This is a genomic window from Pseudomonas azadiae, from assembly GCF_019145355.1.
Lineage (GTDB): Bacteria > Pseudomonadota > Gammaproteobacteria > Pseudomonadales > Pseudomonadaceae > Aquipseudomonas > Aquipseudomonas azadiae.
Genome location: NZ_JAHSTY010000002.1, coordinates 849,335 through 906,468 on the forward strand (window position 1 = coordinate 849,335; position 57,134 = coordinate 906,468).

48 protein-coding genes and 1 pseudogene (2 of these 49 running past the window's edge) are annotated in these 57,134 nt (G+C 62.0%); 25 read left to right on the top strand and 24 right to left on the bottom strand.

Annotation, left to right across the window (positions count from 1 at the left end; all coding sequences use genetic code 11):
* The 6 genes and pseudogenes from lon to KVG91_RS20290 all read left to right on the top strand — a co-directional run.
* Positions 1 to 116, top strand: partial view of an endopeptidase La gene (lon, locus tag KVG91_RS20270; protein WP_076950892.1) — the end only. It extends 2,281 nt beyond the left edge of the window; 116 of the gene's 2,397 nt are visible here — the last part of the coding sequence; the start codon falls outside the window, past its left edge; its stop codon occupies positions 114 to 116.
* 148 nt (positions 117 to 264) lie between these two features.
* The gene (locus KVG91_RS20275; protein ID WP_003174819.1) at positions 265 to 537 is read left to right on the top strand and encodes an HU family DNA-binding protein; all 273 of its coding nucleotides are present in this window, start codon (positions 265 to 267) and stop codon (positions 535 to 537) included.
* A 230-nt stretch (positions 538 to 767) separates the two neighbouring features.
* Positions 768 to 2,642, top strand: coding sequence for a SurA N-terminal domain-containing protein (locus KVG91_RS20280; protein WP_169375810.1), 1,875 nt, complete (start codon positions 768 to 770; stop codon positions 2,640 to 2,642).
* Between the two features lie 113 nt (positions 2,643 to 2,755).
* A complete protein-coding gene (locus KVG91_RS20285) occupies positions 2,756 to 3,265 on the top strand; it encodes a GNAT family N-acetyltransferase (RefSeq protein ID WP_169375847.1) in 510 nt (169 codons plus the stop codon).
* Between the two features lie 119 nt (positions 3,266 to 3,384).
* Positions 3,385 to 3,507 (top strand): annotated as a pseudogene (locus tag KVG91_RS27630) (LysR family transcriptional regulator); the annotation flags it as partial.
* Positions 3,508 to 3,596: 89 nt separating this feature from the next.
* Entirely contained in the window at positions 3,597 to 4,385 is a 789-nt protein-coding gene (locus KVG91_RS20290; RefSeq protein WP_169375811.1) for a DUF2242 domain-containing protein, read from the top strand.
* 1 nt (position 4,386) lies between these two features.
* On the opposite strand, the gene aceE is transcribed toward KVG91_RS20290, so the two are convergent.
* A complete protein-coding gene (gene aceE, locus KVG91_RS20295; protein WP_169375812.1) occupies positions 4,387 to 7,047 on the bottom strand; it encodes a pyruvate dehydrogenase (acetyl-transferring), homodimeric type in 2,661 nt (886 codons plus the stop codon).
* Between the two features lie 143 nt (positions 7,048 to 7,190).
* Here aceE and KVG91_RS20300 point away from each other — a divergent pair, with 143 nt between their 5' ends.
* On the top strand, positions 7,191 to 7,661 hold the full coding sequence (locus tag KVG91_RS20300; protein ID WP_169375813.1) for a MarR family winged helix-turn-helix transcriptional regulator: 471 nt from the start codon (positions 7,191 to 7,193) through the stop codon (positions 7,659 to 7,661).
* A gap of 124 nt (positions 7,662 to 7,785) precedes the next feature.
* Here the strand turns inward: KVG91_RS20300 and KVG91_RS20305 are convergent, their stop codons facing one another.
* From KVG91_RS20305 to KVG91_RS20315, 3 genes are all read right to left on the bottom strand, one after another.
* A complete protein-coding gene (locus tag KVG91_RS20305) occupies positions 7,786 to 8,790 on the bottom strand; it encodes a transketolase-like TK C-terminal-containing protein (RefSeq protein ID WP_169375814.1) in 1,005 nt (334 codons plus the stop codon).
* 333 nt (positions 8,791 to 9,123) lie between these two features.
* A complete protein-coding gene (locus KVG91_RS20310) occupies positions 9,124 to 10,158 on the bottom strand; it encodes an AraC family transcriptional regulator (protein WP_169375815.1) in 1,035 nt (344 codons plus the stop codon).
* Positions 10,155 to 11,285: a carbon-nitrogen hydrolase family protein gene (locus tag KVG91_RS20315; RefSeq protein WP_169375816.1), complete on the bottom strand. Its 1,131-nt coding sequence runs from the start codon at positions 11,283 to 11,285 to the stop codon at positions 10,155 to 10,157. Before KVG91_RS20315 ends, KVG91_RS20310 begins: the two co-directional genes overlap by 4 nt.
* A gap of 211 nt (positions 11,286 to 11,496) precedes the next feature.
* Here KVG91_RS20315 and KVG91_RS20320 point away from each other — a divergent pair, with 211 nt between their 5' ends.
* A complete protein-coding gene (locus tag KVG91_RS20320) occupies positions 11,497 to 13,536 on the top strand; it encodes an NADPH-dependent 2,4-dienoyl-CoA reductase (protein WP_169375817.1) in 2,040 nt (679 codons plus the stop codon).
* 324 nt (positions 13,537 to 13,860) lie between these two features.
* On the top strand, positions 13,861 to 14,745 hold the full coding sequence (locus KVG91_RS20325) for a 1-aminocyclopropane-1-carboxylate deaminase/D-cysteine desulfhydrase (RefSeq protein ID WP_169375818.1): 885 nt from the start codon (positions 13,861 to 13,863) through the stop codon (positions 14,743 to 14,745).
* Here KVG91_RS20325 and KVG91_RS20330 read toward each other — a convergent pair.
* The 3 genes from KVG91_RS20330 to KVG91_RS20340 form a co-directional block, all read right to left on the bottom strand.
* On the bottom strand, positions 14,735 to 15,292 hold the full coding sequence (locus tag KVG91_RS20330) for a cytochrome b (protein ID WP_169375819.1): 558 nt from the start codon (positions 15,290 to 15,292) through the stop codon (positions 14,735 to 14,737). The genes KVG91_RS20325 and KVG91_RS20330 overlap by 11 nt on opposite strands.
* A gap of 112 nt (positions 15,293 to 15,404) precedes the next feature.
* Positions 15,405 to 16,232 (bottom strand): phosphonoacetaldehyde hydrolase, encoded by an 828-nt coding sequence (gene phnX, locus KVG91_RS20335; protein ID WP_169375820.1) that lies wholly within the window; start codon positions 16,230 to 16,232, stop codon positions 15,405 to 15,407.
* Complete coding sequence (locus tag KVG91_RS20340; RefSeq protein WP_169375821.1) at positions 16,229 to 17,350, bottom strand: 2-aminoethylphosphonate--pyruvate transaminase; 1,122 nt, start codon at positions 17,348 to 17,350, stop codon at positions 16,229 to 16,231. Before KVG91_RS20340 ends, phnX begins: the two co-directional genes overlap by 4 nt.
* Positions 17,351 to 17,458: 108 nt before the next feature.
* Between KVG91_RS20340 and KVG91_RS20345 the strand changes: the two genes are divergently transcribed.
* Together KVG91_RS20345 and KVG91_RS20350 are read left to right on the top strand one after the other, a co-directional pair.
* Positions 17,459 to 18,316, top strand: a complete 858-nt coding sequence (locus KVG91_RS20345; RefSeq protein ID WP_169375822.1) for a LysR substrate-binding domain-containing protein — start codon at positions 17,459 to 17,461, stop codon at positions 18,314 to 18,316.
* A gap of 100 nt (positions 18,317 to 18,416) precedes the next feature.
* Positions 18,417 to 19,124, top strand: coding sequence for a YebC/PmpR family DNA-binding transcriptional regulator (locus tag KVG91_RS20350; RefSeq protein ID WP_058423896.1), 708 nt, complete (start codon positions 18,417 to 18,419; stop codon positions 19,122 to 19,124).
* A 189-nt stretch (positions 19,125 to 19,313) separates the two neighbouring features.
* Here KVG91_RS20350 and KVG91_RS20355 read toward each other — a convergent pair whose 3' ends face one another.
* Complete coding sequence (locus tag KVG91_RS20355) at positions 19,314 to 20,630, bottom strand: protein kinase (RefSeq protein WP_169375823.1); 1,317 nt, start codon at positions 20,628 to 20,630, stop codon at positions 19,314 to 19,316.
* A 280-nt stretch (positions 20,631 to 20,910) separates the two neighbouring features.
* Here KVG91_RS20355 and KVG91_RS20360 point away from each other — a divergent pair, with 280 nt between their 5' ends.
* A complete protein-coding gene (locus tag KVG91_RS20360; protein WP_169375824.1) occupies positions 20,911 to 22,356 on the top strand; it encodes a catalase in 1,446 nt (481 codons plus the stop codon).
* 185 nt (positions 22,357 to 22,541) lie between these two features.
* Here the strand turns inward: KVG91_RS20360 and KVG91_RS20365 are convergent, their stop codons facing one another.
* Together KVG91_RS20365 and KVG91_RS20370 are read right to left on the bottom strand one after the other, a co-directional pair.
* Positions 22,542 to 23,279 carry an anti-sigma factor family protein gene (locus KVG91_RS20365; protein WP_169375825.1) on the bottom strand — a complete coding sequence of 246 codons (738 nt, stop codon included), beginning with the start codon at positions 23,277 to 23,279 and terminating at the stop codon, positions 22,542 to 22,544.
* A complete protein-coding gene (locus KVG91_RS20370; protein ID WP_169375826.1) occupies positions 23,276 to 23,782 on the bottom strand; it encodes a sigma-70 family RNA polymerase sigma factor in 507 nt (168 codons plus the stop codon). The genes KVG91_RS20365 and KVG91_RS20370 overlap by 4 nt, the downstream gene beginning before the upstream one ends.
* Before the next feature lie 167 nt (positions 23,783 to 23,949).
* Between KVG91_RS20370 and KVG91_RS20375 the strand changes: the two genes are divergently transcribed.
* Entirely contained in the window at positions 23,950 to 25,032 is a 1,083-nt protein-coding gene (locus KVG91_RS20375) for a catalase family peroxidase (protein ID WP_169375827.1), read from the top strand.
* Positions 25,029 to 25,568, top strand: a complete 540-nt coding sequence (locus tag KVG91_RS20380) for a cytochrome b (protein WP_169375828.1) — start codon at positions 25,029 to 25,031, stop codon at positions 25,566 to 25,568. Before KVG91_RS20375 ends, KVG91_RS20380 begins: the two co-directional genes overlap by 4 nt.
* Here KVG91_RS20380 and KVG91_RS20385 read toward each other — a convergent pair.
* Positions 25,506 to 26,741, bottom strand: a complete 1,236-nt coding sequence (locus KVG91_RS20385; RefSeq protein ID WP_169375829.1) for an MFS transporter — start codon at positions 26,739 to 26,741, stop codon at positions 25,506 to 25,508. The two genes, KVG91_RS20380 and KVG91_RS20385, sit on opposite strands and share 63 nt — an antisense overlap.
* Before the next feature lie 101 nt (positions 26,742 to 26,842).
* Between KVG91_RS20385 and KVG91_RS20390 the strand changes: the two genes are divergently transcribed.
* Entirely contained in the window at positions 26,843 to 27,301 is a 459-nt protein-coding gene (locus KVG91_RS20390) for a winged helix-turn-helix transcriptional regulator (protein ID WP_169375830.1), read from the top strand.
* A gap of 62 nt (positions 27,302 to 27,363) precedes the next feature.
* Here KVG91_RS20390 and KVG91_RS20395 read toward each other — a convergent pair whose 3' ends face one another.
* Together KVG91_RS20395 and KVG91_RS20400 are read right to left on the bottom strand one after the other, a co-directional pair.
* A complete protein-coding gene (locus KVG91_RS20395) occupies positions 27,364 to 28,515 on the bottom strand; it encodes a M14 family metallopeptidase (RefSeq protein WP_169375831.1) in 1,152 nt (383 codons plus the stop codon).
* Positions 28,516 to 28,979: 464 nt separating this feature from the next.
* Positions 28,980 to 29,330, bottom strand: coding sequence for a DUF6124 family protein (locus tag KVG91_RS20400; RefSeq protein WP_169375832.1), 351 nt, complete (start codon positions 29,328 to 29,330; stop codon positions 28,980 to 28,982).
* A gap of 129 nt (positions 29,331 to 29,459) precedes the next feature.
* On the opposite strand from KVG91_RS20400, the gene KVG91_RS20405 reads away from it, so the two are divergent.
* Complete coding sequence (locus KVG91_RS20405) at positions 29,460 to 30,092, top strand: LexA family protein (RefSeq protein ID WP_169375833.1); 633 nt, start codon at positions 29,460 to 29,462, stop codon at positions 30,090 to 30,092.
* Here KVG91_RS20405 and KVG91_RS20410 read toward each other — a convergent pair.
* Genes KVG91_RS20410 through KVG91_RS20425 form a run of 4 tightly spaced genes read right to left on the bottom strand, consistent with a single transcriptional unit; the run spans position 30,089 to position 35,614 of the window.
* A complete protein-coding gene (locus KVG91_RS20410; protein WP_169375834.1) occupies positions 30,089 to 32,014 on the bottom strand; it encodes an acetyl/propionyl/methylcrotonyl-CoA carboxylase subunit alpha in 1,926 nt (641 codons plus the stop codon). The two genes, KVG91_RS20405 and KVG91_RS20410, sit on opposite strands and share 4 nt — an antisense overlap.
* Entirely contained in the window at positions 32,011 to 32,817 is an 807-nt protein-coding gene (locus tag KVG91_RS20415; protein ID WP_169375835.1) for a gamma-carboxygeranoyl-CoA hydratase, read from the bottom strand. Before KVG91_RS20415 ends, KVG91_RS20410 begins: the two co-directional genes overlap by 4 nt.
* 14 nt (positions 32,818 to 32,831) lie before the next feature.
* Entirely contained in the window at positions 32,832 to 34,439 is a 1,608-nt protein-coding gene (locus KVG91_RS20420; RefSeq protein ID WP_169375836.1) for a carboxyl transferase domain-containing protein, read from the bottom strand.
* A gap of 11 nt (positions 34,440 to 34,450) precedes the next feature.
* Positions 34,451 to 35,614 carry an isovaleryl-CoA dehydrogenase gene (locus KVG91_RS20425; RefSeq protein ID WP_169375837.1) on the bottom strand — a complete coding sequence of 388 codons (1,164 nt, stop codon included), beginning with the start codon at positions 35,612 to 35,614 and terminating at the stop codon, positions 34,451 to 34,453.
* A 150-nt stretch (positions 35,615 to 35,764) separates the two neighbouring features.
* Here KVG91_RS20425 and KVG91_RS20430 point away from each other — a divergent pair, with 150 nt between their 5' ends.
* Positions 35,765 to 37,396 carry an AMP-binding protein gene (locus tag KVG91_RS20430; protein ID WP_169375838.1) on the top strand — a complete coding sequence of 544 codons (1,632 nt, stop codon included), beginning with the start codon at positions 35,765 to 35,767 and terminating at the stop codon, positions 37,394 to 37,396.
* Between the two features lie 674 nt (positions 37,397 to 38,070).
* Here the strand turns inward: KVG91_RS20430 and KVG91_RS20435 are convergent.
* The 3 genes from KVG91_RS20435 to KVG91_RS20445 form a co-directional block, all read right to left on the bottom strand.
* The gene (locus KVG91_RS20435; RefSeq protein ID WP_169375839.1) at positions 38,071 to 38,970 is read right to left on the bottom strand and encodes a hydroxymethylglutaryl-CoA lyase; all 900 of its coding nucleotides are present in this window, start codon (positions 38,968 to 38,970) and stop codon (positions 38,071 to 38,073) included.
* Positions 38,971 to 38,986: 16 nt separating this feature from the next.
* Positions 38,987 to 39,379 (bottom strand): MerR family transcriptional regulator, encoded by a 393-nt coding sequence (locus KVG91_RS20440; RefSeq protein ID WP_076950860.1) that lies wholly within the window; start codon positions 39,377 to 39,379, stop codon positions 38,987 to 38,989.
* A gap of 224 nt (positions 39,380 to 39,603) precedes the next feature.
* On the bottom strand, positions 39,604 to 40,539 hold the full coding sequence (locus KVG91_RS20445) for a LysR family transcriptional regulator (RefSeq protein ID WP_169375840.1): 936 nt from the start codon (positions 40,537 to 40,539) through the stop codon (positions 39,604 to 39,606).
* Positions 40,540 to 40,690: 151 nt separating this feature from the next.
* Between KVG91_RS20445 and KVG91_RS20450 the strand changes: the two genes are divergently transcribed.
* Complete coding sequence (locus KVG91_RS20450; RefSeq protein ID WP_169375841.1) at positions 40,691 to 41,920, top strand: acyl-CoA dehydrogenase; 1,230 nt, start codon at positions 40,691 to 40,693, stop codon at positions 41,918 to 41,920.
* Positions 41,921 to 42,033: 113 nt separating this feature from the next.
* Here the strand turns inward: KVG91_RS20450 and KVG91_RS20455 are convergent, their stop codons facing one another.
* The gene (locus tag KVG91_RS20455; RefSeq protein ID WP_169375842.1) at positions 42,034 to 43,365 is read right to left on the bottom strand and encodes a substrate-binding domain-containing protein; all 1,332 of its coding nucleotides are present in this window, start codon (positions 43,363 to 43,365) and stop codon (positions 42,034 to 42,036) included.
* A gap of 195 nt (positions 43,366 to 43,560) precedes the next feature.
* Positions 43,561 to 44,373, bottom strand: coding sequence for an exodeoxyribonuclease III (gene xthA, locus KVG91_RS20460; RefSeq protein WP_169375843.1), 813 nt, complete (start codon positions 44,371 to 44,373; stop codon positions 43,561 to 43,563).
* Between the two features lie 169 nt (positions 44,374 to 44,542).
* Between xthA and KVG91_RS20465 the strand changes: the two genes are divergently transcribed.
* The 7 genes from KVG91_RS20465 to KVG91_RS20495 all read left to right on the top strand — a co-directional run bounded on the left by KVG91_RS20465 (position 44,543) and on the right by KVG91_RS20495 (position 55,727).
* The gene (locus tag KVG91_RS20465; protein WP_169375844.1) at positions 44,543 to 45,193 is read left to right on the top strand and encodes a GNAT family N-acetyltransferase; all 651 of its coding nucleotides are present in this window, start codon (positions 44,543 to 44,545) and stop codon (positions 45,191 to 45,193) included.
* Between the two features lie 64 nt (positions 45,194 to 45,257).
* Positions 45,258 to 46,985, top strand: a complete 1,728-nt coding sequence (locus KVG91_RS20470; RefSeq protein ID WP_169375845.1) for an autotransporter assembly complex protein TamA — start codon at positions 45,258 to 45,260, stop codon at positions 46,983 to 46,985.
* Positions 46,985 to 50,656, top strand: coding sequence for a translocation/assembly module TamB domain-containing protein (locus KVG91_RS20475; RefSeq protein ID WP_169375846.1), 3,672 nt, complete (start codon positions 46,985 to 46,987; stop codon positions 50,654 to 50,656). The genes KVG91_RS20470 and KVG91_RS20475 overlap by 1 nt, the downstream gene beginning before the upstream one ends.
* A gap of 402 nt (positions 50,657 to 51,058) precedes the next feature.
* A complete protein-coding gene (locus tag KVG91_RS20480) occupies positions 51,059 to 51,532 on the top strand; it encodes a MarR family winged helix-turn-helix transcriptional regulator (protein WP_169374755.1) in 474 nt (157 codons plus the stop codon).
* Positions 51,529 to 52,980: an efflux transporter outer membrane subunit gene (locus KVG91_RS20485; protein ID WP_169374756.1), complete on the top strand. Its 1,452-nt coding sequence runs from the start codon at positions 51,529 to 51,531 to the stop codon at positions 52,978 to 52,980. Before KVG91_RS20480 ends, KVG91_RS20485 begins: the two co-directional genes overlap by 4 nt.
* Positions 52,981 to 52,995: 15 nt before the next feature.
* On the top strand, positions 52,996 to 54,198 hold the full coding sequence (locus KVG91_RS20490; protein WP_169374757.1) for an HlyD family secretion protein: 1,203 nt from the start codon (positions 52,996 to 52,998) through the stop codon (positions 54,196 to 54,198).
* Positions 54,198 to 55,727, top strand: a complete 1,530-nt coding sequence (locus KVG91_RS20495) for a DHA2 family efflux MFS transporter permease subunit (protein WP_169374758.1) — start codon at positions 54,198 to 54,200, stop codon at positions 55,725 to 55,727. Before KVG91_RS20490 ends, KVG91_RS20495 begins: the two co-directional genes overlap by 1 nt.
* Before the next feature lie 285 nt (positions 55,728 to 56,012).
* Here KVG91_RS20495 and lpxH read toward each other — a convergent pair whose 3' ends face one another.
* Both lpxH and KVG91_RS20505 read right to left on the bottom strand, forming a co-directional pair.
* The gene (gene lpxH, locus KVG91_RS20500; protein ID WP_169374759.1) at positions 56,013 to 56,762 is read right to left on the bottom strand and encodes a UDP-2,3-diacylglucosamine diphosphatase; all 750 of its coding nucleotides are present in this window, start codon (positions 56,760 to 56,762) and stop codon (positions 56,013 to 56,015) included.
* On the bottom strand, positions 56,759 to 57,134 hold the 3' portion of the coding sequence (locus KVG91_RS20505) for a peptidylprolyl isomerase (RefSeq protein WP_169374760.1). 128 nt of this gene lie beyond the right edge of the window; only the last 376 of its 504 coding nucleotides appear in the window; its start codon lies beyond the right edge, outside the window; it ends in the stop codon at positions 56,759 to 56,761. The genes lpxH and KVG91_RS20505 overlap by 4 nt, the downstream gene beginning before the upstream one ends.

Consider the following 57,134-nt stretch of genomic DNA (forward strand, 5'->3'; position numbering starts at 1 on the left):
TCCTGCAAATTGCGCTGCAATACGCGCCGGAGCCCTTGCCGGATGTGGCTCCGGAGATTGTCGCGAAAGATGAAAAACGCGAGTCTGATTCCAAGGAAAGAATTAGCACGCATTAATGCGAATAAGCCTGGGGGCTTCCTTGACAGCTTTTTAGAGCCCTTGTTATAAAGCGGCTCTTAAGTGTCTGTAGGCCATTCAGCACTGGTTTTTGCTTTTACCAAAAAACTTAGAATTATACTCAATAGATATATAAGGGGACTTAGAGTGAACAAGTCGGAACTGATTGATGCTATCGCTGCATCCGCTGATATCCCGAAAGCTGCTGCCGGCCGTGCGCTGGATGCAGTAATCGAATCCGTCACTGGCGCTCTGAAGGCCGGCGACTCCGTGGTCCTGGTAGGCTTCGGTACGTTCTCTGTGACTGATCGCCCAGCTCGCACTGGCCGTAACCCACAGACTGGCAAAGCACTGCAAATCGCTGCTGCCAAGAAACCAGGTTTCAAAGCCGGTAAAGCCCTGAAAGAAGCCGTTAACTAAGCTCCGATCAAGCCTTGACCTACCCGGGTCGGACGCAGGTCCGGCCTGGCAGCGGAGCGGCAGCCGACCCACGTATCCATCGGGTCGCATGCCGGGGGTGTGGGTTCAAACCCCCGTCCGCTCCGCCAGTTACGAGAAGGCGCATCCTCGGATGCGCCTTTCTTCTATCCGGACTCTACCCACGCTCCACGGTTGCCTATTTTTGAAGTTCAACCGTTTCTGGGGGACGCATGCTGCAAAATATCAGGGACAATTCACAAGGCTGGATTGCCAAAACCATTATCGGGATCATCGTCGCATTGATGGCGTTCACCGGTATCGAAGCCATTTTCCAGGCTTCGGGTAACAGTAAGCAGGACGTGGCCAAGGTCAACGGTGAGGCAATCACCCAGACCGAACTGAGCCAGGCTGTCGACATGCAACGTCGCCAGCTGATGCAACAGCTGGGCAAGGATTTCGATGCTTCCCTGCTGGACGAAAAATTGCTGCGCGAGGCGGCCCTCAAAAGCCTGATCGATCGCAAGCTGCTGCTGCAAGGTGCCACGGATTCCAAGTTCGGCTTCTCTGAAGCTGCCCTGGACCAGGTGATCCTGCAGACACCGGAATTCCAGGTGGACGGCAAATTCAATGCCGAACGCTTTGACCAGGTGATCCGTCAGTTGGGCTACGGCCGTCTGCAATTCCGTCAGATGCTGACCCAGGAAATGCTGATCGGCCAGGTTCGCGCAGGCATCGCCGGCAGCGGTTTCGTCACCGACGCTGAAGTACTGGCATTCGCCCGTCTGGAAAAACAGACCCGCGATTTTGCCACCGTCAACATCAAGGCCAACCCTGCGGCGGTGAAACTCACCGATGACGAGGTCAAGGCTTACTACGACCAGCACGCCAAAGAGTTCATGACCCCTGATCAAGTGGTCATCGACTACCTGGAACTGAAGAAGTCGTCCTTCTTCGACCAGGTCAGCGTCAAGGACGATGAGCTGCAGGCGGCTTATCAGAAAGAAACCGCCAACCTCGCTGAACAGCGTCGCGCGGCGCACATCCTGATCGAAGTCAACGACAAGGTCAGCGACGCGCAAGCCAAAGCCAAGATCGAAGAAATCCAAGCGCGCCTGGCCAAGGGCGAGCAGTTCGAAGCCCTGGCCAAGGAGTTCTCCCAGGATCCAGGTTCGGCCAACACCGGCGGCGACCTGGGCTTTGCCGGCCCTGGCGTGTACGACCCGGACTTCGAAACCGCCTTGTACGCGTTGAACAAGGACCAGGTCTCGGCACCGGTGCGCAGCGCCTTCGGTTGGCACCTGATCAAGCTGCTGGGCGTTGAAGCACCGCAAGTGCCGACGTTCGCCAGCCTGAAGGACAAGCTGACCAAAGAGCTCAAGACCCAGCAGGTCGAGCAGCGTTTTGTCGAAGCGACCAAGCAATTGGAAGATGCGGCATTCGAAGCGTCCGACCTGGCCCAGCCGGCTTCCGACCTCAAGCTGACCGTGCACACCTCCGCGCCGTTTGGCCGTGAAGGTGGCGAAGGTGTTGCGGCCAACCGTGCCGTGGTCACTGCTGCGTTCAGCCCGGAAGTGCTGAATGAAGGTGCCAACAGCAGCGCCATCGAGCTGGACCCGGAAACCATCATCGTGCTGCGTGCCAAAGAGCACCGTAAACCTGCGCAACTGCCGCTGGAAAGTGTTTCCGCGGCGATTCGTACGCAGATGGCCAAGGAACGCGCCAGCGCGGCTGCCAAGACCCATGCCGACGAGTTGATCGCCAGCCTGCGTAATGGCAAGACCCCGCTGAACCAGCCGGTAGACGGTCAGGCATGGAAAGTCACTGAAGCGGCTACCCGTAGCCAGGAAGCGATCGACCCTGCCGTGTTGCAAGCCCTGTTCCGCATGCCCAAGCCTGCGGCCAAGGACAAGCCGACCTTCACCACCGTGACCCTGGCTGACGGCAGCCTGGTGATCGTGCGCTTGAACGGTGTCAATGAAGCCGCTGCCCCAACGGACGAAGAAAAGGCGCAATACCGCCGCTTCCTCGCATCCCGTATCGGCCAGCAGGATTTCGCGGCCTACCGCAAGCAGTTGGAAACCAAGGCTGACATCAAGAAGTACTGATGTCGGTGTGAACAAAAAGCCCCCGGTCTGAAAAGCCCGGGGGCTTTTTTGTTGCGCTAGACTGGGCATTCACTGTCACCGATGAAGGAGTCTGACGCGTGTTCGATCCAGGCATGGAGGGTTGGGTGATCCGTCGCGCCACCGTGGCGGATGCCCCTGCGGTGTTGCAGGTGTTTGACGGGGTAATCGCCTGGTTCGTTGACAGGGGCAATAACGCTCAATGGGGCACGCAGCCCTGGTCGGCTTTGCCTCGGCGGGTAGCGCAGGTGACGGACGCCTGCGCGATGCCGGATGCGTGGGTAGTCGAGGCGGCGCAGGGGCAAATACTGGCGGCGCTCGTGCTGGGCGAGCCTATGCCTTACGTGCCGGCGGCGACCGGACCGGAAGTCTATGTGCGATTGTTGATCGCGGCGCGCGACACGCGTGCGCGTGGCCTGGGTCGGCGGCTGCTGGCTTTCGCCGATGAGCGCGCCCGCGCTGCCGGGGTGACGCACCTGCGCGTGGACTGCTACGCCGGCGGCACAGGGGATCTGGTGCGTTTTTACGAGTCCTGCGGGTATGAGCGCCTTTCAATCCTCGATTTGGAGAGATGGCCGGGCCAGTTGCTGGGGCGCAATCTGTAACGCGCCGGCCAGCGCCAGTAGCATCAGCAGCGCGACCGCCCAGGCAAACGCGCTGACGCCCCAGCTCTGGGGCAACACACCGCCCGCCAGTCCACCGCCCGATTTGGCCGGCGCCGTTCTACATGAAGCACCGGGGCAGTTTCTGGATGTTGTGGCCATCAAGTCGCCATGCTTCGGCCAAACTGCGCGTGTTTATTGATCACATGTGCGCAGGGCTTTTTCCTGCAGGCGCTGTAGGCTGAGGCTGTGACGTTTTACCGACAGGAATGCGCGCGCCAAGGCCTCGTTCTGTTGCACAATACCGCCCGGACCGTTTTCCTCAGGATTTTCAATGTCGACATCATTTCACTTGCGTAGCCTCGGGCTGGCGCTGGTGTTGGCGGGCGCCGCGGGCTGCTCGTCACCCAAGACCGCTATTTATGAACATGAGAATTTCGACGACTCCGGTACGTTTTCGCGCGATTACCCGGTGACTGACGTCGCGGCGTGCGAAGCCGCGCGGCGTGCCTTGCTGAGCCAGGGCTATATCATCACCAGCAGCGATCCAAAGCTGGTCGTCGGTAACAAGAGCTTCCAGCAGACCGGCGAGTCCCACCTGCAAATCAGCTTCAACGTCGTGTGTGCCGATGATGGCAAAGGCACCAACCATTCGACGATGTTTGCCAACGCCTTGCAGGACCGTTATGCGCTGAAGAAGGTCAACAACTCCGCGAGCCTGGGGGTCGGGGTGCTGGGCTCGGTATCCATGCCGATCGGTTCCACCGATGACTCGATGGTGAAGGTGGCCAGCGAGACCGTTTCGGCGCCGAAATTCTACGATCGTTACTTCGCGTTGGTGGATGTGTTCCTGCCGCAAGAGGTGAAGAAGGCCGAGAATATCCCTGAAAAGCCCAAGGCTGACCTGGGCGTTCCGGAACCCAAGGCCGCCCCGGCCGCCGAGAAGATGGAGCCGCCGAAGGCAGAGCCTGCGGTTGCAGAACCTGGCGCCTCACAACCGGTTACGCCACCTGCCGAGGCTGCGCCGATTGCTCCGCAAGCTGAGCCTGCTCCGCCGGCCGCCAACCCGGATCTGGCGCCGCCGACAGAAGCGATTCCGCCCCTGCCGACGCCTGCGCAGTAACTCAGACCGCTACGGGGTTCGCCTTGTCGACGTTGATCCCGTAGCGGCTGATCGCCTCGCTGACCTTGTCGCGTCCGATCACACCGTCATCGGCCAGTGCCTTCAAGGCCGCCAGCGCGATGAAGTGCCGGTCCACTTCAAAAAACGCCCGCAAAGTTTCCCGGGTATCCGATTGCCCGAAGCCGTCGGTGCCCAGCGCCACGAAGCGACGGCCTGTCACAAATGGGCGGATCTGGTCGGCAAAGAGCTTCATATAGTCCGTCGCCACCACCAGCGGCCCCGGTTGGCCCGCCAGGCGTTGCTCCACATAACTGGTCCGTGGCTCGTCCTGCGGGTGCAGCAGGTTCCATCGCTCGGCCTCATGACCGTCACGGCGCAACTCAGTGAGGCTGGTGGCGCTCCATATGTCGCTGTGCAGGCCGAAATCCTTCTCCAGCAGTTCAGCGGCCGCCATTACTTCCCGCAGAATCGAGCCACTGCCCATCAGTTGGACTTGCGCATGTTTGCTTGTGCTCAGGCGATACATGCCCTTGAGAATCCCCTCGTCCACGCCTTCGGGCATCGCCGGGTGCGGGTAGTTTTCGTTGAGCAGGGTGATGTAGTAATAAATGTCCTCTTGTTCGACATACATGCGCCGCATGCCCTCGCGAATGATCACCGCCAGTTCGTAGGCAAACGTCGGGTCGTAGGACACACAGCACGGAATCACCGACGACAGGATATGGCTGTGGCCGTCGTCATGCTGCAAGCCTTCGCCCATCAATGTGGTGCGACCGGCCGTGGCGCCCAGCAGGAATCCGCGCGCGCGTGCATCGCCTGCCGCCCAGGCGAGGTCGCCGACCCGCTGGAAGCCGAACATCGAATAAAAGATATAGAACGGCACGGTCATCAGGCCGTGATTGCTGTAGGACGTGCTTGCCGCGATCCATGAGGAAATGGCGCCGGATTCATTCAGGCCTTCCTGCATGATCTGCCCGTCCTTGCTTTCCTTGTAGTAGCTCAGTTGCCCTGCGTCCTGTGGGGTATAGAGCTGGCCGACGGCGGAATGGATGCCGATCTGGCGGAACAGGCTTTCCATGCCGAAGGTGCGCGATTCGTCCGGTACGATGGGCACGATCAGCTTGCCCAGGTGTGGGTCCTTGAGCAAGGTGCCGAGGATGCGCACGAACGCCATGGTGGTCGAGATCGCGCGCTCGCCGGTGTCCTTGAGCTGAGTCGCGAACGCCGAGAGTTCCGGGATTTGCAGCGGCTGCACCGCGCTGTGGCGCGCCGGCACGTAGCCGCCGAGGGCCTGGCGGCGGGCGGCGAAGTAGTGCGCTTCTGCGCTGTCGGCGGCAGGCTTGAGGTAGGGGATGTCGGCGAGCTGGTCGTCGGCCACTTCCAGGCCGAAGCGGTCACGGAACGCTCTCACCGCATCGGCGCCCATCTTCTTCAACTGGTGATTGATGTTCTGGCCTTCGCCGGCTTCCCCCATGCCAAAACCCTTCACGGTTTTCGCCAGGATCACCGTGGGTTGGCCACGGTGGCGCACGGCAGCAGCGTAGGCGTTGTAGACCTTGTCGGGGTCGTGCCCGCCTCGTGAGAGTTTCCAGATATCGTCGTCGGACATGTCTGCAACCAACGCCAGGAGCTCCGGATATTTACCGAAGAAGTGCTCGCGCACGTAAGCGCCGTTCTGTGATTTGTAGTTCTGATAATCGCCGTCCACGCATTCCATCATGCGTTGGCGCAGCAGGCCGGTTGAGTCCTTTTCCAGCAGTGCGTCCCAGCCTCCGCCCCAGATCACTTTGATCACGTTCCAGCCGGCGGCACGGTACAGGCTTTCAAACTCCTGGATCACCTTGGCGTTGCCGCGCACGGGACCGTCCAGGCGTTGCAGGTTGCAGTTGACCACGAAGATCAGGTTGTCGAGTTTCTCGCGCCCGGCCAGTGAGATGGCAGCCAGGGATTCCGGTTGGTCCATTTCGCCATCACCCAGAAAGGCCCAGACCTTGCGGCCCTGATGCGGCTTGAGCGCGCGCAGTTCCAGGTAGCGCATGAAGCGAGCCTGGTAAGCGGCGGTGATGGGCCCGAGCCCCATGGATACGGTAGGGAATTGCCAGAAGTCCGGCATCAGGCGTGGGTGCGGGTAGGACGAAATACCTTCGCCACCGGCCTCGCGGCGGAAGTTGTCGAGCTGGGCGTCGCTGATACGGCCTTCCAGGTAGGCGCGGCCGTAGATGCCGGGGGATGAGTGGCCTTGTATGTACACCAGATCGCCGTCAAAGGCTTCGGTACGGCCACGGAAAAAATGGTCGAAGCCTACGTCATACAGCACCGCGGCTGACGCATAAGTGGCGATGTGGCCACCCACCCCGGAGTGCTTGCCTGCACGCAACACCATCGCCATGGCGTTCCAGCGGATGTACGCGTTGGTTCGGCGTTCGATCGCCAGGTTGCCGGGGTAGGGCAACTGGCGATCCACCGGGATGCTGTTGACGTAAGGCGTGGTGACGCGCCCGTAGAAGTCGCCATGGCGCGCCACATCGAAATCCAGCAATTGATCGATCAGGTAGTGGGCGCGCGGGCGGCCTTCGGTGGACAGCACCGATTCGATGGACTCCAGCCACTCGCGGGTTTCCTGCGGGTCGTCGTCGCGTCCGACTGCGTTGTTCGGGGTCATGTGGGGCTCCTGGGTAGGCGGATTCAAGTGACGACACTTTGTGGGAATGCCGTCAAACTAATTGCAATTGCAACTACATAACCGAATCTAGCGCGGGATGAGCTACTATTGCAACCTTCTTGAAATCGCCCGGATGGTGTTGCATGTCGTCGAAAGAGCCTGATGTATGGTTCCGGTTTGTCAGGGCCCACAGGACGGTCATCCGTGAAATCGAACGCCGCCTGGCCGAGGCGGGCTTGCCGCCGTATGCCTGGTACGACGCGCTCTGGGGCCTGGAAAGCGGCCCCGACGGCACCCGTCGCATGCATGAGCTGGCGGATGTGCTGGCCATCGAGCGCTACAACCTCACGCGCCTGGTCGACCGCCTCGAAAAGGACGGCCTCGTGGTACGTTCTCGCTCCGACGGCGACGGCCGCGCGGCGTTTGCCTCAATCACCGATGCCGGGCGATTGCTGCGTAAACAGATGTGGACGATCTACGAAAGCACCGTGGATGAGTTGTTCCTGTCGCAGATCGAGCCGGAGCAACGCCAGGGTTTTGCCGATGCCCTGGAGCGCACAGCGGGGCTGGCGATGGAGGCCGGGGTACAGACCCGAAGCCGGCGCAAAACCTGAGCCTCAGTAGAGATCCAATGTGGGAGCTGGCTTGCCTGCGATAGCGGACCGTCAGTCACCACATCCTTGGCTGATGTACCGCTATCGCAGGCAAGCCAGCTCCCACAGTTGACGGCATTCCAGTTCATTTGAGTGGGTACCGGGCCATCGCTGTTTCCACCTGCTGAAGATCAGTCCGCCCCTCATCCGCCAACGCCCGTAGCGCCATCACCACAATCCAATACCGACTCGGCGCCCCGGCCTGTACCGACCCCGCTCCCAGCGCCACAAACCGTGCATCCACATATCCCGCCAACTGATCGACAATCGCCTGCGGATACCCGGTGACGGCAATCACCGGCGCCGCATTGGCGGCCAGGCATTCACGCAGATGGCAACTGCGCTTGGGCGCTGTGGGGTGCAGCCGATTCCAGCGTTCAGCGGCCGCCGCCTCCCGCGCCAGTCGCGTGTAGCTGGGGCAACTCCATACCTGCGCCGTGATGTTCCAATCCTGCTCCAGCAACCGCGCGGCGTGCTGGACTTCTTCGAGTGCGCGGCCTGCACCCAGCAAGCGCACGTCGCCCGCGTGATTGCGCCTGATCGGGTACATGCCCTTGAGCACGCCCTCGCAGTCCTGCGCACTCAACGCCGCCGCGCTTTCCTGATCATGCAGCGCCAGGTAATAAAAACCGGGCTTGCCGTCGACATACAGCGCACGCAACGCGGCCAGCACGATCGCCCGGGCTTCCTCGCCGCAAGCCGGGTCGTATGGCGTGCAACGTGGATGGGCAGCGAGCCACAGCGGCAGGGATGGTTGTGCACCTCTGGGCCAGGGCGACGGCTGGTTTTCGATGTCGTTGCACAGGATGCCGCGCTGCTGGGTCACGTCCGCCAGCGCACTCAACTGTGCCGATGATTGCGCGCTGTGCAGGTACAGCAAGGGTTTTTCGACGGTATTGCGCGCGAACCAGCTGGGCCAGTTACCCACGCGCCGGGAGCGTGACTGGCCGCGAATCACCCACGCCTGTCGGGTGGATTCGAGGGTGTTGGCCATGGTCATCACGGTGTACAGCGGTGAGTGGGCAGAGCCGTCGGCGGCGCTCAAAACGTCGATGCAGCGTTGCGCACAGGCAAGGGTGGAGGCGGGCATGGGCGAGTCACCTAATAACGGATGCGGCTACCCTAATGGAATTCACCACATGATTGCAATTGCAATGATTGCAATTGCGCCTAAAGCTTCGACTGCTAAATTCACATAACGCTGCTACGTTTAATCCTTGAGTGCAGGAACGTCATGACGCCTACATTTTTTCGTCACAACGGCACTTTAGGCTGGTCATGCAGGTCATTTATCTGCAGCCGCTTTTAATTCAATAAGGAGTTTGACGATGGACGACTACCAGGAAGAACTGCTCGAGTACTGCGCGATTGAGTGGGACCCTTTGGAACCTGCAGATGATGCAACCGAGCTGTAAGACCGACCTCAGGCGCAATGCCGCTGACTGCGGCGGAATTCCCCTGGGGTCTGGTTGTTCCACCGCCTGAATGCCCTTTGAAACGCTTGGGCCGAGGCAAAACCGAGCAAGTAGGCGATCTCGCCGAACGCCAGTTCCGTATCGCGAATGTAGGTCATGGCCAGGTCACGGCGGGTATCGTTGAGAATCGCCCGGAACTGTGTGCCTTCTTCGGCCAGTTTGCGGCGCAGCGTCCAGGTTGGCAGCTTCAAGCGCGCCGCCACTTCTTCCAGGTCGGGTTCCCGGCCGCCATTGAGCATCGGCCCGAGCAAACGGGTAATGCGCTCGCGCAGGCTGCGGGTGCGGGTCAATTGCTCCAACTCTCTCTCGCACAGTTGTAACAGCAGGTTCCAGGTGCTGGGGCAGTGCTGGGGGTTGCGCAACGCCAGGGTGTGCTGGTTGAGGCGCAGTTGGTTGGCTTCGGCGCCGAAGTGGATCGGGCCGTCAGCGAGCACGTTGTACTGTTCACTGTAGGACGGCGCCTCGAACTCGATGTCGACCCGCTGCGCCAGCACCGGTTGCTGGGCCAGGCTGGACAATTGGTGCAGCCAGCCGGCGATGATCGAGTCCACCACAAAACGGTTGTAGGCGTTGTAGGGGCTGATGGAATAGAAGCGCAGCCAGGCGCCATTGGCATCTTCGACAAAGCTCGACTGCCCACGATAATTGGAACCGTACAGCGCTTCGAAGCGGGTCAGTGCCCGCGCCGCCTCGCGCACGTTGGGCGCCTGGGCGGCGGTGACGCCCGCCAGCCCCGCCTGGCTCAGGCGGCCGAGCTGGCCCATGCGCAGGCCCAGGCCCGGGTCGCCGGTGAGTTGGATAGCCGCATGGCCCAGGCGCATGTAACGCGGGATCGACAAGCGTGCACCGGCCTCGGCCAGGCGGGCCGGGTCCAGGCCGTATTGCAGCAGCAGCGGCTGCGGGTCCAGGCCGTGGCTGTGGATGGCATCGGCCAGGGCGTGCACGAAGCCCACCGACAGATCCCCCAGCCGAACCGGCTTCACAGCCAGAGATTCAACAAACGCGCGCCACGGGCCTCGCCATCGGCGCTGACTTGCCCTTGGCGGCTGGCGAAGCTATGGCCCGCAGTGGCCAGGTCCCAGAACTGCCCGCGCAGGAACACGCTCATGCCGGCGCTTGCCTGGCTGATCGGTGGCTGGCTGATCAGCGTGAGGCGACGCCAGGCTTCGCCTTCACTGAGTTCTTCGGGCTTGAGGCTGATTTCGGTCGGGGTGGAAACACTCTTGAATCCACGCCAAGGGCGGTCCCAGGTATCACGGCCCAGTACAAAGGCCGGCACCGCGATCAGTTGCGCGCCTTGTTCGTTGAGCTTGCGGTAGTTGTCCGGGTACCAGCTGTCGCTGCCGACCAGTACGCCCAATCGGCCGGCCGGGGTGTCGACCACGCTGACGACGTTTTCATCACCCGGTTCGATAAAACCCCGCTCATCGTAGATCGGGTACAACTGCCGCTGTGGCTGGCCCACGGGCAATCCGTCCGCGTTGAACACAACGCTGGCGTTGTACAGCGCGCCGTGGCCGACCTGCAGTTGCCCCTGGCTGACGCTTGGGTTGGGCAGGGTGATGGAACCGGCCACCAGCGTGACCCCGAATTCCTTGGCCAGGCCGCCAAACAACACTTGGTAGTCGCGCGCCATGCCAGGCGCTTTCATGCGCAGGTAGGCGTCGTCGGTACGGCTGTCGCCGGTGGCGCTGATCCAGGCGCGGGCAAACTGCAATGGGTTGCTCACCGACAGCCAATTCATCGCGTCTTTGACGTGAAGCGCCTGGTACACCTCGTTCTTTTCACCGGTGAGCATCAGCCAGGTGCCAATATGCTCGGGCAAAACCACGACCGTCTTGTGGTTGATCAGCCCCAGATCCCGGGCTTTTTGCAGGTAGGCCGAGAGCTTCAGGTGCAGGCGTTCCAGGCTCTGGTAGTCCGCCGGGAACAGCTCCGGCTGGATGCCCACCAGGTTGCCACGGTCGGCCGGCAGGCCTTCATTGACGGCGAGGGTAATACGCAGGTCGGACAGGTAATGCGCCACGGGGCGCTCCTGGGTCCAGGCCAGATACGCGGCGACGGCGGCAACCAGGGCCATGGTGACGGTGAACGCTAGAAGTTTACGCATGGGGCAACTGACAACAGACCGTGTGCAGGGTTCGCCGACTAGGGTAGGGCCCAGGGCAAGGCTTGCCAAGGGGCGCTGTGCATTTGGATCAATAACTTGTCAGTTTCGGTGATTGAGCGGTAGTGCGCCGACTCTTAGTCTGTGGGGCATAAACCGATGGCGGGCCGTATGAGCCCGTCACGCCCGTGATGATCCGTTGTGGAGCTTGACCATGACCGCTGTTGCCTATCCGCACTTGCTGGCCCCGTTGGACCTGGGTTTTACCACCTTGCGCAACCGCACCCTGATGGGCTCGATGCACACGGGCCTTGAAGAGAAACCCGGCGGCTTCGAGCGCATGGCGGCCTACTTTGCCGAACGCGCCCGGGGTGGCGTGGGCCTGATGGTCACTGGCGGCATTGGCCCGAATGACGAAGGCGGGGTGTATGCCGGCGCGGCCAAGCTGACCACCGAGGAAGAAGCGCAAAAGCACAGGATCGTGACAACGGCCGTGCACGCGGCGGGCGGTAAGATCTGCATGCAGATCCTCCACGCCGGCCGTTATGCCTACAGCCCCAGGCAGGTTGCGCCGAGCGCGATCCAGGCGCCGATCAACCCGTTCAAGCCCAAGGAACTGGACGAAGACGGCATCGAGAAGCAGATCCAGGATTTTGTCACCTGTTCGTTGCTGGCCCAGGTCGCCGAGTACGACGGCGTAGAAATCATGGGCTCTGAAGGCTATTTTATTAACCAGTTCCTGGCTGCTCACACCAACCACCGTACCGACCGTTGGGGTGGCAGCTATGAAAACCGCATGCGCCTGGCGGTGGACATCGTGCGCCGCGTGCGCGAAGCCGTGGGCCCGAAGTTCATCATCATATTCCGCCTGTCGATGCTCGACCTGGTGGAAGGCGGCAGCAGTTGGGAAGAGATCGTGCAGTTGGCCAAGGCCATCGAGCAGGCGGGTGCGACGATCATCAACACCGGGATCGGCTGGCACGAAGCGCGTATCCCGACCATCGCCACCAAGGTGCCCCGTGGCGCGTTCAGCAAAGTCACCGCCAAGCTGCGCGGTTCAATCACGATTCCGCTGATCACCACCAACCGCATCAACACCCCGGAAATCGCCGAGCAGATCCTCGCCGAAGGCGACGCCGACATGGTGTCCATGGCGCGTCCGTTCCTCGCCGATCCGGAGTTCGTCAACAAGGCCGCCGCTGGCCGCGCCGATGAAATCAACACCTGCATCGGCTGCAACCAGGCCTGCCTGGACCACACCTTCGGCGGCAAGCTGACCACTTGCCTGGTCAACCCGCGTGCGTGCTACGAAACCGAGCTCAACTACTTGCCGGTCAAGCAGGTCAAGAAGATCGCCGTGGTCGGCGCCGGCCCTGCCGGCCTGGCGGCGGCCACGGTTGCGGCCGAACGCGGTCATCAGGTGACCCTGTTCGATTCGGCCAGCGAGATCGGCGGGCAGTTCAATATCGCCAAGCGCGTGCCGGGCAAAGAGGAGTTTTTTGAAACCCTGCGCTACTTCACGCGCAAATTGCAGACCACCCACGTGGAGGTGTGCCTCAACACCCGAGTGGACGTTGCGCAGTTGGCTGCGGGCGGCTATGACGAGATCATCCTGGCCACCGGCATCGCGCCGCGTACCCCGGCCATTCCAGGCGTCGATCACGCCAAGGTGCTGAGCTATCTGGATGTGATCCTGGAGCGTAAGCCGGTCGGCAAGCGCGTGGCGGTGATAGGTGCCGGCGGCATCGGGTTCGACGTGTCGGAATTCCTTGTGCACCAAGGCGTGTCCACCAGCCTGGATCGCGCAGCGTTCTGGAAAGAATGGGGCATCGACACCCAGCTTGAAGCCCGTGGCGGTGTGGCCGGGATCAAGCCCGAGCGTCATGCACCGGCGCGTGAAGTGTTCTTGCTGCAACGCAAAACCTCCAAGGTCGGTGACGGTCTGGGCAAGACCACCGGCTGGATCCACCGTACCGGTTTGAAGAACAAGCAGGTACAGATGCTCAACAGCGTCGAGTACCTGAAGATCGACGATGAAGGCCTGCATATCCGCATCGGTGCCGAGGGTGCACCCCAGGTGCTGGCGGTGGACAATATCGTCATCTGCGCCGGCCAGGACCCGCTGCGCGAATTGCACGACGGCCTGGTCGCGGCCGGTCAGCATGTGCACCTGATCGGCGGCGCCGATGTGGCGGCCGAGCTGGACGCCAAGCGCGCCATCAACCAGGGTTCGCGCCTGGCTGCCGAGTTGTAAGCAGGGGGTATCTACCCACGTTCGGTGCTGCACTGGCCTGGGGCGAGGAAGCTTGATCGGGTGGCGGCCTCATAGCTGCTTGAGTCCTATCACGTGTAAATCGATCAAATGTGGGAGCTGTCGAGCTTTAGCGAGGCTGCGAAAGCGGTGGGTCAGGCAATGAAGATGCCAGCCATGCCGCCGCCTTCGCAGCCTCGCCGGGGCTCTACAGCCCACATGGAGATTTGTCGGCCTTTGAAAGTCGTGTAGATACCTATGGAGTTGTAAGACGGCAATCGGGGCGGTGTTAGACTGCCGCCCCGTTTTTCATGCAGACAGTTCCCGATGGGCCCTTTCGATTGGCTGCCCCACGCACCCCTTGAACCTTTACAGCTCGATTGGCTGGACGGCGTCGAGCTGGCCGTGCTGCGCCTGGACCTTATCGACCCGCTGATCAGCGGCAACAAGTGGTTCAAGCTCACCGGGCACTTGGCTCAGGCGCAGGACGCCTGCGGCATCATCAGCCTGGGCGGCGCCTATTCCAACCATCTGCACGCGTTGGCGGCGGCGGGAAAACGCTTTGGCTTCCCCACCGTCGGCCTGCTGCGCGGCCATCCCCAAGACACGCCCACGGTCCTCGACCTGAAAGCCTTTGGCATGCAGCTGCATTGGCTGGGCTATGGCGGCTATCGCGCGCGCCACGCGCCCGACTTCTGGTTGCCGTGGCGTGAGCAATATCCCCAGTTGCACCCGGTGCCCGAAGGCGGGGGTGGCCGGGCGGGTGCGTTGGGTTGCGCAGTGTTGGTGGAGCAGGTGCGCAGGCAGTTGCCCGCGCTCGGCTGGGCCGACTATGACGCCTGGTGGCTGGCGGCAGGCACCGGCACCACGCTGGCCGGCCTGGTGCTGGCAGAGGCGGGCGCGCATCGGGTATATGGCGCCATGGCGGTGCCGGATGACCACGGTGTGGCGCGCAACGTCGAGGCCATCGTGCAAGGCGGTTATGAATTGCTGGACGCGAGCCGAGGTGGCTTTGCCCGCGTCGATCCGTTGCTGCTCGACTTTATCGACGCCACGCACCAAGCCTGCGGCCTGCCATTGGAGCCGCTCTACACCGGCAAGGCGTTATTGGCCTTGAAGGCGCAGGTCGAGGCCGGGCGCTTCATGCCCGGTACTCGCCTGATATTCGTGCACACCGGCGGCCTGCAGGGTTGCCGAGGGTTCACGGGCTGACGCGCTTGCCTGGCATCATCCGCAACACGGTGTTGTCCCGCAGGACGTAATGGTGGGCAATGCCCGCCAACGCATGCAGCCCGATCAGCCAGTAACCGATCTGGCCGAACAGCACATGCCAGCCTTCAATCGCCTTGGCCAATGCCTTGTCTTGCGCGATCAACGGCGGCAACTCCATCCCATAGAACATCACCGAGTGCCCTTCGGCACTGACGATCAGCCATCCGGCGATCGGCATGCCGATCATCAACGCATACAGCGCGGCATGCACCAGCGTCGCCAACAGACTCTGCCATTGCGGTGGCGCCGGTACGATCCTGGGCGCCCTGCCAAGGCTGCGCGCAAACAAACGCAGCCACACCAGCACAAATACGGTGAGGCCGAACATGAAGTGCATCTCGACGATCAACGTTCGCGCGCCGCTGCCTTTTGGAAACTGGCCGCGCAATTCAATGCAGGCGTAGACCACCGCCAGCAGCACCACCATCAACCAGTGCAGCGCGATCGACAGGGTGCTGTAGCGCGTATCGGAGTTTTTCCACGGCATATCTGGGTTCCTCACTCATCAGGTCACCTCCGGTTCTTAGTGACGAAGTGCGTTTAATGTATGCCTGTTCTGTGCGGTTTACCCGCCGTGCCTGCGGTTTTCTTGACCTCGATCAGTGGCTTTGCGGCATCTCACCACGGGCCAGGCGCTCGTTGATGTCATCGATGACCGCCGGCAGGTCGCTGAGGGTATCGATCAAGTAATGCGGACGCGAGCCTTCGAACAGTGCCTCGATGCGCATGCGCTCGCTCGCCAATGTGGCGCTGTCCAGGGCTTGGAACTGCGCGTAGGTCAGGCCCAGCGCATTGCCGGAACAGGTCAAGGCCACGGTCCACATTCCGGCGCGGCGGCCTTCGAGGATGCCCGGCACCGTATCGTCGACTTTCACGCAGGCGGCCACATCATCAATGCCCAGCGCAATGACATTCGCCAAGGCCTGGGCCGGCCATGGGCGGCCGTTGGGCACTTCGTCGGTGGCGACCACGTGGTCGGCGACATAGCCGTTGCTGGCGGCCAGGGCGACGACTTTGTCCATCACCTGCTTGGGGTAGCCTGAGCAGGAACCGATCTTGAGGCCTTGCTCGCGCAGCCGCGCGATGGTGTCGAGGGCGCCGGGGATGAGCGCCGAGTGCTCGGCGATCTTTTCGATCTGCAGCGGCATGAAGCGCTGGTAGAGGGCGGTCACATCGTCATCGGTCGGCGTGCGGCCGAAGACCTTGCGATAGCGTTCGGCGACCTGCGGTTGATCGCACAGGGTGCGAATGTGGTCCCACTTGCCCATGCCCATCGGGCCACGGGCTTCCTGGATGGACACGTGCACGCCGAACTCGGCGAAGGCTTCGACAAAAATCTGCGTGGGCGCGAACGAGCCGAAGTCGACCACGGTGCCGGCCCAGTCGAGGATAACCGCCTGGAGGGTGTTGGGAGTGTGGTAGGTCATGCGGGCGTTCCGATGGAGGTAAGAGGGATGTGCATCGCGTGCAGCGCGTCGGCGATGGCGGTGACGGCGGCGCGCATCTGCGCTTGATCGACATCGCCGATGCAGCCCACGCGGAAGGTGTCCACCTGGGTCAATTTACCGGGATACAAGATGAAACCCCGGGCCTTGACCCGCTCATAGAAATCCTGGAACCGGTAGCGCGAATCTTGCGGAGCGTGAAAGGTGACAATGATCGGCGCCTGGATCGCCGCCGGCAGGAAGCTGCGCAGGCCGAGGTCGGCCATGCTCTGCAGCAGCGCCTGGCAGTTGCGCGCATAGCGTTGATGACGTGCGCGCAGGCCGCCTTCCTCGGCATATTGCAACAGCGCTTCATGCAGGGCCGCGACCACGTGGGTCGGCGGGGTGAAACGCCATTGGCCGGTCCTGGCCCTATAGGCGTGCTGGTCGAACAGGTCCAGCGCCAGGGAATGGCAGTTGCCTTCGGCAGCGGCCAGCGCGTGTTTATCGGCGAAGACGAAGCCCATGCCCGGCACGCCTTCCAGGCATTTGCCGGAAGCGGCGATCAGGGCGTCGAAGGGCACTTCACGCGCATCGATCGGCAGCGCGCCGAAGGAACTCATAGCGTCGACAATCAGGCGCTTACCGTGCTGTTTCACTACCCGAGCGATCTGCGCCAGCGGGTTGAGAATGCCGGTGCTGGTTTCGCAGTGGATCAGCGCGACATGGGTGATGGCCGGGTCGGCGTGCAGCAGACGGTCCACATCGGCGGCGGTGGTGGGTGCGTCTTCGGCGGTTTCAAAGGTGCTGAAGTCGCGACCGAGCACTTCGCAGATCTTCGCCAGGCGCTTGCCGTAGGCGCCGTTGATCAGCACCAACACCTTGCCATCACGCGGAACCAGTGTACCGATGGCGGCTTCGACGGCGAAGGTGCCGCTGCCCTGCAACGGCACGCAGTGGTGGCTGTGCGCGCCGTCGATGATCGCCAGCAATTGCTCGCAGACGCTGGCGGTGAGCTGGTTGAAGCGCTCGTCCCAGGAGCCCCAGTCCAGCAGCATCGCCTGACGGGTGCGGGCGGACGTGGTCAAGGGACCGGGCGTGAGCAGGATGGGCGTCGTCATTACAAAACCTCGGAGCATCGGTTGAATCTACGGCGCCTAAATTGCAGTTTGGCTTGTTATCAATCAAATTGTTTGTTGTTATGCGAGCTATCAGTGAGGCCGATAAACATGAATCTGTTCCAGCTCCGTGCATTCGATGCTGTCGCCCGTGAGGGCAGCTTTACCCGCGCTGCGGCGCGGCTGTTTATCAGCCAGCCGGCGGTCACCGGGCATATCAAGGCCATGGAGGAGCACTACCAGATCCCACTGCTGCGGCGTACCGCGCGCCGGGTGGAGGTGACCGAGGAAGGTGCACGCCTGGCGGCGATCACGCGGGCGATTTTCGGCCTGGTGGATGAGGCGCAGGCGATGCTGGAGGCGAACCGGCAGTTGCTCACCGGCCGCCTGGAAGTGGCGGCGGACGGCCCGCACCTGGTGATGCCCATGATCGCCAGCCTGCGTGCGCGCTACCCCGGGATTACCGTCAACCTGCGCTTGGGCAATGCTCAGGACACCTTGGCGGCGCTGCTGTCCGAACACGCCGATGTGGCGGTGCTCACCGAAGTGGAACCGCGCAACGGCCTGCATCTTGAGCCGTTGAGCGAGTCGCGGATCTGCGCGCTGGTGCCGGCCGGCCACCCGTGGGCGAAGCAATCCGAGGGCATCCGCCTGGAGCAGTTGCATGAGGTGATCATGGTGTTGCGTGAGCCCGGTTCCATCACCCGGCGCACTTTGGATAACGCTTGCCTGGCCGCCGGTGTGCTGCCCAGGGTGCTACTGGAACTGGACAGCCGCGAGGCGGTGACCGAGGCCGTTGCCGCCGAATTGGGGGTTGGCGTGGTGTCGTCGGTGGAGGTCAGCCCCGACCCTAGGGTGCGGGCAATTCCCTTGCGAGGCGACAGGCTTGTCAACCGGCACATGCTCGGCTGCATGGAGCGGCGTCGCTCGTTGCGCCTGATCCAGGCGTTTTTCGAGTTGGCGCCCTGACGGTTTTTTGGTGGAACGATGTGTGCCCGCGCTATAAACTCTGCCCCCAAAGCGCCGGCCAGTAGACGTTTGGGCGCGATGGACGAAAAGAGAGTGAGTCATGGGCGCACAGTGGAAAGTCAAACATAAAGAAGCGGCAGCCAACGCCAAGGGCAAGATCTTCGGCAAGCTGGTGAAAGAAATCACCATCGCCGCCCGCAACGGTGCCGACACCGCGACCAACGCCCACCTGCGTCTGGTGGTGGAGCAGGCCAAAAAGGCCTCGATGCCCAAGGAAACCCTGGACCGCGCGATCAAGAAGGGCGCCGGTCTGCTCGGTGAAACCGTGCAATACCACCGCGTGACCTACGAAGGCTTCGCCCCGCACCAGGTGCCGCTGATCGTCGAATGCGTGACCGACAACATCAACCGCACCGTGGCGGAAATCCGCGTGGCGTTCCGCAAGGGGCAACTGGGCGCTTCCGGTTCCGTGGCCTGGGACTTCAACCATGTCGGGTTGATCGAAGCCTCACCGGACAGCCCCGACGCCGATCCGGAAATGGCCGCGATCGAAGCCGGAGCGCAGGATTTCGAAGCGGGCGAGGAAGAGGGCACCACGCTGTTCATCACCGAAACCACCGACCTCGATGCTGTACAGAAAGCCTTGCCGGAGCAGGGTTTCACCGTGCTGTCGGCCAAGCTGGGTTACCTGTCAAAAAACCCGGTGAGCGGTTTGAGCGATGAGCAGATGGCGGAAGTTGAAGCCTTCCTGGAAGGCCTGGACAACCATGATGACGTGCAGGACATGTTTGTCGGCCTGGCTGGCTGATTTTTAGCTGAGTGAACTCGATCTGTAGTGAGCGGGCTTGCCCCGCGCTGGGCTGCGAAGCAGCCCCAAGCCAGGCGACCTGGTTCTACCTGGAACTCGGCGGTGTCTTTATTGGGGCAGCTTCGCAGCCCAGCGCGGGGCAAGCCCGCTCACTACAAGTTGCCGGGCTCTCAATAGATGTGTAGGTACCTAAGCCAAGATGGGCTGAGGGTGTTGGATAGATCTCAGAATGGCTTCAATTTCCTCAAACCCCGGTCGCGCCAGCACATCGGGCTGACAGCAGCTTTCCTGCAGTGCCGTCAGCGCGTCACTCGCCTGTTCTTCAACCCGCTCCAGCAACTCCCCCAGCAACACCCCGAACGCGCGCACTTCAATACGCTGCAATGCCTTGGTTTCCAAGGTGTCCGCCGTGGCATGAAACGACGCCGCGCCAAAATCCCCCAGCAGACAATCGCCGGCTTCATTCCACAGGATATTGTGCCCATACAGGTCGCCATGGGTGATGCCGTGCCGGTGTAGATGCGCCGCCACCGATGCGATGCCCCGCGCCATGCGCAAGGCCACGGCAAGGCTGAAGCGGGCGTGCGGCGGGTAGATATCGCGGGTGCACGAGGCCAGGCTCGGCAGGGCCGCGAGGTTGCGGTAGCTCGGGTCGATCAGGTCCATCACCAAGGCGGCCTGGTCATCGGGGTGGCCGACCACACGGCCTTCAATCCTGATCAGGTTGGGGTGCAGACCGGCGGCGATGCAGGCCTGCATTTCGTGCAGCGGCGAGCCGTCGCTGGTGATGGTGCCCTTATAGAGTTTGACGGCGACGGGTTTGCCCGACGATGTCCACAGCGCTTTGCGGATAACGCCGGAAGCGCCTTCGCCCAATATTTCAGCGAGTTCCAGCTCGGCCCAGGGAATCTCCACGGTGGCCTCATCGTCCGTCATCGGCACCGCCATTTCCACCGGATTACCGGCATAGGCCAGCCAGGCCAGGCTCGGCAACGCCAGCAGCCAATCCGGCAAGCGCGTGAAGCGGTTGGCGGCAATGCGCAGCAATTCGAGGTTGTGGCAGTTGGCCAGGCTTTGCGGCAGTTGCGCCAATTGGTTGCCGGCCAGCATCAGCTTTTGCAGCAGCGGCCGTTCGCCCAATTCGCAAGGGAGTTCGCTGATGCGGTTATCGGTCAGGATCAGCCAGCGCAACCGCGGCGGCAACGCGGCGGCAGGCACGTGGCTGATCTGGTTGGCCTTGAAGGCGATCATGCTCAGTTGGGCGCATTGGCCCAGGCTTGCTGGCAGCTCGGTAAACCGATTGTCCGAGCAGAACAGCACCCGCAGGTGCGGCAAGCGGTGCAGGTCGTCGGGCAGTTTGCTCAGGGCGTTACCGCTGAGGTTGAGAATTTCCAGGGAGTCGGCCAGCTCGAAGATTTCCCGAGGAAATTCGGTCAGCCCGCAGGACAGGTCCAGGCGCGTGATGCCGGCCAATTGGCCGGCCTTGAGTTGGGCGAGGGTATCCATGCGCTTTGAGTTCACTCGAAAGGTAAAAAAGGGCTGATGATGCAGCAAAATCAGCGATGCCAACGGTCGGGTGTTTTTTTATCGTGTTCAAAAAAGGCAGCTATATTAATTGAGTTGCTGCTGTCCATGAATTGAACGAAGCGTTATTAGCTTGAAGTTTTCGCTTGATAATCCCTATCAAAGTCCATGTAGTAGGAAATAAATGGTGTCATCTTGATGGTCGGTAGTCCTCTCAGCTCGTTAGGCGGCGGTCCTATGAATGATTTGAGGAGTATTGAACATGTGTCCCACAACCCTTACTACCGATGGCGGCGCTCCCATTGCCGATAACCAGAACTCACGAACTTCCGGGCGTATAGGCCCCATTGCGATCGACGATGTTCTATTGATCGAAAAGCTTGCCCATTTTAACCGTGAAAATATTCCTGAACGGCGTGTGCACGCCAAAGGGGCTGCTGCATACGGTACCTTCACGGTCACGAACGACATCAGCAGCTTCAGCAGCGCCGCACTGTTCAGCAGTATTGGCAAGCAAACGCCGATTTTTACACGGTTCTCCAGTGTTATTGGCTCCCGCGGCTCTGCTGACACCGTGATCAACCCGCGTGGCTTTTCCGTAAAGTTCTACACCGAGCAAGGTAACTGGGACATTGTGGGCAATAACACGCCGGTGTTCTTTATTCGTGATCCGATAAAATTTCCAGACTTTATCCATTCTGAAAAACCTGACCCGCAGACCAACCTGCCAAATGCAGAGTATGTGTGGGACTTTCTTTCGCTCTCCCCTGAGTCACTGCACCAAGTCACCATTCTGTTTTCAACCCGTGCTATTCCCGATGGCTTCCGCCACATGCATGGGTTTGGCAGTCATACCTTCAGTTTGTTGAATAATGCAAATACGCGCACGTGGGTCAAGTGGCATTTTGAGACCCAGCAAGGGATTAAAAACCTGACCACGGCGGAAGGGATGCGACTGGCCGGTACAGACCCGGATTACGCCACGCGCGATTTGTTCAACGCCATCGACAATGGGAATTTTCCCAAGTGGACGGTGCGTATACAGACCATGACCGAGGCGCAGGCCGCTGCTTCTGTCGAGAACCCCTTCGATGTCACCAAGATATGGCGGCATGCCCAGTTTCCGCTGAGGGACGTAGGCGTGATCGAGTTGAATCGCAATGTGCAAAACTATCATGCCGAAGTTGAGCAGTCGGCCTTCTGCCCGGCCAATGTGGTCCCAGGGATTGGCTTGTCGCCTGATCGCATGTTGCAAGGTCGGGTATTCGCTTACCCCGATGCACAACGTTATCGTATTGGCACCAATTACCAGCAACTGCCGATCAATGCGCCACTGAGTCCAGCACAAAATTATCAACGCGATGGCGCTATGGCGTTAAGTACAAATGGTGGCGCCAGCCTCAATTACGAACCCAACAGTGATGTCGATGCGCCTAAACAAGACTCGAGATTTGTAGAGCCGTTGCTACGCCAAGGCGGTGCTACAGCTCGTTACAACCATCGGGTGGATAACGACTATTACTCACATCCACGGGCCCTGTTCAACCTCATGACCCCTGCAGAAAAGGCGGTGTTGTTCGCCAATCTTGGTGGGGCGATGGCCGGGGTCAGTGATGCGGTGGTGCTGCGCCAACTGACAAACTTCGCGGGAGTGAGTGCCGAATATGCCCAGGGGGTTGCCGCTGAGCTTGGGATCCCTTGGCCTTGATGTTGGACGGGCTATAGAACCGTCTTCATCCGCCCCCGATCCAGACCAGCAGCTTCGCGCCGGCACCACCCGCAGTGCTGGCCTTGAGCTGCTTGGTGTACCTGGAAAACCGCCTGGTGCATAGCACCCGCCGGGCGCAGGGGCTTGGGGTGTCTGTCTCTCATCGGGCAGTAAAAGCCGGGCTTCTAGAACTTCTGCATCGGCGGGGTGGGCTGGTCCACCGGGCTGACCAGCGCATAGTTGTAGCCCGCGCCGGACCAGTATTGAGCCTGCAAACCATCGGCACTGCGGCTGCCACGGGGCAGGAAACCGTTTTCCGGGCCAGGTGGGCGGATGTAGAAACTGATGCGCCGCCCTTGCGCGTCTTCGTACAGCACCATGGCGGCGGCGCCTTGCTCGGTGGTCAGCAAGCGCCCGCTGACCGGGGTGAACCCTGCCGCGCTGAGGTCTGGCAGGCGGTGCGCCTCGCTGAAGTAGCGATCCAGCCAGGCTTGCATCGTGTCGCTACCCTGGCCCTTGTAGTCGGCTGGCATCACGCCGTCCTGGGCAAACAAGCGAAACGCCTGCATCGCATCGGCCATCGGTAACATTGCTGGCTGGGTGGCTTCACGGGCGTGCCAGCCCCCGACACCGCCGAGGCTCACTGCGATCAGCAACACGGCGGCCGTGGCGAAGTGGCGGCGCGACTGGCGCTTGAGGCGCTGACGGATCAGCGCCGGGTCCAGGTCCGGGTTGGCCGGCTGTTGCAGAGCACCGCCCAATGCGGCGCGCAGCAATTGCGCGTCGTGCTGCCAGGCATGGACCTGGGCTGCGACGTCCGGGTGGGCGGCCAGATACGTTTCGAGCACGCGGCGATCACTCTCCAACAGTTGGTGATCGACGTAGGCATGCAAATCGCGTTCGCTGGGGGGCAGGCTGATCATTTGAGTATCCGCAGGGAAGGGCTGGCAATTTCGCCATCGCTGAGTTGACGCAAGGCGTGGCGCGCCCGGGACAGGCGCGACATCACGGTGCCGATGGGCACGTTGAGAATCTCGGCGACCTCCTTGTAGCTCATGCCCTCGACCGAGACCCACAGCAGCAGCGCGCGTTGCTCGGCGTTGAGTTGATCGAAGGCTTGCAGGGTCGACTGGGCGATCACGGTGCGCTCGACCGACGGCTGCGCATCGTCACGCCCGGTGAAGAACTCCAGCATCCTTGCATAGCGCCGGGTGCGGCGGTGGGCATCGAGGAACTGCCGGTAGAGGATCGAGAACAGCCAGGCGCGCAAGTCGCCTTCGACGCGTTTCTCGGCCCAATGGGTGACCGCCCGTTCCAGGGTCGATTGCACCAGGTCGTCGGCGCTGCTGGCGTTACGCGTCAGGGACACGGCAAAGCGCCGCAGCCTGGGGATGAGTTCACGTAACGGTTCGTCGAGTTCATGCATGGGAGCGGGCTGTTCACTACGCTGGGACTAGAGAGACGACTGGCATGGACGGTTATTCCCGACCGTGAAAAATAAATCCAGGCTCCAGGGAATAGAGCCGATCGGCGTTCGTCTTAATGCTCCGACCTTATGTTTACCCCTAAGGCCACTGGCCCTGGAGCTCTTTGATGGTAGATCATTCATCACCGCCCCGTCCTCCGTTGAGCACTGCGAGCCTGATCGCGCGCCTGGCGGGTATCGGTGCCGTGGTTGCGGTTGTGGCGGGGGCATTTGCCTACGTCAATGGCACCCTCGACCCACAGCGCTTGCGTCCTAAAACCCTGGTCAACGCCTTGGAAACCAACAACGGTGCGCACCCGGGCTTTCGACGCAACCATGCCAAGGGCGTGTGCGTGGCCGGCTATTTCGAAAGCAGCGCCGAGGTCCGTGCTTACTCCAGCGCTGAGGTGTTCAGTGCGGCCAAGACCCCGCTGATCGGGCGGTTTGCCTTGCCCAGTGGCAACCCTTATGCACCGGACAGCAGTGTGCCGATCCGCAGTTTTGCCGTGCAGTTCAGCCAGGCCAACGGCCAGCAGTGGCGCACCGGCATGAACAGTATGCCGGTATTCCCGGTGGGCACGCCCGAGGCGTTCTACCAACTGCTCAAGGCTGGCGCACCGGACCCGTCGACCGGCAAGCCGAACCCGGCAGCGATGCCGGCGTTCTTCGCCGCCCATCCCGAGACCGCGCAGTTTCTGGCGTGGGTCAAGACTGCCAAGCCTTCGGCCAGTTATGCGACCGAAACCTACAACGGCATCAACGCCTTTTACCTGGTGGGGGCCGACGGCAAGCGCCAGGCCGTTCGTTGGGGCGTGGTGCCCCAGAGCCAGGACGCAGCGGGGGATTCCGCTCCGGCCGGGAGTGATTTCCTGGAGAAAGACCTGGCGCAGCGCCTTGCCGCCGGGCCGCTGCGCTGGCAGTTGAACATGACCCTGGCCAACCCCGGCGATCCTCTGGATGACGCGAGCAAGGCCTGGATGGGCGCGCATACAGTCATCAACGCCGGCACCCTGGTGCTGCAAAGCAGCCAACCGCAAGCGGACGGTGATTGCCGCGATATCAACTTCGATCCGCTGATCTTGCCCAGTGGCATCGAGGCCTCCAACGACCCGTTGCTGGCGGCACGTTCGGCGGCGTATGCCAGTTCGTACCTGCGCCGCGCCAGTGAAGTCAGCCCGTTGCACAGTGCCCCTCAGGAGTCGAAGCCATGAATGCCCAACCCCGGTTTTTCGCGCCGCTTGCGCGCCTGCTGCACTGGCTGATGGCGCTGATGGTCATGGCCATGTTGTTTATCGGTGCGGGCCTGGCGGCTTCTGTTTCAGAGCGGCATGAATGGTTGATCCACTTGCACAAGCCGCTGGGGATCGCGATCCTGGCGCTGGCGATCGTGCGGTTGATGGTGCGCTTCTCCACGCGCCAGCCGCCGTTGCCCGCCGACTTGCCGCTGTGGCAGGTGGTGGCGGCCAAAGCGTCGCATCTGTTGCTGTACGGCTTGATGCTGGTATTGCCGCTGCTGGGCTGGGCAATGATTTCGGCGGCGGGCGACCCGGTCATGCTCAGCAGTTCGGTGCGATTGCCGGCGCTGGTGGCGGCGAATGCGCCGTTGTTTGCGCTGCTGCGCAAGGCGCATGGGTACCTGGCTTATCTGCTGTTCCTGACCGTGTTGCTGCACCTGGCGGCTGCGCTATTCCATGGGTTGATCCGCCGCGACGGGGTGCTGCAAAGCATGACCGGCAGCAAGGACTGAGCTGGCGTCGGGAGGCAGTGTGGCCAGCCAGTAGATCAACGCGAGCAAGTTGATCGCTGCGCCGAGGCTACACACGCCAAGCCAGCCGCCCCAGGCATACATCGCCGTTGCACTGACCGAGCCCAGCGCGCTGCCCACCGAGTAAAACAGCATGTAACCCGCCACCAGGCGACTCTGGGCGTCGGGGCGCACGGCGTAGATCAGGCTCTGGCTGGTGACGTGCACGGCTTGCAGGCCCAGGTCGAATACGATCACACCCAGCAACAAGGCCCACAGCGATGACTGGGTAAAGCCGATGGCCACCCAGGACAACAGCATCAGCAGCAGCGCCGTGCCGCTGGTCCATTGGGCCAAGCCTTTGTCGGCCAGGCGTCCGGCGCGGGCGGCAGCCAACGCGCCGGCGGCACCGGCAAGCCCGAACAGGCCGATCTGCGTGTGCGACAGCGACAGCGGCGGGGCGCTCAAAGGCAACACCAGCGGCGTCCACAGGACGGTGCCGGCGGCGAAAATCAACATCGCCAGCACGGCACGGTCACGCAAGACCTTTTCTTCCTTGAACAAGCTGAACACCGAGCGAATCAGCGCGGCATAGGTACCTGTGGCGCGGGGTTGCTCGGTGTCCGGCAGCACCCGCCACAGCAGCAGGGCCATCAACAGCGTCAGGCCCGCCGAGAGCAGGTACACCGAGCGCCAACCCGCCACGTCTGCCATGGCACCTGAAACGGAGCGCGCAAGCAATAAGCCCACGACAATTCCGCTGGTGACCAGCCCTACCACGTGGCCACGTTGTTCGGGCGACGCCAGGTGAGCCGCCAACGCCACCAGAACCTGGGCGACCACCGCCAGCAGGCCGGTGAGCGCCATGCCCGCCAGCAGCCAGGCGCTGCTGGACGACAAGGCCACCACCAGCACGGCCAGGGTGGAGAGCAGCAGTTGGGTGACGATCAGCCTGCGCCGGTTGAGCAAATCTCCCAGGGGCACCAGCAATAACAGCCCCACGCCATAGCCGACCTGGGTGAGGGCGATGATGATGCCTACAGTGGCGTGGTCCATGGCGAAGGTCTCGGCCATGGCGTCGAGCAGCGGCTGGGCGTAGTAGACGTTGGCCACGCAAAGGCCACAGGTGATGGCGAACAGCACTACCACCGCGCCGCTCAAGGGGGATGACGACATGCGGGTAATCCTTCTTGTGGTTTTAAAATGAAACTAGTTGTACGGTAAGGATTCCGGTTTTATATTGCAACCACATTATTGGTCGACGATAGGCAGCCCCGATGGTCAAGCTCACCCGCTTTGAAAACGCCGAATGCCCCGTCGCGCGTTCGCTGGATGCGATTGGCGATGGCTGGTCGCTGCTGATCATCCGCGATGCGTTTGATGGCATGCGTCGCTTTGGTGAATTCCAGCGCAGTTTGGGCATGGCCAAGAATATTCTGTCCACGCGTTTGCGCAGCCTGGTGGACCATGGGGTGCTGGAGGTCGTGCCGGCGTCGGATGGCAGTGCGTATCAGGAGTATGTGCTGACCGAAAAGGGCCGCGGCCTGTTCAACGTGATCATCGGGCTGCGTCAGTGGGGCGAGGGGTTTTTCTACGGCGCAGGCGAGGCGCATTCGGTGATGGTGGACCACGCCAACGGCGAGCCGCTGCGAGCGCTGGAGCTGCGCTCGGCGGATGGGCGGCTGCTGGGGCCTGAGGATTGTCGACGGGTGCCCGTTGAGCTACATAAAGCGTGAGGGTTTACTGCTTTTTTGTGGCGAGCGGGCTTGCCACAATAAATTTGCTCGCCACAAAATAATCAGCGCAAGACGTCGACGATATCGGCCACGCTGCTCAAAACGTCCTTGCCCAATTGCATCGAGCGTTTACCCGACCAACCGGTGTGTGGGTTGGGGGCGTCGTCGTTGTCCTTGAAAGGCATTTCCAGGGTCAGGGACAGGCAGTCGTATTGCTCGCCTACCGCGTTGCAAGCCAGGGTCATGTTGGCTTCGCCCGGCAAGTCGCGGGTGTAGCCGTGGGTGGTCTGAAAGTCGCGGGTCAGGCCGCTCAAGTGGCTGCGAAAGTGTTTTTCCAGAGCTTCGATGCGCGGCGTGTAGCCGGGGTTGCCTTCGCAGCCGGCGGTGAAGACGTAGGGGATTTCCTCGTCGCCGTGGATATCGAGGAACAGGTCAACGCCGTATTTTTCCATCTGCTGTTGCACAAAGAGCACCTCGGGACTGGTTTCCTGGCTGGCGCTCTGCCAGGCGCGGTTGAGGTCCTGGCCCATGGCGTTAGTGCGCAGATGGCCGTGGAAGGCGCCGTCCGGGTTCATGTTGGGCACCAGGTACAGGTCGGCCACTTTCAGTAGTTTTTTCAGCTCGCCGTCGCCGTCCTGCTGCAGGCGTTCGATGATGCCTTCCATAAACCACTCGGCCATGTGTTCGCCGGGGTGCTGCTGGGCGATGATCCAGATCTTGCGGCGGCCCTCGCCGCCTTTGCCACGCCGCAGCAGTTGGATGTCCCGCCCTTCAACACTTTTACCGGTGGCCAGCAACTGCGTGCCGGCGCGGTTCAGGGCCTGGTCGATCAGCCAGTCGTGGCGCTCGCGGCTGTAGGGTTCGAAATAGGCGAACCAGGCGTGCTTTTCGCGGGTTTCGAGGCTGATGTGCAGGATCTCGCCGTCAAACCGCGTAGGTACGCGAAACCAGTTGATATGATCGTAGGACGCCACGGCGTTGTACCCGCTCCACGCATGGCGGTAGGACGACTTGCCCGCGTTGCTCAGGCGAAAGGTGTGGGTGTGGCCCACGTGCATGCCTTCGGCCTTGAAGTGAAACCATTGGAAATGTTGGCTACGGGTGTCGGGTTTGATTGCCAGCAATAACTGATAGGCATCGTGGGCATCCAGGACCTGGATATTGCCGCTGTCGAAGTCAGTGCTGATTTTGATGGAGGTCAAGGCCACGGTCATAGTCGGGTTGCCTGGATATGAGTATTGTGGCGGCTATATTACACAGGAGTCTGGTAAAGACTGGATGCAAAATTGTTGCGAGGGGAGGGGGCGTTATCCTTGACGCCGCCGCAGCTCGGAGTCCATGAGATTGATTCTCACGCGCTATTTCGCAATGATCCGCCCCGGAGCGTTCGACTGGCTTTCATTCGACGATAGTCTTTTGCTACCATGCGCCGCATTTAGCAATACACAGTCTTCATTAGCCTGAAGCCATGCCAGGGAAACTGGCAAAAAAAAGACCCGGCCAAAGAGCCGGGTCAAAAACCGTGATTAGCCTGATGAGGAGATATTCCAAGAGTCCGACCTAAGGTCCCTTGGTCTATCGACTGATCTCGCGATCAGCTGGGTCCAATAATAATCATTATCATTTGCAAGTCAAATGTTTTTATCTCTCGGATAGAAATATTTTTTCTGTGCGCCTGTCATGGGTTCGCTTGAGCCTGTGGCGCCTGCAATGAGCGCTCTACCATCGCCTTCGCCATATCGATCAAATACACCACTGAAAATGCCAGGTCGCGATCGCTGCCCTGATGGCTGTTCGCTGATTCATAGGCAGTTGCGGCAGCGCTGCGCAGCAGGTCCGAGGCATGCACCAGGGCTTCCTCGTGGCTGATGCCTGGCTTGATGGCGAACAGCGCCCCATCCGCCCCTGATGCCGACATATCTTCTTTCAAGTAAAAGTCCAACGCGCGCTTGGCGGCGCCGCTGCTGCACAGGTCGTGCAGTTCAGTGTCTTCAGGGATTTCGGGCAGTGGGTACGGGCTTGTTGTCATAAGGGGCTACTCTTGGATGGGTGTCGAAAACCTTATGTCCGATGATAGTACGTATCGTATTTATGTCGTTTTATGGATTACTACAAACTGTTTATTGCCCTGGAAACCACGTGACGTATTGTCAGCGCCATGGATAAATGGATCGCGTTGGTCAGGACCAACATGGAAGACCGCAAGGTCACGCAGGGTGAGCTGGCTGAACGCTTGGGCATGTCCCAGGGCGGCGTGGGCCATTGGCTCAACAAGCGCCGTGCGCCAAGCCTGGCGGACATGAATCGGGTGCTGGCGGCGCTGGGCCTGGGGTACCTGGAAGTTGCGCTGGATATTCGTGAGCGGGGCGATGAAGTGACCCAGCAGAAAAGCTACAACCCGTACTTCCGCTACCCGGTCAGCGATTGGAAAGGGCTTTGCGAAATCCGCGAAGAACGAGCACCTTATGGCACGGCCCGCTTCGAGTTGACGGACTACCGCGCCCAGGGCGACGCGTTCTGGCTGCCGGTCACGGGCGACGCCATGACCGCCCCCAGCGGCCTGAGCATCAGTGCGGGCATGATGATCCTGGTCGATCCGGCCATCCCCGCCGAGCCCGGAAAACTGGTGGTCGCCCAATGGAGCGGGCGGCCCCAGGCGACCTTTCGCCAGTTGCTGGAGGAGAGCGGCCAGCGCTACCTGGTAGCGCTCAATCCCACGTACCCGAAACAGCTGTTGACCGACGAGTGCCGCATCCTCGGCGTTGTCGTCCAAGCCACGGCGAAGTTCTAGCCAGCCGCTTCGAGCTCGACCAGCGCGCAACCTTCTGCAACCATTTCGCCTTCCTGGCAGAACAGCGCCTTGACCACTCCGGCCTGGGGCGCGCGGATGCTGTGCTCCATCTTCATGGCTTCCAGCACCACCAGTTGCGCCCCTGCGTCGACGTGTTGGCCAACCTCAACCAACACCCGGACGATGCTGCCGTTCATCGGCGCGGTCAGGCCGCCCTGATGGGATTGATTAGCTTCGACCGCGGCAATCGGATCGAACAGCGTTACGCCATGCATTTCGCCATCCCAGCGCAGATACAGCGTACGGCCATCGCGTACCGCCAGATGACGGTGACGCACGCCCTGTTGCTCGATCAGCAGATGTTCGCCCAGCAGCTGCGGTGCATCCGCCGCCAAGGTCACCAGACGATCCTGGCCGTTGCAGCTCAGGTGCAGGGTCACCTCGGCAGGCAGTCCGGCGCGAAACCCTCGTTTATCCGCCCAAGGCCCGTCCCCGGACGGTAAGCTCTGCATGAAGGCCGCGCCCGCCGCCTGCCAGAATGCATCGCTCAGTTCCCCAGGGGCCGGCAGCAGCTCATCCTGATAACGCGGAATGAACCCGGTATCCAGCTCGGCTGCGGCGAACGCCGGGTGCCCGATAATGCGCCGCAAAAAGCCCAGGTTGGTCTTCAGGCCGCCAATGGCAAACTCATCAAGCATGCCCAGCAACCGCAGTCGCGCCTGTTCACGGTCTTCGCCCCAGGCAATCAGCTTGCCGAGCATGGGGTCGTAGAAGGGCGACACGCTGTCGCCTTGTTCGACGCCGCTGTCCACCCGACGGCCCGGGCCCGGCGCGGACTCACGGTACAGCGTCAGGTGCCCGGTGGCGGGCAGGAAATCAGTGGCCGGGTCCTCGGCGTACAGCCGTACTTCAATCGCATGGCCGGTCAGCAGCACCTGCTCCTGTGTGATCGGCAGCGCCTCGCCCTGGGCCACGCGAATCTGCCAGGCGACCAGGTCGAGACCGGTAATCGCCTCGGTCACCGGGTGTTCCACCTGCAGCCGCGTGTTCATCTCCATGAAGAAGAACTCGCCGCGCGCGTCCAGCAAAAATTCCACGGTGCCCGCGCCGACATAACCAATGGCCTGGGCCGCACGCACGGCGGCTTCGCCCATGGCCTTGCGTTGTTCAGCGCTCAGGCCTGGCGCCGGCGCTTCCTCGACGACTTTTTGGTGGCGACGCTGGATCGAACAATCGCGTTCATTGAGGTACAGGCAATGCCCATGCTTGTCGGCGAACACCTGAATCTCCACGTGACGCGGCTTGAGCAGGTATTTTTCCACCAGCATCTGCCCATTGCCGAAGGACGACAGCGCCTCACGCTGGGCAGACGCGAGGGCCTCGGCCAGTTGGCTCACGTCCTCGACCACCTTCATGCCCTTGCCACCGCCACCGGCCGTGGCCTTGAGCAGCACCGGATAGCCGATGCGTTCGCAGGCGGCCCGGAAGGTTTCCAGGTCCTGGGCTTCGCCGTGATAACCCGGCACCAGCGGCACGCCGGCGGTTTCCATCAGCGCCTTGGCGGCCGATTTGCTGCCCATGGCATCGATGGCCGAGGCGGGCGGGCCGAGGAAGATCAAACCTGCCGCTTCGATCGCACGGGCAAACCCGGCGTTCTCCGACAAAAAACCATAACCCGGATGGATCGCCTGGGCGCCACTGGCCTGGGCGGCGGTGATCAACTTGTCGATTTGCAGGTAACTGTCGGTAGCCTTGCTACCGCCCAGGTCAACACGAATATTGGCCTCGCGGCTGTGGCGGGCATCGCGGTCGATGGCGCTGTGCACGGCCACGGTGGTCAGGCCCATCGCCTTGGCAGTGCGTATCACCCGGCAAGCGATCTCGCCACGGTTGGCCACCAGCAGCGTCGTCAGTGTGCTCATGAACGCGGCTCCTGAGGCTGCCAGCTCGGTGGGCGTTTTTGCAGGAAGGCGCGCAGGCCTTCCTGGCCCTCGGCGCTGACCCGAATGCGCGCAATGGCATTTTCGCAGTAGCGGCGCAGGGCTGGCGTCAGGGCTCCGTTGCCCACTTCGCGCAGCAAGTCCTTGCTGGCGCGCATCGCCGCCGGGCTGTTTTGCAATAGGTTGGCGATCCACTGCTCCACGTGCTGATCCAGCTCGCCGGAGGGATAGCTTTCTGCCAATAAACCGATATCGCGGGCGCGCTGTCCGCCAAAGCGTTCGGCGGTCAGCGCATAGCGCCGCGCCGCGCGTTCACCGATGGCCTGCACTACAAATGGACTGATCACCGCCGGTGCCAGGCCGATGCGCACTTCCGACAGGCAGAACTGCGCATCGTCCGCGCCAATCGCCATGTCGCAGCAACTGATCAAGCCCAGCGCGCCGCCGTAGGCCGCGCCTTGCACCACCGCCAGGGTCGGGATTTTCAACTTGGCCAGGTTGTACATCAGCTCCGCCAGTTCGCGAGCGTCGTCCAGGTTGGTGTGGTAGTCCAGCTCGGCCGATTGCTGCATCCACGCCAGGTCGGCGCCGGCGCTGAAATGTTTGCCGCGCCCGCGCAGTACCAGGAAACGCAGGGAGGGATCAGCCTGCACCTGGTCGAGGGCGATGATCAGTTCGCGGATCATCTGGGCATTGAACGCATTGTTCTTGGCTTCACGACTGAGCCACAGCGTGGCAAAGCCACGGCTGTCGGTGATCAGTTCGAGGGTGTTGAAATCGCTCATGGGTACAGCTCCATTTACATGCGGAACACGCCGAAGCGGCTCGGCTCGATGGGGGCGTTCAGCGCAGCGGATAAAGCCAGCGCCAGCACGTCACGGGTCTGCATCGGGTCGATGACACCGTCGTCCCACAGGCGCGCGCTGGAGTAGTAGGGGTGGCCCTGGGTCTCGTACTGGTCGAGGATCGGTTGCTTGATCGCCGCTTCTTCCTCGGCGCTGAAACCGGCGCCCGCGCGTACAGCCTGCTCGCGCTTGACCTGCACCAGCACGCCGGCGGCCTGTTCGGCACCCATCACGCCAATGCGAGCATTGGGCCACATCCACAGGAAGCGAGGATCATAGGCGCGACCGCACATGCCGTAGTTACCGGCACCAAAACTGCCGCCGATGATCACCGTGAACTTCGGCACCTTGGCGCAGGCTACGGCGGTGACCAGCTTGGCGCCGTGCTTGGCGATGCCGCCGGCCTCGTATTTCTGGCCGACCATGAACCCTGTGATGTTCTGCAGGAACAGCAGTGGAATGCCGCGCTGGCAGGCCAGCTCGATAAAATGCGCGCCCTTCTGCGCGGCTTCGGCAAACAGGATCCCGTTATTGGCCAGGATCGCAATCGGGTAGCCGTGCAAGTGCGCAAAACCGCATACCAGGGTGGTACCGAATAACGCCTTGAATTCATCGAACACCGAGCCGTCCACCAGCCGGGCGATCACCTCCCGCACATCAAAAGGCTGTTTGGCGTCGGCCGGGATCACGCCGTACAGTTCTTTGCTGCTGTACAGCGGTGCCTCGGGCGTGCGTTGCGACACCTCACCCTGCTTGCGCCAATTGAGGTTGGCCACGCTGCGTCGAGCCAGCGCCAGCGCGTGCTCGTCGTTGTCGGCATAGTGGTCGGCCACGCCTGAGATTTTGCAGTGCACATCGGCACCGCCGAGGTCTTCGGCGCTGACCACCTCACCGGTTGCCGCTTTCACCAGCGGCGGGCCGGCGAGGAAAATCGTTGCCTGGTTGCGCACCATGATCGCTTCGTCCGCCATGGCCGGCACGTAGGCGCCGCCGGCGGTGCATGACCCCATCACCACGGCGATCTGCGGGATGCCCTGGGCGCTCATGTTGGCCTGGTTGAAAAAGATCCGCCCGAAGTGCTCGCGGTCGGGGAAGACCTCGTCCTGACGCGGCAGGTTGGCCCCGCCGGAGTCCACCAGGTAGATGCAGGGCAGGCGGTTCTGCGCGGCGATGGTCTGCGCGCGCAGGTGCTTTTTCACGGTGAGCGGGTAGTAGGAGCCGCCTTTGACGGTGGCATCGTTGGCGATGATCATGCATTCGACGCCTTCCACCCGGCCGATCCCGGCGATCACGCCGGCGGCGGGCACGTCTTCGCCGTACACCTGATGGGCGGCGAGTTGGCTGAGTTCAAGAAACGGCGAGCCGGGGTCGAGCAGGCGGTTGATGCGCTCCCGAGGCAGCAACTTGCCGCGCGAGGTGTGGCGCTCCTGCGCCTTGGCGCCGCCGCCTTGCTGCACCTGCGCAAGCAGGCTGTGCAGGGCGTCGACCTGTTGGCGCATCGCCGCGCTGTTGGCGGCAAACTCTGCCGAGCGGGGGTTGAGTTGGGTGTGCAAGGTGGCCATGGCGCGCTCCTTCAGCGGGTTTCGTTGAAGAGTTCGCGACCGATCAGCATCCGCCGGATCTCACTGGTGCCCGCGCCGATTTCGTACAGCTTGGCGTCACGCAGCAGGCGCCCGGCGGGGAATTCGTTGATATAGCCATTGCCGCCGAGAATCTGGATCGCGTCGAGGGCCATCTGAGTGGCGCGCTCGGCGCTGTAGAGGATCACCCCGGCGGCGTCCTTGCGCGTGGTTTCGCCACGCTCGCAGGCCTGAGCCACCGCGTAGAGGTAGGCGCGGCTGGCGTTGAGCTGGGTGTACATGTCGGCCACCTTGCCCTGGATCAACTGGAATTCGCCGATGCTCTGGCCAAACTGCTTGCGGTCGTGGATGTAGGGCACGATCAGGTCCATGCAGGCCTGCATGATCCCGGTCGGGCCGCCGGAGAGCACCACGCGTTCGTAGTCCAGGCCGCTCATCAGCACTTTCACGCCGCCATTGAGCACGCCGAGGATGTTTTCCTCGGGCACCTGCACGTCATCGAAAAACAGTTCGCAGGTGTTGGAGCCGCGCATGCCCAGCTTGTCGAACTTGTTGCTGCGGCTAAAGCCTTTCCAGTCGCGCTCGACGATGAAGGCCGTGATGCCGTGGGCGCCTTTTTCCAGGTCTGTCTTGGCGTAGATCACGTAAGTGCTGGCGTCGGGGCCGTTGGTGATCCAGGTCTTGCTGCCGTTGAGCACGTAATGATCGCCGCGTTTGTCGGCGCGCAGTTTCATCGAGACCACATCGGACCCGGCGTTCGGCTCGCTCATGGCCAGGGCGCCGACATGTTCGCCGCTGATGAGCTTGGGCAGGTACTTGAGTTTCTGTGCGTGGTTGCCGTTGCGGTTGATCTGGTTCACGCACAGGTTGGAATGCGCGCCGTAGGACAGCGCCACCGACGCCGAACCCCGGCTGATTTCTTCCATGGCCACCACGTGGGCCAGGTAACCCAGGCCGGCGCCGCCGTATTCTTCCGGCACAGTGATGCCCAGCAGGCCCATGTCGCCGAACTTGCGCCACAGGTCGGCGGGAAACAGGTTGTCGACGTCGATCTGGGCCGCGCGAGGCGCGATTTCCTTGCCCACGAAGGACTGCACCTGGTCGCGCAGCATGTCGATGGTTTCACCGAGGGCGAAGTTCAGGGACGGGTAACTCATGGACAGGCACCTTAATGTGAGCTTTGTTTTTGTGTGAATGGCGCGCCGGAGGAGGGCGCTCACCTTTACGTTAACGTAAGCTTGCGTTACAGCGCTGTCAATCGTAGTTTACGTTTACGTCAACCTACAAAAAAGACAACAGGGGTCGTTATGGATCAACCCAATCAGAGCTACAGCCGTGGCGCCCAGGACAAAGCCTTGCTGGCGCAGACCATTGGCCAGGCGTTCGATCAGACCGTTGCACAGTATCCCGATGGCGAAGCCTTGGTGGTGCGCCATCAACAGCGTCGGTACACCTGGCGGCAATTGGCCGAGACCGTGGATGTGCATGCGCGCGCGTTTCTGGCGCTGGGTATGCAGACCGGCGACCGTCTGGGTGTCTGGGCGCCCAATTGCGCCGAGTGGTGCATCAGCCAGATTGCCAGCGCCAAGCTCGGGGTGATCCTGGTGAATATCAATCCGGCGTATCGCAGCAGTGAATTGGACTACGTGCTCAAGCAGTCCGGCTGTCAGTGGCTGGTGTGCGCCGGGTCGTTCAAGTCCTCCGATTACCACGCGATGTTGCAGGAACTGCAACCCGATCTGCGCGGCATCATCAGCCTCGACCCCAACCCGCCAGAAGGCTTTATGCCCTGGTCGCAGCTATCGGCCCTGGGCGCAAGCGTCCCGCCTGAACAACTGCACAACCGCCAAGCCAGCCTGCATTTCGACCAGCCGGTGAATATCCAATACACCTCCGGCACCACCGGCTTTCCCAAAGGTGCCACCCTCAGCCATCACAACATCCTCAATAATGGCTACATGGTCGGCGAAAGCCTCGGCCTGACCGCCCAGGATCGCCTGGTGATCCCGGTGCCGCTGTACCACTGTTTCGGCATGGTCATGGGCAACCTGGGCTGCATCACCCATGGCACTACGATCATCTACCCCAATGACGGCTTCGATCCCCTGCTGACCCTCACCGCCGTCGCCGAAGAACGCGCCACCGGCCTGTACGGCGTGCCCACCATGTTCATCGCCATGCTCGATCACCCGCGTCTTGGCGAATTCGACCTGGCGAGCCTGCGCACCGGCATCATGGCCGGAGCCACATGCCCCATCGAAGTGATGCGCCGGGTAATCAGCCAGATGCACATGAGTGAAGTGCAGATTGCCTACGGCATGACCGAAACCAGCCCAGTGTCCTTGCAGACCGGCGCCGATGACGACTTGGAGCGCCGCGTGACCACCGTCGGTCGCACCCAGCCGCAACTGGAAAACAAGATCATCGACGCCGACGGCAACACCGTCGCGCGCGGAGAGATCGGCGAGTTGTGCACGCGTGGCTACAGCGTGATGCTCGGCTACTGGAACAACCCCGAGGCCACCCGCGAGGCCATCGACGACGCCGGTTGGATGCACACCGGCGACCTGGCGAGCATGGACGCCCAGGGCTACGTGTGCATCGCGGGGCGCAACAAAGACATGATCATTCGCGGCGGTGAGAACGTATACCCGCGTGAAGTGGAAGAATTTTTCTTCACCCACCCGGCAGTGGCGGATGTGCAGGTGATCGGCATTCCGGATGAGCGCTACGGTGAAGCCATCGTGGCCTGGATCAAGTTCCATCCAGGCCATGTGGCCAATGAGCTTGAACTGCAAACTTGGTGCAAGGGCCGCATTGCGCACTTCAAGACGCCCAAGCACTTCAAGTTCGTCGAGGCGTTTCCGATGACGGTAACGGGCAAGATCCAGAAATTCCGCATGCGCGAGATTTCGATTGAGGAGCTCCAGTCGCGCTGACAACGCCAACCCATGTGGGAGCTGGCTTGCCTGCGATGGCGGCGTATCAGGCACAGATGAACTGGCTGACAGACCGCTATCGCAGGCAAGCCAGCTCCCACATTGAATGGCAGAGTGTCAGATGAATGATCAAAATCCAGAAAGCACAAAGGGGACCCGAGGGTCCCCTTTAATGTGTCGTTGCGTGCTCTTTTTTTATTATTGAGGGGCGGTCTATTGTTGTTTTTGGCAACCGTTACCCTTTACCGCTGTTTTGGCGACCCCCATCCGGGGTCAAGAGCAAACGTATTTTTTTGAGCGCTGACTTGCTTCTTCGTTAACGGTCCAACCAGTGGGTAGCTACCTGAGGTAGTTTTATTTTTCTCTAACCGGTTGCGGGTTTCGGCACGCCGTACCCTGCGAAGCACATCTTCTCCAAAAAAATCTGTTAGCTGCGTCTCTGCCGTGTTGTTTTTGTTATGTCAGAGTCGTTTCGTCTTATTTTTATTAGGCTTGGTGCTTTTTATTCTTGTTATGCCATAGAGATAGCAGGAGCCGTGCCAACTTTTTAAATCCCTTTAAAATCAGTAGGTTAAATTTTTACCGAAGATCGAACCCAATCCAATAACCCAAAACCTGTTCCCGTGTTACTCGATATGTAGGCGAGCGGTAACACTTTGTCACGGCTACGCTACTCAACGGGCGTTACGTGCCCTGGCCACGCGCGACCCGGTCGGTCGGCCCAGCACCTTGCTGATCTGCTGGCCCGCACCGATCAATGCCTGCAGGTCGATACCGGTCTCGATGCCCAGGCCATCAAGCAGGTACACCACGTCTTCGGTGGCGACGTTACCGCTGGCGCCCTTGGCGTAGGGGCAGCCGCCGAGTCCCGCGATAGAGCTGTCGTACACGCTGATGCCTTCCAGCAGGCTGGCGTAGATATTCGCGATGGCCTGGCCATAGGTGTCATGGAAGTGCCCGGCCAGCTTGTCCCGCGGCACCTGCGCGCCGACCACCTCGAACAGCCGCCGCGTGGCCCCAGCCGTGCCGGTGCCGATCGTGTCGCCGAGGGACACTTCGTAGCAGCCCATGGCATACAGCTCCCGTGCGACCGCCGCCACTTGCTCCGGTGCGATCTCGCCCTCATACGGGCAACCCAGCACGCACGACACATAGCCACGCACGCTGATCCCGTGCTGCCTGGCCGCGGCCATGATCGGCGCGAAACGCGCCAGGCTTTCGCTGATCGAGCAGTTGATATTGCGCTGGGAAAACGCCTCGGACGCTGCCGCGAACACCGCCACTTCCTTCACCCCGGCCGCCAGCGCGTCTTCAAAACCGCGCAGGTTCGGCGCCAGGGCACCGTAGGTCACGCCGGGCTTGCGCTGGATCTGCGCAAAGACGTCGGCGGAACCGGCCATCTGCGGCACCCATTTGGGCGATACGAAACTGCCGACTTCGATATAGCCCAGGCCCGCCGCGCTGAGGGCGTTCACCAGTCGGACCTTGTCCGCCACGCTGATGGGTTGAGCTTCGTTCTGCAGGCCGTCGCGCGGGCCGACTTCCACCAGGCGTACGTGTGAGGGGAGGGACATGGCAATCACCTTCTGATCAATGGCCGGCCTGGCTCATGGTAGTGGCCAGGGCCTGGGTGCAGCGCTCTTCGGCGGTGTCCAGCTCCAGCTTCATCTGTTCGATGTCCAGCAGTTGCTGTTCCAACTGCTCGCGGCGCTCGGCGATCTTGGCCAGCATGCTGTTGAGCTGGACGTGGTTGCCGCTGCTGGGGTCGTAGAGTTCGATCAACTCGCGGCACTCGGCCAGGGAAAAACCGATGCGCTTGCCGCGCAGGATCAGCTTGAGGCTGACCTTGTCGCGCGCCGAGTAGATGCGCTCCTGGCCCCGGCGTTCCGGCGCCAGCAGGCCCTGTTCTTCGTAGAAACGAATAGCGCGGGTGGTGATGTCGAGCTCGCGGGCGAGGTCGGAGATGCTGTAGGTCGTGCTCATTGGGGCGCTCAACGGATGGCTTGGCGCTAGGCTAGTGGCTGGTTTACGTTAACGTCAAGAGCCACTGTAGTGAGCGGGCTTGCCCCGCGCTGGGTGGCGAAGCCGCCCCAAACCAGGCGACCGAGTTTTATCTGCAACTGGGCGTTGTCCTTATTGGGGCGGCTTCGCCACCCAGCGCGGGGCAAGCCCGCTCACTACAGACAGCCTTTTGCGCAAGAGAAGGTTCAGGCCTGTTTGCCATCCAGCTTCTTTTCGTGGGCGGTTACCTGCTGGCACAACTCAATCATCTGCTCGCGCATCCAGCGGTTAGCCGGGTCCTGGTCGGTGCTTTCGTGCCAGTACAGGTGGGTTTCCACCGCTGGCACGTCGTTGACCGGCAGGTTGAACCAGTGCAGTTCATGACGGCGAGCGAAGCGCTCGGGCACGGTCATGACCATGTCGGTCTGCTGCAACACCTGGGATGCCATCAAGTAATGCTGGGAGCGCAGGGCGATCTTGCGTTGGATGCCCATCTTGCCCAAGGCCAGGTCGACGTGGCCCAGGCCGTTGCGGCGGCTGGAAATATGAATGTGGGTCAGCGACAGGTAGTCGTCCAGGGTCAGCTTGTCTTTACCGGCCATGGGATGGCCCTTGCGCATGGCGCACACATAGCGGTCTTCCATCAGCTTGACGTGGCGTACCTGCGGGTCGGTATTGAGCGGCGCGTCCACGGCAAAGTCCAGGCGCCCGGCGGCCAGCTCCTTGGTGGTCTCACGGCGTTTGGACAGAAAGCTCTCGATCACCACGGTGGGCGCCAGGCGGCGCAGGCGCTGGAACAGCAGCGGCAGGATCACCGCCTCGGTGAGGTCGGTCATGCTGATGCGGTAGGTCTTGGCCGCCTGTTGCGGGTTGAAGATGCGGCTTTCCTGCACCGACACCCGCAGCAACGACAACGCATTGCGCACCGGGCCGATGATGTTCTGCGCCATCGGCGTGGGCACCATGCCTTGGGCGGTACGCACGAACAGCGGGTCGTTGAAGGTTTCCCGCAGGCGCGCCAGAGCGTTGGACACCGCCGGCTGGGTGATGCCGACAATCTGCCCGGCGCGGGTCAGGTTGGCTTCGGTGTAGATCGCGTCAAAGACGATAAACAGGTTGAGGTCGACCTTGCTCAGATTCATTTCGTTGCGCTCTTATTGTTAGGTGGTCATACGTCGATCATATATCGGTGATGAATGTTAATACACGCCGAGAATAGGCTAGGTAAATTATCAACGCTGTTCTAGCATCGATTGCATGACCTAAACAACCTCTCAGAGAAGGGAGCTGCTCATGGATTTCGCCTATTCGCCCAAGGTTCAAGAACTGCGTGAACGCGTCACTGCGTTCATGGACGCTTACGTTTACCCGGCCGAGCCGGTGTTCGAACGCCAGGTCAGCGAAGGCGACCGCTGGCAGCCCACCGCAATCATGGAAGAACTCAAGGCCAAGGCCAAAGCCGAAGGCCTGTGGAACCTGTTTCTGCCCGAATCCGAACTGGGCGCAGGCCTGACCAACCTTGAATACGCGCCGCTGGCCGAAATCATGGGCCGTTCGCTGTTGGGCCCGGAGCCCTTCAACTGCTCCGCCCCCGACACCGGCAACATGGAAGTGCTGGTGCGCTACGCCAATGAAGAGCAGAAACAGCGCTGGCTTGAACCCTTGCTGCGCGGCGAAATCCGCTCGGCCTTTGCCATGACCGAACCCGACGTGGCCTCGTCCGACGCCACCAACATGGCCGCCCGTGCCGAGCGCCAGGGTGACGAGTGGGTGATCAACGGCAAGAAGTGGTGGACCTCCGGCGCCTGCGACCCGCGCTGCAAGATCCTGATCTTCATGGGTCTGAGCAACCCGGACGCGCCGCGCCATCAGCAGCACTCGATGATTCTCGTCCCGGTGGATACGCCCGGTGTGAAAATCCTGCGCCCACTGCCGGTGTTCGGCTACGACGATGCGCCCCACGGTCATGCCGAAGTGCTGTTCGACAACGTGCGCGTGCCCTATGAGAACGTGTTGCTCGGTGAAGGCCGCGGTTTTGAGATCGCCCAGGGTCGCCTCGGCCCGGGACGGATCCACCACTGCATGCGCTCCGTCGGCATGGCCGAACGCGCCCTGGAATTGATGTGCAAACGCTCGGTCAGCCGTAGCGCCTTCGGCCAGCCGCTGGCGCGGTTGGGCGGCAATATCGACAAGATCGCCGACTCACGCATGGAGATCGACATGGCACGCCTGCTGACCCTGAAAGCGGCGTACATGATGGACACCGTGGGCAATAAGGTGGCGAAAAGCGAAATCGCCCAGATCAAGGTTGTTGCGCCGAATGTGGCCTTGAAGGTGATCGACCGCGCGATCCAGATCCATGGCGGCGCCGGTGTTTCCAACGACTTTCCGCTGGCCTATATGTACGCCATGCAGCGCACCCTGCGCCTGGCTGATGGGCCGGATGAAGTGCACCGCGCGGCGATTGGCAAATTCGAGATCGGCAAGTACGTGCCCAAAGAGCTGATGCGCGGCGGGCAATAACACCGAGTCGCCTGCATCGCGGGCAAGCCCGGCTCCCACAGTAGAACTCGTCCAACTGTGGGAGCCGGGCTTGCCCGCGATGAGGCCAGTATTCACAGCACAAATTCCAAGGCTCAATACACCCAAACCTCCACCCGCCGATTCTTGATCCTGCCTTCATCCGCCGTATTCGCCGCCACCGGCATCTGCGCGCCAAACCCACGAATGTCCCTGAGCACCACGCCACTCTTGACCAGCTCGCGGCGCACCGCCATTGCGCGCAATTTCGACAGCAACGCCGCGCGCTGCGGGTCGTTCTTCACGTCACCAAAGCCCACCAGCGTGACTTGCTTGCGAAGCTTGCCGTGGCGCTTTATATAAGCCACCACCCGTTGCAGATCCTGGCGCGCCTTGTTGTCGAGGCTTGCGCTGCCTTCCTCAAACCGGAAATTCACCGTCAAACGCTGAGCGTCACGCGCAATGGCTTGATAGTCCTCGGGCATCGACGGGCGCGGCTCAACGTCCATCGCCTGCACCTGCTGTGCGATAAACCCGTTGGCCGCCACGATCGCCTGGCCCTTGCTGCTCTGGGTAAAGTCCACCAGTGCCTTGGCCCACGGATTGCGCCCCGACGGCGGCAAATAAAAGAACAAGCGCCGGGACAGCGGGTAGTCCTCGGTGGCAATCAGGCTGTTCAGCGGCAACATGGCTTGCGAGTCGCCATCCACGATCGCCACGGCCTTGGCCTGTCGCACATAGGGCAGGCCGATAAAACCAATGCCCTGGGGATCCTGGCTCACCGCATCCGACAATTGCTCGCTGGACTCGAAACGCTTGGCCGACGCCGCGAGGGGCTTGCCGCGCAGGCGCAGCACCAGTTCCTTGAACGTATCGTAGGTGCCGGACTGGTCATCGCGCGCATACAAATGGATAGGCCCGCCGATACCGCCCAACGCCTCCCAGGTGCGGATATCGCCATTGAAGATCTGCGCCAGTTGCTCAGTGTTCAGCGTATTCAGCGGGTTTTGCGGGTTGAGGATGATGGCCAGGCCGTCGATGGCGATCACCTGTTCGGCGTCGGGGCTTTTCAGGTCGCCCAGCGGTTCAAGGTCGACCAGTTCGCTGTCCTTGATCGGGCGCGACGAGGCGGCGAGATCGGCAGTGGATTTTTTTACTGCGCTGAACCCGGTGCTCGAACCGTGGGCTGCGATTTCGACCGTGACTGTTTTGCCTTGGCGGGTCTTGCCGACCACGCGTTGCTCATTGGCACCGTCGCCAGGCTCGCCATGCACCGCCTGCAAGCCCTGCTGCTCCATCATGCCCTTGACCAACGCAGGCCCCAGCGCCGCGCCAATGGTGTTGGAGCCCTGGATGCGCAAGGCGGGGCCTTGTTCAGGAACGGGCAGGGGAGCGGAAATAGCGCAGAGGGGGAAAACGGTCAGCAGGAACAGAACGCGCAGCCTCATGCCGGCACCTCAGGCCAAAGGGAGTGCCGCGAGAATAAGTCAGGCAGGTTGCATAAATATGACTGATACGCCAGGGATCAAGCTGTGGGAGCTGGCTTGCCTGCGATTGCGGTGGGCCAGTGAGAAATAAGTAGCTGACACACCGCTATCGCAGGCAAGCCAGCTCCCACATTTAGATCTTCATCAGCCTTTGGATCAGCTCAGTTCAAGCCAGATCGGCGCATGATCCGACGGTTTCTCCAGCCCGCGCAGCTCGTAATCCACCCCTGCATCCTTGACCCGCCCCAGCAAACCATTGGACGCCAGGATCACGTCAATTCGCAGCCCGCGCTTGGGTTCATCTTCAAAGCCACGGCTGCGGTAGTCGAACCAGCTGAATCGGTCGACCACGTCCGGGTTCAGGTGGCGGAAACTGTCCACCAGGCCCCAGTTTTTCAAGCGGGCCATCCACTCGCGCTCTTCCGGCAGGAAGCTGCACTTGCCGGTCTTGAGCCAGCGCTTGGCGTTGTCGGCACCGATGCCGATGTCGCAATCTTCCGGGGAAATATTCACGTCACCCATCACTACCAGCGCCTGGTCATTGCTGAACTGGCTTTCGAGCAGCTGCTGCAGGTCTTCATAGAAGCGCTGCTTGGCCGGGAACTTGGTCGGGTGGTCGCGGCTTTCGCCCTGGGGGAAATAGCCGTTCATGATCGTGACCGGCTGGCCGTGTTCATCGGCGAAAGTGCCCCAGATAAACCGGCGCTGGGCGTCTTCTTCGTCACTGGCAAAGCCTTTGTGCAGGCTCAGCGCCGGCAGGCGCGAAAGCAGGGCCACGCCGTAGTGACCTTTCTGGCCGTGGTAGTACACGTGATAGCCCAGGGCTTGTACTTCGGCCAACGGGAACTGGTCGTCGTGCACCTTGGTTTCCTGCAGGCCGATCACATCCGGTTGGTGCTTTTCGATCAGCGCCGCCAGTTGATGAGGGCGGGCGCGCAGCCCGTTGATATTGAAGGAGACGATTTTCATGGTCGCAGGTGAAGTCCTGGCAAAAGGGCGATGCTAGCGGACAAGTCGGACGGGGGCCAGCGTGGCGGTATGGCCGTTGCGCTGCTAATGTCTGGGAACGACTCGTGCCGCTTGGGTTCGTACCCATGAGCACGCCGCCCTTCGAGCGGTGCCCAGGGAGATTCATTGTATGTCCGACACGCTGACCGCCACTGCCGAAATTCGCCTGCTCAACAGCGGCTATTCCCGCGAGGCCCGCTCCCTGCTGTATCAAGCCTATCGTCACGAACCGACCTTTGCCTACATCTTCGAAGCCGAGCGTGCGGGCTACGAGCAACGGGTACGTGCCACCGTGCGTGAGTTGGTCAAGCAGCATTTCTTTCAGAAACTGCCCGCAATCGGCCTGTTCGTCAACGACCGCCTGATCGGCATCGCCCTGATCGCACCACCGCAGCGACGCCTGGGGATCACCGAGAGCTGGGCCTGGCAAATTCGCATGTGGCTGAGCACCGGCGTGCGCGGCACGCGGCGTTACCTCGACTACCATCACGCGGTATTGGCCTGCCTGCCCAGCGAGTCGGTGCATGTGCTGCCCTTGTTGGGCATTCACCCGCAGTTCCAGGGCAAACACTACGGCGAGCAGTTATTGGAGGCGGTACACAATTGGTGCGCCGAAGACCCGCATTCATCCGGCGTGGTGCTGGATACGGGCAATTCACGCTACCTGGATTTCTATAAGCGTCAGGGCTACGAGGAAATTGGTGAGGTCGCCGTAGGTCCTATCCTGGAACACGTGTTTTTCCATCCCAACCCCCAGGCGGTACAGGCGGCTAAGGCTTAACTCAGAATTTTTCAGAAATGTCTGAGTTCTAAAACTCTCTCCAGCTCGTGTAGCATCCGCGCCTATGAAGTTTCCAGGAAGATTTACCAGCGGCTTGATTCTGCTGTTCACAAGCTGCGGTGCCTTGGCGCAAAGCGAGTTGGACGTGCGAATCACGCCTTCGAACGACGCGTTGAAAGCCAACATAGAGGGCTACATCGGCGGGGTCGGCGATCGTGATGAAGAGGCCTTGCTGCGGTTCAGCCGAGGCGCCGAGGAGCAGGCGCGCAAAGCCGCCCAGGCCTTGGGCTTCTATCAACCCCAGATCAACAGTGAGGTGAAGGGCGGCAAAATCCCGCGCCTTGTCCTCACCATCGACCCCGGCGAGCCGGTGCATTTGCGTAACGTGACCATCCGGGTCGACGGCCAGGCCGCGGGCCTCAAGGTCTTTCGCGTGCCCGTCAGCGACGACCTCAAGTCCGGCGCGGTGCTCAACCACGGCCATTACGAAGACGCCAAGCGCCTGATCCAGAACCAGGCCTCGCGCTACGGTTTTTTCAGCGGGCGCTTTACCCGGCAGACACTTTCGGTAGACCCGCAGGCTGGCGTCGCCGATATCGAACTGGTCTACGACAGTGGCCCGCGCTACACCCTCGGAAAAGTCAGCTTTGCCGGCGATACACCGTTCGACGACGACCTGCTGCAACGCATGGTGCCTTTCAAAAGTGGTACGCCCTACGATTCCGAACTGATTGCCGAACTCAACCAGAACCTGCAAGCCAGCGGCTTCTTCGAAGGCGTGCGCGTGGACGCCGCGCCCGCGGCTTCGACCGACGACATCATCCCCGTGGCCGTGCGCCTGGAAACCCGCAAGCCGCGCACCATGGGCCTGGGTCTCGGGTTCTCCACCGACGTCGGCCCACGCGGCCGGGCCAACTGGACCCGCCACTGGGTCAACCCCCAAGGGCACAGCTATGGTTGGGAGGCCGAACTGTCGGCGCCGCGCCAGAACGTCGGCCTGTGGTACGACATTCCGCTGGACCCACCGCTGACCGACAAGCTGCGCTTTGCCGGCGGTTACCAGAATGAAGAGATCGCCAATACCGACACCCTGAGTAAGTTGCTCACCTTTGGCCCCGAATGGCACAGCAAGTTGCCCAGCGGCTGGACCCGGGTGATCTCGCTCAAATACCAGCGCGAAGAATATCGCCTGGGCGACGACTCGGGGCTGAGCAACCTGGTGATGCCGGGTATCAGCTATTCGTACCTGCGCAGCGACAACCGCATCGATCCGCACAATGGCTATCGCCTGGCGTTCGATGCCAAGGTCGCCAAGGAAGGACTGGGCTCCGACACCAACCTGCTTTACGGTACCGCCATGGTCAAAGGCCTGACCACCCTGTGGGACAACCACCGCTTCCTGGCGCGCGCGCAGGTGGGCGGCAGCGCAACCAACGGCTACACGTCGGTGCCGCCGTCGCTGCGTTTCTTTGCCGGTGGCGACCAGAGTGTGCGTGGCTACGAGTACCAGACCCTGTCGCCAGAGAACGACCGCGGCGATCGCATCGGCGGGCGCTACATGGTGGCCCTGAGCGCCGAGTATCAATATTCCATCGCCGAAAAATGGCGGATCGCAACCTTCATCGACCAGGGCAACTCGTTCAATACCCTGGAAATGCCGAGCCTCAAGACCGGCGTCGGCGTCGGCATCCGTTGGGTGTCGCCGGTGGGGCCGATCCGCCTTGACTTGGCCCATGCCCTCGAGGATCCGGGCGGCGTTCGGTTGCACTTTTCCATGGGGCCTGAGCTGTGATGCGTGGAGTGAAAATAGCCGGGCTGGCCGTGGTGGCCATCCTTGCCGTGCTGCTACTGGCGCTGTGGACGGTGCTGGGCACCCAGGCGGGCAGCCGCTGGGCGCTGGGCCGCGTACCGGGTTTGCATGTAGAGAATTTCCAGGGGCATCTGGGCGGCCAGTGGAGCGCCGACCATCTGTTGTGGCAGCAGGACAGTAGCCGCGTCGAACTCACGGCGCCCCTGTTTGACTGGTCGCCGGCATGTCTGCTGCGCCTGACCTTGTGCATCGACCGCTTGGATGTGGAACAGGTCAGCCTGCAGTTTCCAGCGGGCACCGAGGACAGCAGCGGGCCGATCCAGTTACCCGATCTGGACTTGCCGCTGGCCGTCGAATTGGGCGATGTTCGCGTCGGTAGGCTGCTGTTCAACGGCGTCGAAGAACTCAAGGGCCTGCAACTGGCCGCGCATTGGACCGCTGCCGGGCTGCAGCTCGATTCGGTGCACCTGCAACGCGATGACCTGGTGCTGGACCTGGCCGGTCTGCTGCAACCCAGTGGCGACTGGCCGTTGACCGCCAGCGGTAACCTGAGCCTGCCCTACGCGCCGGGCGGCGCAGCGTGGAACGTTGCGATCAAGCTTGATGGCGACCTGCTCAAGACCCTCAAACTCGACGCCGACAGCACGGGCTATCTGCCGGCCAAGCTCACCGGTGAACTGCAACCCCTGGCGGAAAACCTCCCGGCTCAATTGCACATCACCGCGGACGGCTTCAAGCCCAGCGCCGACTTGCCGGATACCTTGCAGCTCAATCAACTCGACCTCAGTGCCAAGGGTGATTTGAAAAACGGTTACCAACTGCTCGGCAAGGCCGTGCTCCCGGCGGAAAAAGGCCCGGTGCAGATGCTTCTGCAGGGCAAGGTTGACGCCAAGGGCGCGCAGATCGCCGGGCTGGACTTGAACGCCGGTGACAAGCAAAGCCTGAAACTCACGGCGCAGTTGGACTGGCAACAAGGCTTCAGCGCCGACGCCAAGGTCGATTGGCAAGACTTTCCCTGGCATCGTCTCTATCCGCTGCTCGATGAACCACAAGTCGTGCTCCGTACGTTCAATGCTGAGGTCTCCTACAAAGACGGCAACTACCTGGGCAATCTCAAGGCCGATCTCGACGGCCCCGCCGGAACATTCAATGTGGTCACACCGTTCAGTGGCGACCTCAAGCAACTCTTCCTGCCCGAACTGAAACTCAGCGCCGGCCAGGGCAAGGCCGAAGGCCACCTGAACCTGCAATTCGCCGATGGCATTGCCTGGGACACGGCCCTGGACCTGTCGGCACTGAACCCGGCGTACTGGGTGGCGGAGTTGCCCGGCACCCTGGCCGGGCCGTTGCGCAGCAAGGGCGCGTTCAAGAACGAGCAGCTCAAGCTCAATGCCGACCTCGACCTCAAGGGCAGCCTGCGTGGGCAGACCGCGGTGCTGGCGGCCAAGGCCGAAGGCGCGGGCGAGCAGTGGACTCTCGCCAACCTGGATGTTCGCCTCGGCGATAACCGCATCCATGGCAGCGGCAGCCTGCAGCAACGCCTGGCCGGGCAGATCGATATCAAATTGGCGCGCCTGGCCCAGCTGTGGCCGCAATTACGCGGGCAGGTCAACGGCCGTCTCGACGTGGCCGGCAGCCTCAAGGCGCCGCAAGGCAAACTCGCACTCAAGGGCCAGCAATTGGCATTTGCCGACAATCGCCTGCAGAGCCTCACCCTCGACGCCAGCCTCGATAACGCCCAGCGCGCCAGGCTCGACCTCAAGGGCAGCGGTATCCAATCCGGTGACACTCAGGTCGGCACCCTGACCGCCAGCGCCCAGGGCGATATCAAGCAGCAAAAGGTCCAGCTGGATTTGGCCGGCCCCTTGGTTAAGCTGGCGCTGGCGTTGGACGGTAACCTCGACCACGGCAACTGGCGTGGGCGCCTGGCCAGTGGCGATGTGCAAGCCGGTGGCCAGGCCTGGAAGCTGCAGGCACCGGCGAAGATCGAGCGCCTGGCCGATGGCAGGTTGACGTTTGCCGCGCACTGCTGGGTGTCCGGCCCCGCCAGCCTGTGCGGCGAGGACCAGCGGCTGATGCCCGAGCCGAAGCTGCGCTACCACCTCAAGCAATTTCCCATCGGCAGCCTGGCGGCGTTCATGCCCAAGGATTTTGCCTGGCAGGGCAAGCTCAACGCCGACCTGCAACTGGACCTGCCCGACAGCGGCCCCAAAGGCCTGGTCTCGGTGGATGCCAGCGGCGGCACCTTGCGCGTCAAGGACAAGCACCAGTGGCTGGACTTCCCCTACGACACCCTGAAGCTGGACACCACCCTCAACCCCAAGCGTATCGACACGCAGCTGAACTTCCATGGCGGCAAGCTCGGCGAGCTGCTGTTGCAGGCGCAGATCAACCCCTTGCCGAAAGACAAGCCGATCACGGGCAACTTCAGCCTGGTTGGCCTCGACCTCGCGGTGGCACGGCCATTTGTGCCGATGGTGGAAACCCTCAGCGGCAAGCTCAATGGCAGCGGCCGCCTCTCCGGTGGCTTGCTCGCGCCTCAGGTCAACGGCAACGTCAACCTGGTGGGCGCTGAGGTTTCCGGTCCGGAACTGCCCCTGAGCCTGGAAGACCTGAACGTGCAGGCGCTGATCGCCGGCGACAGCGTGCAGCTCAACGGCGGCTGGCGCAGTGGCAAGGCCGGGCAGGGCAGACTCAAGGGCCGGATCGACTGGGGCCAGGCCCTGGCGATGGACCTCAAGCTGCAAGGCGCGCAACTGCCGGTGACGGTCGAGCCTTACGCGGTGCTGGAAGTGGCGCCCGACCTGACCATCAGCCTGAAGAACGACAAGCTGGCGGTCGCCGGCAAGGTGCACATCCCACGTGGGGACATCACGGTGCGCGAACTGCCACCGTCGACCGTCAAGGTCTCGGACGACACCGTGATCGTCGGCAGCCAGACCGAAGAGGGCAAGCCCGCGATGGCGATGGCTATGGATATCGACGTGGTGGTTGGCGAAGACAGGCTCAACTTCTCAGGCTTCGGCCTCACCGCCAAGGTGCAGGGCCACGTGCATATCGGCGATAACCTCGACACCCGTGGCGAGCTATGGCTGAACGATGGTCGCTACCGCGCCTATGGCCAGAAACTCGATGTGCGACGGGCACGGCTGCTGTTCGCGGGGCCGCTGGACCAGCCATACCTGGACATCGAAGCGATCCGCAAGACCGACGATGTGGTCGCCGGCATCCGCCTGAGCGGCAGCGCCGAACAGCCCACCACGCAGATCTTCTCCGAACCGGCCATGAGCCAGGAGCAGGCGCTGTCCTACCTGGTGCTGGGGCGTCCGCTGAGCACCGGCGGCGAAGACAACAACATGCTCGCCCAGGCCGCGCTGGGGCTGGGGTTGATGGGCAGCGCCGGGGTCACGTCGGACCTGGCGAAGAACTTGGGCATCCAGGATTTCGAACTGGATACCCAGGGCAGCGGTAACAGCACAGCCGTGGTGGCCAGCGGCAAGATCACCGAGAAACTCAGCCTGCGTTACGGGGTAGGGGTGTTCGAGCCGGCCAGCACCATTGCCTTGCGCTATCTGTTGAGCAAGAAGGTGTATCTGGAGGTGGCGAGCGGCGTGGCCAGCTCCCTGGATATCTTCTACAAGCGCGATTTCTGATCCGTACTCGGTCAAAAATGTGGGTACCACATGACCCTCAAAACTGACAAATTTCTCTGTAGTGAGCGGGCTTGTCGAATCGTCGCACCGCCCGCGCTGGGTGGCGAAGCCGCCCCAAACCAGGCGACTCGGTTTTGTCTCTAAATCGGCGGCGACTGTATTAGGGCGGCTTCGCCACCCAGCGCGGGACAAGCCCGCTCACTACAAATGGGTCATGCGGCCGCAGAAAATGCGTGGCTCGCTATGACCATCGCAGGCAAGCCAGCTCCCACAGGTATCTGCAGTTCAGCCTGCTCATCGTGCAGTTACCAAGCAAGCTAATAATTCCGTTTGACATTCGCTGCCTAAGCAGTAATATCTCGTCACACATTCACTGCCTAGGCAGTAATAAGGTGACTCTCGATGCCGCACTTCACCCCTGAAAACTTCCACAACTGCCACCTCGGCCTGTTGCTGGGGCGCGCCGCGATTCTCAAGGACCGCATCATCGACACCCACATGGAACCCCACGGCATCACCGCCGCGCAGTTCAAGGTGTTGATCATCATGGCCCAATTCGGCGTCGACACCCCGGCGGAGCTGTGCCGCAACCTGTCCCTGGACAGCGGTTCGATGACGCGGATGCTCGACCGTCTGGAGCAAAAAGACTTGCTCAGCCGCAAACGCTCCGAGCTGGATCGCCGCCAGGTGCAGTTGGTGCTGACCGCCGGCGGCCAGCGCCTGGCGGACCTGCTGCCGCACATTGGCGCCCAGGCGCTGAACCAGCTGGCCGGCGCACTGGAGCCTGGCGAGCTGGAAACCCTGGAACGCATCCTCAAGAAAATTCTGGTAGCTGCCGGTGATCCCATCACCCTGCAGCGGGTAGGTAACACATGAACACACGTGCCCTTTGCCTGGTGCTCGCCGCCATGAGCATGGCCGGTTGCGCCAATTACAGCGGCCTCGATACCCAAGGCAAGCGCCTGGACGCCAATACCCTGCACACCGGGCAGTCCCTGAACGGCGTGACCCTGTCGAGCGCCGCCTGGCCCAGCGCCGACTGGTGGAAAAGCCTCGGCGACCCGCAGCTCGACGGCCTGATCCAGGAAGCCCTGCACAACAGTCCCGACATGCAAGTGGCCAGCGCCCGCGCCCACCAGGCCGAAGCCGCCGCTTACGCCGCCAACGCCGAGCGCATGCCGACCCTGGATGCCAGCGCCGGTGTCAGCCGTTCTCGCCTGGCCAAAGACCAGGACCCGCGCGGCGAAGGCGACGCCTATTCGACCGTGCGCAACATCGGCGCCAGCTTCAATTACAACTTCGACCTCTGGGGCGGCCAGCGCGCCGCCTGGGAAGCCGCGTTGGGCGAGGCCCGTGCCGCCCAGGTCGATCAGCAGGCAGCGCGCCTGACCCTGGCCGCCAACGTCGCCAAGGCCTACAGCGACCTGGGCCAGGCGCATATTGTGCGAGACCTGGCCAATGACGACCTCAAGCGCACCCGGCAGATGCTCGACCTGGGCAAGCGGCGCCTGGATTCGGGTATCGACAGCCAGTACCAGTACCAGCAGACCGAGAGCCTGGAAGCCAGCTCGCAGTCGCAACTGATCGATGCGGAAAAACAGCTGCAGAGCGCGAAAATCGCCCTGGCCGTGCTGCTCGGCAAAGGCCCGGACCGTGGCAACGAACTGGCGCGGCCCACCGTGCTCAAACCCGGCGCGGTCGCCGTGCCTTCGGTGCTGCCCGCCGAACTGCTGGGCCGTCGCCCGGACCTGATCGCCGCGCGCTGGCGAGTCGAGGCCGCCAGCAAGAACATCGACGCCAGCAAGACCCGCTTCTACCCCAACCTCAACCTGAGCGCGAGCGCCGGGGCCGAGTCATTGCTGGGCGATGCGATGTTCGGTTCGGCCAGCCGTTTCTTCAATATCGCGCCGACGCTCTCGCTGCCGATCTTCGACGGCGGCCGCCTGCGCGCCGACCTCGATGCCCGCGATGCCGACTACGACCTGGCGGTGGCCCAGTACAACAAGACCCTGGTGCAAGCCCTGGGCGATATCGGCACCACCCTCTCGCAACTGCGCGACACCGGCCGGCAGATCCAGGCCCAGCAACACGCCGCGGACATTGCCCAGCAGTCCTACGACACCGGCGTGCAGCGCTACAGCTCGGGGATCGGTAACTACCTGGATGTGCTCAGCATCGAGCAGCAATTGCTGCAGGCCCAGCGCCAGCTGGCGAGCCTGAATGCCGCGCAGATCGATCTGTCGATTCAATTGATGCAGGCCCTGGGTGGCGGCTACGGCGCCAACAACGTGGCCGCAACTACCCCCGCCACACGCTCGGAATAATTTGAGGTATTTGTCATGGCCACTGCCGACAGCAACAATGCAACTGAACAACCCAAGCAAGACAACAACCCACGCAAACGCAAAGTGATGCTGATCGGCCTGGCGCTGATCGTCATCCTCGCCATTGTCGGCGTGTGGGGCTGGTATGAACTCTACGGTCGCTTCAACGAAAGCACCGATGACGCCTATGTGAACGGCAACGTGGTGGAAATCACCCCGCTGGTCACCGGCACGGTGGTGAGCATCGGCGCCGACGATGGCGACCTGGTCCATGAAGGCCAGGTGCTGGTCAACTTCGACCCGAACGACGCCGCTGTTGGCCTGCAAAGTGCCCAGGCCAACCTGGCCCGCACCGTGCGCCAGGTGCGGGGTTTGTACAGCAATGTCGATGGCATGAAGGCCCAGGTCAACGCGCAGAAAGCCGACGTGCAAACCGCCCAGGACAACTACAACCGACGCAAGACCCTGGCCCAGGGCGGCGCGATCTCCCAGGAAGAGCTGTCCCACGCGCGTGACAGCCTGACCGCGGCGAAGAACGCGCTGACCAACCTTGAGCAGCAACTCAAATCCACCAATGCCCTGGTGGATGACACGGTGATTTCGTCCCACCCGGATGTGCAGTCCGCCGCCGCGCAATTGCGCCAAGCCTATCTGACTAATGCGCGCAGCACCTTGATTGCGCCGGTCACCGGCTACGTGGCCAAGCGCACCGTGCAACTGGGCCAGCGCGTACAACCCGGCACGGCGTTGATGGCAGTGATCCCGCTGAACCAGCTGTGGATCGACGCCAACTTCAAGGAAACCCAACTGCGCGACATGCGCATTGGCCAGCCGGTGGACATCGAGTCGGACATCTACGGCAGCGACGTGAAGTACAGCGGCACCGTCGACAGCCTGGGCGCCGGCACCGGCAGCGCGTTCGCCCTGCTGCCGGCACAGAACGCCACCGGTAACTGGATCAAGATCGTGCAACGGGTGCCGGTGCGCATCCATATCAACGCCGACGAACTGGCCAAACACCCGCTGCGCGTGGGCCTTTCCACCGTCGTGAACGTGGACCTGCACGACCAGAGCGGCCCGGTGCTGGCGCAACAGCCACCACAAAAGGCCTCGTTCACCACCAACGTGTATGACCGCCAATTGGCCGAGGCTGACGCGATGATCACCCAGTTGATCCACGACAACAGCAGCGCCGCGCCCAAGGCTGCGCAACGCTGATGAGCAATAACGCCTCCTTCACGCCACCCAGCCTGTTGATGGCCACCATCGGCCTGTCGCTGGCGACCTTTATGCAGGTGCTCGACACCACCATCGCCAACGTGGCGTTGCCGACCATTTCCGGCAACCTCGGCGTGAGTTCGGAGCAGGGCACCTGGGTGATCACCTCGTTTGCGGTGAGCAACGCCATCGCCTTGCCGCTTACCGGCTGGCTGAGCCGCCGCTTTGGCGAGGTGAAGCTGTTTCTGTGGGCGACCATCCTGTTTGTGCTGGCCTCGTTCCTTTGCGGTATTTCCACCTCGATGCCCGAGCTGATCGGCTTTCGCGTACTGCAAGGCTTGGTCGCCGGTCCGCTGTACCCGATGACCCAGACGCTGCTGATCGCGGTGTACCCGCCGGCCAGGCGCGGCATGGCCCTGGCGTTACTCGCGATGGTCACGGTGGTGGCGCCAATTGCAGGTCCCATCCTCGGCGGCTGGATCACCGACAGCTACAGCTGGCCGTGGATCTTCTTTATCAACGTGCCCATCGGCGTCTTTGCGGTGATGGTGGTGCGTTTGCAACTGAAGAAGCGCCCGGTGGAAACCAGCTACCAGCCGATGGACTACGTCGGGTTGCTGAGCCTGATCGTTGGGGTCGGTGCTTTGCAGATCATCCTCGACAAGGGCAATAACCTGGACTGGTTCGAATCCAACTTCATCATCATTGGCGCGGCGATTTCGGTGATCGCCCTGACGGTGTTCGTGATCTGGGAAATGACCGACAAGCACCCGGTGGTTAACCTGCGCTTGTTTGCCTACCGCAACTTTCGCATCGGCACCATTGTGCTGATCGGCGGATATGCCGCTTTCTTTGGCATCAACCTGATCCTGCCGCAGTGGCTGCAAACCCAGATGGGCTACACCGCCACCTGGGCCGGACTGGCGGTGGCGCCGATCGGTATTCTGCCGGTGCTGATGTCACCGTTCGTGGGCAAATATGCGCACAAATTCGACCTGCGTCTGCTGGCGGGGCTGTCGTTCCTGGCAATGGGCTTGAGCTGCTTCATGCGTGCCGGTTTCACCAATGAGGTGGACTTCACCCACATCGCCCTGGTGCAGTTGTTCATGGGGATCGGCGTCGCGCTGTTCTTCATGCCGACCTTGAGCATCCTGATGTCCGACCTGCCGCCGCAGCAGATTGCCGACGGCGCGGGCCTTGCGACTTTCCTGCGCACATTGGGCGGCAGCTTCGCGGCGTCGCTTACCACCTGGATCTGGATTCGCCGGGCGGACCAGCACCATGCGTACATGAGCGAGAACATGACCGCTTATGACTCGACCACGCGCGATGCGTTGCAGGCGCTCGGGGGAGCGGGGCAGAAGGCCTACTCGCAGCTGGACCAGATCCTCACCAGCCAGGCGTACATGATGTCCACCGTGGATTACTTCACGTTGATGGGATGGATCTTCGTGGCGTTGATGTTGCTGGTGTGGCTGGCCAAGCCGCCGTTTGGCGCCAAGGCCGGGCCGCAAGCCTCAGGCCACTGACCGCAAAGGTTGGAATGCAATCCACTGTGGGAGCTGGCTTGCCTGCATCGTATTGAGGCCGCAGAAGCTACCCTGTAGTGAGCGGGCTTGCCCCGCGCTGGGTGGCGAAGCCGCCCCAATAAAGGCACCACCGAGTTCCAGACAGAACCAGGTCGTCTGGGTTGGGGCCGCTTCGCCGCCCAGCGCGGGGCAAGCCCGCTCACTACGGAGAGATTCGTCAGCTTCTGAACGATATGGCTATCGCAGGCAAGCCAGCTCCCACAGTGGATTTGTGTTGCCTGCTCGTCAGGCGCCAGGCAACGCCAACTGCGGATTGACGAAGTCAAACGCCGCCAATTGAAACCCTTGCTCATCCACCTGCAACGCCCAGCCTTGCTTGTCCCAGTCCCCCAGCACAATGCGCCTGGCCGCCTGGTCGCCAATCTGCAGCTTATGAATGGCGGGGCGGTGGGTGTGGCCATGGACCAGGGTGCGTACGCCAAAGTGCTGCATCACCCGTGGCACTTCCTCGGGGGTGACATCGACGATGTCGTTGGCTTTCATGCGCGTCTGCGCACGGCTTTCGCTGCGCAGTTTGCGCGCCAGCCGGTGCCGTGTGCCCAACGGCAGATGCCGCAGGATAAACAGCACAACCGGGTTGCGCAGGATGCGCCGCAGCTTCATGTAGCCGACGTCGCGGGTGCAGAGGCTGTCGCCGTGCATCAACAGCACAGGTTCGCCATGGAGCTGCACGACACTCGGGTCCTTGAGCAAGGTGGCGCCTGCCGCTTTGCAGAACGCCTTGCCGATCAGGAAGTCGCGGTTGCCGTGCATGATGAAAATCGGGGTGCCGCTGTCGCTGAGTTCGCGCAGGGCGGCGCAAATCGAGCGTTGGAACGGTGTCATCCCATCGTCGCCAATCCAGGCTTCAAAGAAGTCCCCCAGAATGTACAACGCCTGGGCGCCACGGGCGCGGCCGTGGAGCAGATCCAGAAACGCCCGGGTAATGTCCGGGCGTCCCTCTTCCAGATGCAAGTCTGAAATCAGCAATATCACCCAACGATCTCGGCTTTCTCGACGATCACGTCTTCTACCGGAACGTCCTGGTGACCGGCTTTACCGGTGGTCTGCACGCCTTTGATCTTGTCGACCACGTCCTGGCCTTCGGTGACTTTACCGAACACCGCGTAGCCCCAACCCTGGGTGTTCTTGCCGGTGTGGTTGAGGAAAGCGTTGTCGGCCACGTTGATGAAGAACTGCGCGGAGGCCGAATGCGGCTCCATGGTACGGGCCATGGCGACGGTGTACTTGTCGTTCGAAAGGCCGTTGTCCGCTTCGTTCTGGATGCTTGGGCGCTTGTCTTTCTTTTCTTTCATGCCAGGCTCGAAACCGCCGCCCTGGACCATGAAGTTGCCGATGACACGGTGG

Excerpts from the sequence above, each read along its gene's own strand:
- KVG91_RS20285 (WP_169375847.1), top strand. The coding sequence starts at position 2,756 with ATGGAGGGTTGGGTGATCCGTCGCGCCACCGTGGCGGATGCCCCTGCG.
- KVG91_RS20455 (WP_169375842.1), bottom strand. The coding sequence starts at position 43,365 with ATGAGGCTGCGCGTTCTGTTCCTGCTGACCGTTTTCCCCCTCTGCGCT.
- KVG91_RS20345 (WP_169375822.1), top strand. The coding sequence starts at position 17,459 with ATGAATCTGTTCCAGCTCCGTGCATTCGATGCTGTCGCCCGTGAGGGC.
- KVG91_RS20450 (WP_169375841.1), top strand. The coding sequence starts at position 40,691 with ATGGATTTCGCCTATTCGCCCAAGGTTCAAGAACTGCGTGAACGCGTC.
- KVG91_RS20385 (WP_169375829.1), bottom strand. The coding sequence starts at position 26,741 with ATGTCGTCATCCCCCTTGAGCGGCGCGGTGGTAGTGCTGTTCGCCATC.
- aceE (WP_169375812.1), bottom strand. The coding sequence starts at position 7,047 with ATGACCCCGAACAACGCAGTCGGACGCGACGACGACCCGCAGGAAACC.
- phnX (WP_169375820.1), bottom strand. The coding sequence starts at position 16,232 with ATGACCTACCACACTCCCAACACCCTCCAGGCGGTTATCCTCGACTGG.
- KVG91_RS20420 (WP_169375836.1), bottom strand. The coding sequence starts at position 34,439 with ATGGCCACCTTGCACACCCAACTCAACCCCCGCTCGGCAGAGTTTGCC.
- KVG91_RS20405 (WP_169375833.1), top strand. The coding sequence starts at position 29,460 with ATGGATAAATGGATCGCGTTGGTCAGGACCAACATGGAAGACCGCAAG.
- KVG91_RS20425 (WP_169375837.1), bottom strand. The coding sequence starts at position 35,614 with ATGAGTTACCCGTCCCTGAACTTCGCCCTCGGTGAAACCATCGACATG.
- KVG91_RS20365 (WP_169375825.1), bottom strand. The coding sequence starts at position 23,279 with ATGATCAGCCTGCCCCCCAGCGAACGCGATTTGCATGCCTACGTCGAT.
- KVG91_RS20330 (WP_169375819.1), bottom strand. The coding sequence starts at position 15,292 with ATGCCGTGGAAAAACTCCGATACGCGCTACAGCACCCTGTCGATCGCG.
- KVG91_RS20320 (WP_169375817.1), top strand. The coding sequence starts at position 11,497 with ATGACCGCTGTTGCCTATCCGCACTTGCTGGCCCCGTTGGACCTGGGT.
- KVG91_RS20480 (WP_169374755.1), top strand. The coding sequence starts at position 51,059 with ATGCCGCACTTCACCCCTGAAAACTTCCACAACTGCCACCTCGGCCTG.
- KVG91_RS20305 (WP_169375814.1), bottom strand. The coding sequence starts at position 8,790 with ATGCCCGCCTCCACCCTTGCCTGTGCGCAACGCTGCATCGACGTTTTG.
- KVG91_RS20350 (WP_058423896.1), top strand. The coding sequence starts at position 18,417 with ATGGGCGCACAGTGGAAAGTCAAACATAAAGAAGCGGCAGCCAACGCC.
- KVG91_RS20490 (WP_169374757.1), top strand. The coding sequence starts at position 52,996 with ATGGCCACTGCCGACAGCAACAATGCAACTGAACAACCCAAGCAAGAC.
- KVG91_RS20355 (WP_169375823.1), bottom strand. The coding sequence starts at position 20,630 with ATGGATACCCTCGCCCAACTCAAGGCCGGCCAATTGGCCGGCATCACG.
- KVG91_RS20470 (WP_169375845.1), top strand. The coding sequence starts at position 45,258 with ATGAAGTTTCCAGGAAGATTTACCAGCGGCTTGATTCTGCTGTTCACA.
- KVG91_RS20440 (WP_076950860.1), bottom strand. The coding sequence starts at position 39,379 with ATGAGCACGACCTACAGCATCTCCGACCTCGCCCGCGAGCTCGACATC.
- KVG91_RS20325 (WP_169375818.1), top strand. The coding sequence starts at position 13,861 with ATGGGCCCTTTCGATTGGCTGCCCCACGCACCCCTTGAACCTTTACAG.
- KVG91_RS20290 (WP_169375811.1), top strand. The coding sequence starts at position 3,597 with ATGTCGACATCATTTCACTTGCGTAGCCTCGGGCTGGCGCTGGTGTTG.
- KVG91_RS20410 (WP_169375834.1), bottom strand. The coding sequence starts at position 32,014 with ATGAGCACACTGACGACGCTGCTGGTGGCCAACCGTGGCGAGATCGCT.
- KVG91_RS20400 (WP_169375832.1), bottom strand. The coding sequence starts at position 29,330 with ATGACAACAAGCCCGTACCCACTGCCCGAAATCCCTGAAGACACTGAA.
- KVG91_RS20495 (WP_169374758.1), top strand. The coding sequence starts at position 54,198 with ATGAGCAATAACGCCTCCTTCACGCCACCCAGCCTGTTGATGGCCACC.
- KVG91_RS20315 (WP_169375816.1), bottom strand. The coding sequence starts at position 11,285 with ATGCGTAAACTTCTAGCGTTCACCGTCACCATGGCCCTGGTTGCCGCC.
- KVG91_RS20300 (WP_169375813.1), top strand. The coding sequence starts at position 7,191 with ATGTCGTCGAAAGAGCCTGATGTATGGTTCCGGTTTGTCAGGGCCCAC.
- KVG91_RS20395 (WP_169375831.1), bottom strand. The coding sequence starts at position 28,515 with ATGACCGTGGCCTTGACCTCCATCAAAATCAGCACTGACTTCGACAGC.
- KVG91_RS20380 (WP_169375828.1), top strand. The coding sequence starts at position 25,029 with ATGAATGCCCAACCCCGGTTTTTCGCGCCGCTTGCGCGCCTGCTGCAC.
- KVG91_RS20430 (WP_169375838.1), top strand. The coding sequence starts at position 35,765 with ATGGATCAACCCAATCAGAGCTACAGCCGTGGCGCCCAGGACAAAGCC.
- KVG91_RS20370 (WP_169375826.1), bottom strand. The coding sequence starts at position 23,782 with ATGCATGAACTCGACGAACCGTTACGTGAACTCATCCCCAGGCTGCGG.
- KVG91_RS20445 (WP_169375840.1), bottom strand. The coding sequence starts at position 40,539 with ATGAATCTGAGCAAGGTCGACCTCAACCTGTTTATCGTCTTTGACGCG.
- KVG91_RS20485 (WP_169374756.1), top strand. The coding sequence starts at position 51,529 with ATGAACACACGTGCCCTTTGCCTGGTGCTCGCCGCCATGAGCATGGCC.
- KVG91_RS20375 (WP_169375827.1), top strand. The coding sequence starts at position 23,950 with ATGGTAGATCATTCATCACCGCCCCGTCCTCCGTTGAGCACTGCGAGC.
- KVG91_RS20280 (WP_169375810.1), top strand. The coding sequence starts at position 768 with ATGCTGCAAAATATCAGGGACAATTCACAAGGCTGGATTGCCAAAACC.
- xthA (WP_169375843.1), bottom strand. The coding sequence starts at position 44,373 with ATGAAAATCGTCTCCTTCAATATCAACGGGCTGCGCGCCCGCCCTCAT.
- KVG91_RS20435 (WP_169375839.1), bottom strand. The coding sequence starts at position 38,970 with ATGTCCCTCCCCTCACACGTACGCCTGGTGGAAGTCGGCCCGCGCGAC.
- KVG91_RS20340 (WP_169375821.1), bottom strand. The coding sequence starts at position 17,350 with ATGACGACGCCCATCCTGCTCACGCCCGGTCCCTTGACCACGTCCGCC.
- KVG91_RS20360 (WP_169375824.1), top strand. The coding sequence starts at position 20,911 with ATGTGTCCCACAACCCTTACTACCGATGGCGGCGCTCCCATTGCCGAT.
- KVG91_RS20475 (WP_169375846.1), top strand. The coding sequence starts at position 46,985 with ATGCGTGGAGTGAAAATAGCCGGGCTGGCCGTGGTGGCCATCCTTGCC.
- KVG91_RS20390 (WP_169375830.1), top strand. The coding sequence starts at position 26,843 with ATGGTCAAGCTCACCCGCTTTGAAAACGCCGAATGCCCCGTCGCGCGT.
- KVG91_RS20465 (WP_169375844.1), top strand. The coding sequence starts at position 44,543 with ATGTCCGACACGCTGACCGCCACTGCCGAAATTCGCCTGCTCAACAGC.
- KVG91_RS20415 (WP_169375835.1), bottom strand. The coding sequence starts at position 32,817 with ATGAGCGATTTCAACACCCTCGAACTGATCACCGACAGCCGTGGCTTT.